Source organism: Streptomyces tatrensis (assembly GCF_049310065.1).
GTDB lineage: Bacteria > Actinomycetota > Actinomycetes > Streptomycetales > Streptomycetaceae > Streptomyces.
This window is the reverse complement of the sequence record NZ_JBMDLB010000008.1, coordinates 114,336-170,732: the sequence shown is the minus strand read 5'-3', so window position 1 is coordinate 170,732 and position 56,397 is coordinate 114,336. Positions and strand designations below refer to the sequence as shown.

Below are 56,397 nucleotides of genomic sequence, written 5' to 3'. Positions count from 1 at the left end.
GCTTCGCGGACTAGAGCCTGGTCCTTCGGACCAGGTACCCCAGGCGCTGCGCGCCTGGGACTGAACCGCCTCGCTGCGCTCGGCGGGGTCCGCTTCGCGGACCAAGGCCTGCTCCTTCGGAGCAGGTACCCAAGCGCTGCGCGCTTGGGACTGAAACCCCCTCGCTGCGCTCGGGGGGCTCGCTTTGCGAGCCAACGCCCGCTCCTACGGAGCGGGTACCCAGGCGCTGCGCGCCTGGGGTGGGAACGGCCTCGCTGCGCTCAGCCGGGCCGCTTCGCGGCAGAGAGCTCCCCTTTCAGGGGAGGGCCCCTGCGCTTCGCTCCGGGGCCTGGGTTCCTTCGGAACCCAGGGGTACCCAAGCGCTGCGCGCTTGGGACTGAAGCCCCTCGCTGTGCTTGAGGGGGCCGCTTCGCGGACCAGGGCGCGCTCCTTCGGAGGGGGTACCTGAGCGCTCAGCGCTTGGGATTGAAACCGTCTTGCTGTGCTCAGCAAGCCCGCTTCGCGGGCCAAGGCCCGCTCCTTCGGAGCCAGTACCCAAGCGCTGCGCGCTTGGGTACTGAAACCGCCTCGCTACGCTCGGCTAGTCCGCTTCGCGGACCAGGGCGCGGTCCTTCGGACCGGGTACCTGAGCGCTGCGCGCTCAGGACCGAACGGCCTCGCTGCGTTCGGCCGGGGCCCTCAGGGCCCAACTCTCCGCTTGGCTCCGAGCCACAGAGGGTCCTTCGCTCCGGCTCCCGGACCTAGGCTGGCTCCGCTGTACTCGACCAGGGCAGGGGCCGCTTCGCGGCCCCAACGATCCTGTAGTTCCGAGCTATGGCCGGCGCTTCGGGCCGGAGTCCTGCGTTGCGCTCAGGACTGTCCTGGGCTCCGCTTCGCTGCACCCAGGACGAGGCCGCCCCGCGGGCCCAATGAATACCCGTGCTGGGTCCCTACGGCTTCGGCTTCAGGACCAAGCTTGGCTACCAGGTACAGAGGGGCTGTTGAGGTGGCCTGGCTGCGTTCGGCCAGTGCGCTTCCAGGGTCGGAGCTTCTCCTTTGGGGAGAGCCCTTGCACGGAGGAGATGGGCATGGGTTTGAACCAGCCACCCAAGTTTCTTGGGGGTTTGGGCGTGTGGGTTGGGGTGGGATAGGGGCTTCGCAGTGGTGAAGGTTGGTTTTTGAGGGGTTGGGTGTTGTGGGTTGGTCTGGCGGGTTTTTGAGCTGGGGGTTTGGGCGTGGGTCTTAACGGCGTTAACGGGGGTGTGGGGTTGGGGTGTTAACGGCGTTAAGGGTTTGGTGTGGGGGTTGATTCAAAATGTTGGGTGGATAGAGACGGGAATCAGTCAGATTCTGCGGGGTTGTGGCTGAGGAGCGGGGGGTTCCGGTCTGGGTGCGGGGGTGTGGGTGGGGGCTGTTTTTTGGGCCTTGGTTGGGTCTTGCGTGCTGGTTTCGACGGCGTTCAGAGCTTGGGCGGGAGCGACCACCGGCCTATAGAAGGTACGGAGATGCTCCGTCGCAGGTCAGATGGGGTGCGGGGGAAAAGATATGTCCCCTCAGGAGGGACATATCTCGGGGGTTGTGTCCCTGCTAGGGGGACACAACGACTGCAAAATGTCATTGGTACTGACGTAAAATGCGCTAAAACGTCAGGGGGGCTGACGTATGGGGGGAGATCTGCCGGCTAACTGGTGGCGGGGCGGGTGGGGTTGGTGGGGGAGGGTCGGGAGAGGGGTCCGGGAACGGTGTGGCTGAGATATGTCACCTGTGAGGGGACACAAGACACGCCGAACGTCAACGAGCGTGACACTTGTGTCACCCTTGTTGACATACTGATCTCCGCAGATCAACGGAGTGGAGAGCAGCCTCGTGTCATCAGAGCCACAGCGCCGCCGGGGCAATCCGGTAGGGACTCCGCGTCCCGATCTGCCGGTGGACGACGCGATCTCTGCGTGGAGTCAGCCGCTGGCTCCGGTCAAGGATCTGGACAGCCTCGCGAAGCGGTACCCGACGCGGAAGCTGACCTTGGACGGCGAGCGAAAGCCGCTGGAGTTCTACGGGACCGAGAATCAGCCGAATGCGTTCTCGATGGACAGCCTCGAGTTCTTCCTCGTGATCGCCCAGTACTTCCGTGAAGCGCTGCCCCTGCGGCTGATCCTGCTGCTCATCGCCTGCCAGCGGGCGGGGGGGCGGATTCCACTTACCCAGGAGGAGATGGCTACCATCCTGGATGTCAGCCGGACGAAGACGTCGGAAGCTCTGCACACGGTGATGTCTCATGGGATCGTCTTCAAGGTGCGGCGGGGTGTGTATCAGTTCAACCCGCCCTACAGTTACCGGGTAGCGGAGTTCATCCCGGGTACCGAGATGACGGGTGAGTTCGTGAAGGTGGAGCAGCACGGGACCATTTCGCAGATTCGTAGCGATACGAGCCTGCCGGACTTGGTGCGCTTCCCCTCGCTGGACCACATGAGGCAGGCCATCGCGGAACTGCGGGCCGAACGGGCAAGAGAACGCGCTGCGCGTCGGGTGAGCCGGACGAAGCGCACGGGAGAAGGGACGGCTCAGTGAGCACCTTGCGATTCGCTGCGGTCAACGCCGACGGGCTGCTCTCCGACCTCGACCTGCCGCCGGCGGCGTACCGGGTACTGCTGAAGCTGCGTTCGCTCAGTGAGCCGGGCGGGCGGATCCTCATCGACCAGGCGACGGTCGGCGGGATGTTGGACCTGAGCCGGCCGAGCGTGAACGCCGCGCTGCGGAGCCTGGAGCTGGCGAAGTTGGTCAGGAAGATCCGCAACGGGGTCTACCAGATCAACCCGATGCTCGCCGGGTACACCTCGTTCGAGGACGCGGTCGCGGCCGTGAACGAGATGGACGCGGAGGAGCGGCTGGACGCGCGGGGCTATGTGGCCAGCTACCACCGGGCGGTGGCGGCGTATCAGGACCAGCTCGCCGAGCAGCGCAAGAAGCGGGCGGCTCAGGCCGTCGCCAAGAAGGCGGCCGAATCGAAGCGGCGTAGGGCGCTGCACGCGGTTGGCTGAGTGAGTGTGTTTTGCAGGGCTTCTGAGGGGTGCTCAGGGGCTTGTGGGGGCCCCGGAGTACTCCGGGGCCCTTTGTGGTTTCTGAGGGGCTCAGGGGGGCGCGTGGGGGTTCGCGGTCTTGTTTGTTGGCTTCTTAGAAGTTGAGCTCTACGTAGTCGATGTCGGTGAACTCGACGAGGAGGCCCTGGGCGCGGGCGCCGTGGTCCTTGAAGTAGATCTCCTGGAGCCCTTCGGCGGTGATGCCGCGGAGCTGGGCTTCGGTGGCTCCTGCCTCATGGGCGGTGAAGAGGCGGGAGGCGTACTCCGGGGGGAGGTGCTGGGTGATGCGGCGCATCCGGCCGTCGTCGGTCGTGCCGGGGGCGGCGCTGAAGCCGAAGCGGGCGCGGGTCTCGATGACCAGGCCGGTCTGCTTCGCGGCCTTGGCGCGGGCGCGCTTGCGGACGAGGGGCTGCCAGCGGCGGCGCACCTCGCGCTCCAGGCGGGCGGAGAGCGCCGGCTTGGGCTGCTTGATCTGGTCCTTCACGTAGCGCTCGACGGTGCGCCGGGAGATGGCGAGGAGGTCCGCCACGGCCTTCGTTGATTTGAGCTGTTTGACGAGGTAGCGGATCTGGGCGCCCGCCGACTTGGGGATGGGGCGGGTGAAGTTCTGTTCGTCGGCGCGGTCGAGGCTGTCGCTGATCTCGGACATGGGTGGCTCTTACTCTCCGTCGGCCGCGGCGTCGTGGCCCTTGATGTGGCGGGCGGGGTTGTGGCGTTCGTCGAGGAGCTGAACGGCCCAGAGGAGGGGTTGGGTGCCCTCGTGCTTGACCATGCCGGGGCTGACGCCGAGGCGGAAGCCGCCGGGCAGGGGCTTGCCCTCGGGGGTGCGGGGGAGGAAGTCGAGGGGGCTGGGGCCGTCGGAGAGGTAGACCGCGCAGTCGGAGAGCACTGCGATGGGGTAGAGGTCTGCTGCTGTTGCGAGCTTCTGCATCTTGCGGTGCATGTTCACGCGGGCCGTGGAGATGACGGCGGCGCGGATGTCGGGGCGCCAGGTGGGGCGTTCGAGGGCGGGCCAGCTCTCGCCGGGACGGTAGCCGGCGCCCTGCGGGCGCTCGCGGAGCTTGCCGATGCCGCCCTTGACGGTGGACTTGATCGCGGAGAGGACAGCGGTCTGGGGGAGGGAGTGGGCGGGGTTGGTCTTGTACTCCGCCATCGCCTCGAGGAAGGCGGAGTCCGTGAGGGACGTGTCGACGCCCAGCTCGGCCATCGTCGCCATGTAGGCGTCGCGCAGGCGAGTGTACCAGGCGTCGAGGTACGGGCCGTGTTCCGGGCGGAGCCACGCCTCCGTGGGCTGGACGGTGAGGCCGAGCTCCTGGGCGTAGGCGAGGGTCGGAGTGGCGTACCAGGCGGGGCCGGTGGGCGGACGTCCGTGCGGGGTGAAGGGGCTGGGGAGGCGGGGGTCCATGGCGGCGGCCTGGGCGGAGAGGTCCACCAGCCAGGAGCCGGGGAGCTTCGGGTCGAAGCGGGGGCCGTCGGTGTGGACCGCGGGGCCGGTGCCGACGAGGAGGCGGTTGGCGGCCGCGGCGAAGGCCATGTTCACGTCGATGCCGACGGCGTGGGTGCGGGTGCACTCGGCGTCGGTGAGGAGCTGGGCGTCGCGGATCCAGTCGTACGCCTCTTCGTCGAGGACCTGGTCCGGGGTGCGCTGGTGGGAGCGCGGGTAGAGGGCCGCGACGACCGGGTGCTCGTCGGGGGCCTCCGGGGGAGCGGGGTCGACGGGGCGGGTGAGGGAGCCGGGGACCGGGGCGGAGACCCAGGTGTTGGTGGACTCGTCGCGTGCGGCGCGGGTGGGCGGGCGCAGCGCCGTCATCAGCTCCAGGCCCGAGACGGCGGTGGAGCCGCGGGGGGTGAGGACGCGGGTCGCGTACGAGGTGAGCAGCTCGGCGAGTTCCGGTGCGGGGAGGTGGGAGGTTTCCTCGCCCCAGGCGCGGGGGTCCAGGGCGCCCCAGGGGAGGATCGCGAGCTGGACGCACTGGCGGCCGGTGGTGGGGGTGGCGGGGCGGTAGATGCGGGGCCAGGGGCCGAAGCCGCGGCGGGTCAGCTGCCATTTCGCTTTGGTGAGCTGCTTGATGACCGGGTGGTCGTCGGGGAGGCGCAGGCCGCGGCGGTCTTCGAGGACCAGGGGGAGTCCGAGTGCCTCGGTGGCGGCGGGGGTGAGGACGAGGAGGGGGTCGCCGTCCTTGCCGTTGCGGTGGAGGCGGGGGGAGCGGAGGTTCGCGGCGGGGGTGAGGGCCCACTCGATGAGGGCGGGGAGGGTGGCGGGGGGTGTGAGGACCGCGCCTCCGGCGGCGTGGGCCTTTCCTGTGCCGTCCAGTACGGCCAGGGGGCCGTTGCCCTCCGGGAGGGGTGGGGGGGTCCTGGTTGCACCCGTGCGGGGGGTGGCCGTTGCCGTTGCCGTTGCCGGCTGGGGGGTGGGGGGTGCGGGGTGCTGGTGGGTGGGGGGTGCGGTGGGGCCCTGCGGGGCTGTTCCCCTACCCGCCCCTTCCCGAGACTGGGGCTCCGCCCCAGGCCCCGGTTGCGGGGGTGCGGCCTCGGGGCCGGCGTTCCCGGCGTGGGGGGTGGCGTTAACGGCGTTAATGGGTGCGGGGGCGTTGGGGGTCGGCCCGGCGGGCTGGGGGGTGGCGGGGGCAGGGGTCGCAGCCTGCGGTGCGGCAACCTCCGGTGCGGCAAGCTGCTCTGCCGCAACCTGCCCTGCTGAGGGCTGTGGGGTGTTAACGGCGTTAATGCCGTGGAGGTCTGCCAGGCCGTTGAGGAGGCGCGCGTAGGCGGCGCGCTTGGGAGGGCGGGGGGCCGTGCGGCCGGTTTCCCAGGAGGTGACCGTTTCGCGGCGGACAGCCAGGGCCTGGGCGATCTGGTCCTGGCTCAGGCCCGCGGCCTCGCGGAGGCGCTTGCGCTCGTCCGGGTGGGGGAGGGCGTCCTGTGCCGCGGCCTCTTCCAAAAGGGCATCGACCGCGGCGAAGAGCGTGGTCTGTTCGTTTTCGTGCGCGTTGGGCATGGGCACCTCCAGTCGCAGCTTATGCGAACCGCACCATGGAACGCACGTGAAACACACGTGGGGGCGTGGTGGTCCGACCGGGCCAACGCCCCCTTCGTGTCGGGCGGGGTCTGGGTTGGTCCGGGTCAGATGCGGGTCAGGAGGAGTTCCGTCACTGCCTTCAGGTCGTCCGGGGTGAGGTGGGCGGTGAGGGCGTCCGCGATCGTCTCCGGGGAGTCCGCCGCGATGGTGATGCGGCGGGGCGAGGGAGAGGGGGAAGGGGAGGGGGAGGAGGAAGGCTCGGGGGGTGGGGTCGGGCGGGTGCGTTGGCGTGGGGGGTTAACGGCGTTAACGGCTTCGTCTGCCGCGGAGGCCTGGTCCTCCTGGGGGAGGCGGCCGATGCGGCGGGCCGGTTCCACCTTCAGTTCGCCGGTCTCCACCTTGTCCTGGAGCTCCGGGGTGAGGTTCAAGAGGGTCAGGCGCTGGGAGACCCAGGCCGGGGTCTTGCCGAGGCGCTTGGCGACCTGGGCCTGGGAGCCGTGGACCTCCACGAGCTGCTGCAGGGCGCGGGCCTGGTCCATGGGCGCGACGTCGACGCGGTGGACGTTGGCGATGAGCGCCGACTCCAGGATGTCCGCCGCCGAGGAGGCGAGGGAGTCGTTGACGTGGATCTGCATGGTGCGAAGGCCGGCGCGCTGGGCCGCCGCCAGGCGGCGGTTGCCGTCGATGACCACGTACGGGGCGCGGCCCAGGCCGTCGGTGTTGCCGGGGTGCGCCTCCATGAAGGCCATGCGGGTGGCGACCGCCAGGGGCTGCAGCTGCCCCCGGGTCGTCAGGGACACGGCCAGCTCGTGGATTTCGGTGAGGTCCTCGCGGAGGTTGAAGGGGTTGTGGGCGAGGGCCTCGATCGGCACCTCTGAGGGCGGGACCACGCCGGAGGTGGGGGCGCCGGTGGCTTCGGCAATGGCCGCACGGCGGGAACTGACGCCTACGGGCTGGGCGCGGGCGAAGGAGCTCGAGACTCCGAGTTTGTCGGCCTTGCTCATGAGATCTCCCTTGCGAGGGCGCGCAGCGCGACCGCCTGCTCGCCCTTCGGTGCGTAGACGAACAGGGGCTGCTTCACGCGGACCGCTTCGCGCTGTTCCTTGAGGTCGGGGACGATCGCCACCACGCGCGGATCCTTTATGTCCATCCAGGCCTGGAGGGAGGAGGTCGCGATGTAGCCGCGTCGGCCGTCGTAGAGGTTGACGACGAGACCGAGGTAGTCGATGTCGAGGCTGAGGTCGTCGCGGAGGTCGTTGATCTGGGAGGTCAGGAGGTCGTAGGCGTCCGCCGAGGAGTCCTCCGCCTGGACCACGATCAGCGCGCCGGAGGCTCCGGGCTGTTCGGCGTCACGGCGTCGGCCGTAGTAGATGGCGGCGTCCATGCTGAGGCCGAGGCTCGGCGGGCAGTCGATGAGGATGACGTCGTAGTCGGCCTCGACGGGGGCGAGGGCCCGTTCGAGCGCGGCCTCGCGGGCGCGGACCGTGGAGAGGCGGACGTCGAGCAGGAACGCGTCCGTGCACGCCGGGAGGATGTGGAGGCGGTTGCCGAAGCGCTCGTCCGGGATGGGGACGATCAGGTCGGCGAGGGGGCCCTTGGCCTCGCCCGCCATGTGGCAGGTGAGGCTGTCGCCGCCGATGGGCAGCGGCTGCCGGCCGAGCTGCTTGGTGAGGTGGCCCTGGGGGTCGAAGTCGACGAGCAGGACGCGCATCCCGAGGCCGGGCAGGTCTTCCAGGTCGACGGGCGGGGCGGACGCGGTGGCCTCCTGGCCCGTCTCGTCGCCATCCTCCACGGCCGATTGCCGGGCCAGTTGGCGGGCCACGCGGACCGGGTGGAGGCTGTCGGGGTCCTCGGCGAGGGCTTCGGCGGTGCCGGCGGTGATGGCGGTCTTGCCGACGCCGCCCTTCTGGTTGCACACCACGATGCGGCGGACGACCGAGGGCCGCTTCACGGTGGGGGCCGGGTTCATCTCCAGCCAGAGGGAGACGGCTTGGGCGAGCCCTTGGATGAGGGAGACGCCGCGGTGCTTGGAGTCGGTGCGGAAGGACTCCCACTGGCCGGCGGGCAGCCAGGTGGAGAAGGACTCGGCGCCGGAGGTGTCGACGGGGGAGGGGGAGGAGGCGAGCGCGCTCCAGTGGGCGATGCCCTGGTGGACGGCGTCCTGGATGTCCACCCGCAACTGGGCGGTGCGGATCTTGAGCTCCTGGCGCAGCCACGGAGGGAGTTTGGAGACGACCTTCTCACGGTCGCTCGGTGACGAGGGTGAAGTCATGTGAGGGACTTTACTAACGTCCAAGGGTGTTTGTGGGCGCCACGCTTGAGTTTTGCTAACGAAGTGGTGTGGATCGGCTGGGAATCGCCGTCCGGGCGGGGACGGGGTGCCGCTCTGGACGCGTCGTCAGGCGGTCGTGGCCGGAGCGGAGTCCGGGGCCGGCAGGCCCAGTTCGGACCGGCACTCGGGGGAGCCGGCCGGGTCGAAGCGGGAGATGCGCTCCGCGGGCACGATCCCCGGGAGCACGAACTTCCACAGGTCGATGACCCGGGCGTGCAGGTCCGCGCGGCCGGTGCGTACGTGCGAGGTCGCCTGGATGTCGGAGAACGCGGCGACGAGCATGGTCGATAGGCCGTGGACGTCGACCGAGGCCAGTACTTTTTTACGGAAGTGGATCATTAACGGCGTTAACGCGGTGGGTGGGGGAGGGGCGTTAACGGCGGGCGCGGCATTAACGCCGTTAACGTGTACGGTAGACGCAGTTTAATGGCGGGTGGAGTGTGAGGGGATCTCATGGCGGACGCGGACGAGCAGTGGGGTGCGGCCGTTCGGCTGCTCTGGGGGCCGCCGGTGAAGCCCGCGCGCGGGCCCAAGCGAGGGCTAACGCTGGAGGGGATCGCCGGCGCGGGGGTCGTCCTCGCGGACGCCGAGGGGCTGGCCGGCGTATCGATGCAGGGAGTGGCCGGGCGGCTGGCCGTCACGAAGATGGCGTTGTACCGGTACGTGCCGGGCAAGGCGGAGCTGGTCTCGCTGATGGTGGAGGCCGCGATGCCGGACCCCTCGGTGCTGGACGGCCGTCCGGCGGGGGAGGGCTGGCGTGAGGGGCTCGCGGTGTGGGCGCGGGAGCTGCTGGCCGGATTCCGGGCGCATCCGTGGCTGTTGGAGGCGACGGTCGGGGCGCGGGTGATGGGGCCGGTCGAGGTGGGGTGGATGGAGCGGGCACTCGCCGCGCTCGACGGGTGCGGGCTGACGGGGGCCGAGGCGATCGACGCGGTGGTGCTGGTGTCGGGGCACGTACGCGGGATCGCGGAGCAGGAGCGTGCGATGGCGGGCGGGGCCGTGGGGGAGGGGCCGGACGCGCAGCTGACGTCGGTGCTCGGGGAGGTGATGCGGGTGCACGGGGAGAGGTACCCGGCGCTCGGGGCCGCGCTGGCCTCCGTGGCGGAGGCCGGGGGGCAGGACCAGGCGCTGGACTTCGGGTTGGAGCGGATCCTCGACGGGCTCGGGCTGCTGGTGGCGGAGCGGGTGGGTGGTGGTGAGCGGGCTTAGGCATTAACGGCGTTAACGCCTTGGTCGTGGAGTGCGGACGCCGGCGTGGGCGGCGCGCGGTCTTAACGGCGTTAACGCCGGCAGGGGTGCGGGCGTCGGTGGTGTGGGGGGCGCGGGGCATTAACGGCGTTAACGCTGAAGGGGGCTGGGTCTCCGCGGCTGCGGCTGCGGGGGAGGGCATTAACGGCGTTAACGCCTGAGGAGTGCAGGGCTTGGTCCTGGGGCGGGGCATTAACGGCGTTAACGGTGTGGGGGCGTGCGGCTCGGTCTCGGTGGTGGGGGCGGAGGCGGAGGTATTAACGGCGTTAACGCCTGAGGGTCCGGGGGTGGTGGTGGGGCGGGGCGTTAACGGCGTTAACGGTGGAGGGGGTCGGGGCTTGGTCGTGGGGTGGGGGTTAACGGCGTTAACGGTGTGGTCGGCAGTGGGTGGAAGGTGTGAGGGCATTGGGTGATGTGGAGCAGTGGGCGGAGCCGTTCCGGCTGGACGTGGAGCAGGCGGAGTTGGACGATCTGCGGCGGCGGCTGGAGCTGGCTCGGTGGCCCGATGAGCTGCCGGGGGCGGGACGGGCGTACGGGATGCCGCTCGGGGAGCTCCGTGAGCTCGCGGAGTACTGGCGCACCGGCTACGACTGGCGGGCCGCCGAGGCGCGGTTGAACGAATGGCCGCAGTACACCACCGTCATCGACGGGGCGCGGGTGCACTTCGCACACCTGCGGTCGCCCGAGCCGGACGCGACGCCGCTGCTCATGACCCACGGCTGGCCGGGGTCGTTCGTGGAGTTCCAGAAGGTCGCCGGTCCCCTGACGGATCCGCGCGCGCACGGCGGGGATCCGGGTGATGCCTTCCATCTGGTGCTGCCGCACATTCCCGGCTTCGCCCTGTCCGGGGCCACCACCGAGCGGGGGTGGGAGTTCAAGCGGGTCGCGCGGGCCTTCGGAGTGCTGATGGAGAGGCTCGGGTACGAGGAGTACGGGGTCCAGGGCGGCGACTGGGGCGCCGCCGTCTCGCGGGAGCTGGGGCGGCTCCGGCCCGGGAACGTGCGCGGGGTGCACCTGAACCTGCTCCCGGGCGGCGGGGCCACCGCCGAGCCCCGGCCGGAGGAACTGGCCGCGCTGAGCCCGGCCGAGCGGGAGCGCACGCTCGCCTCCTGGGAGCGGTACCGGGTCTGGGCGCGCGAGCGGCAGGGCTACGCCGACATCCAGGCGACCCGGCCGCAGACGCTCGCGTACGGGCTGAACGACTCACCGGTCGGGCTGCTCGCCTGGATCGGCGAGAAGTTCACGGAGTGGGCGGACCCGCGCTGCCCCGTGGATCGCGATCAGATGCTGACCAACGTGACGCTGTACTGGCTGACCGGGACCGTGGGCTCCGCCGCCCGCATCTACTACGAGCGGGCCCACGCCGACTACCAGGGCACGGCGCCCGAGGTGTCGAGCACCCCGACCGCGCTCGCCGACTTCCCCCGGGACAACTTCGTGCCGCTGCGGCACATCGCCGCGCGGACCGACCGCATCGTGCGCTGGACCTCGTACGAGAAGGGCGGGCACTTTCCCGCGATGGAGGTGCCGGAGCTGCTGGTGGGGGATGTCCGGGCCTTCTTCCGCTCCCTGTGACCCAGGTCGTTCTTCGGGTCGTGTCACGTTCCGGGGCTCCCGTCTGTCCTATGGATGACAGAGCGAAGAGCGAGCGACGAGGGAGACGGCCATGAAGGTTCTGCTGGCGGGTGCGAGCGGGGTTCTGGGGCAGCGGGCCGTACGGGCCCTGCGCGCGGCCGGGCACGAGGTCGCCGGTCTCGGCCGGGGCGCCGGGATGGACGTACGGGCCGACCTGCTCGACCGTGAGGGCCTGCTGCGCGCCGTGGACGGGCTCGGCTTCGACGTGGTCGTGCACGCGGCCACGGCGCTGTCGGGCAAGACCATGGCCCGGCACCAGGACATGGCGGGGACGAACGCGCTGCGCACCGGGGGCACCATCAACCTGCTGGCCGCCGCGCGGGAGACCGGGGCGCGGCGGTTCGTCGTGGAGTCGATGATGTTCGGCTACGGGTACGGGGACCACGGCGGGGCCGTGCTCGGCGAGGACGACGGCTTCGGTCCGCGGGGCACGAACGTCTGGCTGGAGCGGCACGTGGGCGCGATGCGGACCAAGGAGGAGCTGGCCTTCACCGCGGACGGGATCGAGGGGGTGAGCCTGCGCTTCGGGCTGTTCTACGGGGCCGGCATCACCGATGTTCACGTGCTGCCGATGCTGCGCAAGCGGGCCCTGCCCGTGGTGGCGGCCAAGGGGCGGGCGCTGAGCTGGGTCGACGTGGGGGACGCGGCGAACGCGGTGGTCGCCGGAGTGGAGTCGGGTCGGCCCGGGCAGGCGTACAACATCGCCGACGACGAGCCGCTGGGGTGGGACGCGCACATGCGGGCGGTGGCCGCGGCGTTCGGGGCGCCCGCGCCGATGACCGTACCGCTGTGGGTGCTGAAGCCGGCCCCGCTCGCGCACACCATCATGGGAACGGATCTGCGGCTGTCCAACGCCAAGGCCGGGCGTGAGCTGGGCTGGGCTCCGACGTACGCGAGCAGCGCGGCCGGGGCGGGTGCGCTTGCGGGAGCCGCAGGGGCGGCGGCAGCATGATCGTTCGTGAGCACTGCCGATCACCCTCCGGGTACCGCCTCCGCCGATGCGCTCGGTCCCTTCACCGCCCATCGCCGGCTGCTGTTCGACGTCGCCTACCGGATGCTCGGCAGCGTCGTCGACGCCGAGGACGTCCTCCAGGACGCGTGGCTGAGCTGGGACCGCGCGGACCGGTCGGCGGTCCTCAACCCGCGGGCCTACCTGGTGCGCACGGTCACCAATCTGTCGTTGAACCGGCTCACCTCCGCCCGCGCCGCCCGTGAGACCTACGTCGGGCCGTGGCTGCCCGAGCCGCTGCTGACCGCGACCCTGCCGGCCGGGACCCTGCCGGGCGTGCCCGATGGCGCGGAGGAGGCGGAGACGGCCGAGGCGGTGTCGACCGCGATGCTGGTGGTCCTGGAGACCCTGAGCCCGCTGGAGCGCGCCGTGTTCGTGCTGCGGGAGGTGTTCGGGTACTCGTACGCGGAGGTTGCGGGGGTGCTGGACCGGGCGGAGGCGACCGTACGGCAGACCGGGCACCGGGCACGGGCCCACGTACGGGCCCGGCGGCCGCGGTTCGCCACCGAGCCGGAGCAGCGCGGCGAGGTGACCCGGCGGTTCCTGGCGGCGTGCGCGGGCGGGGACCTGAACGCGGTGATGGAGCTGCTCGCCCCCGACGTGACGGCCTGGTCGGACGGCGGCGGCAAGGTGACGGCGGCCCGGCGGCCGCTGCACGGGCCGGACCATGTGGCGCGCTGGCTGCTGGGGATGCTGGCCAAGCCCTCGCTGCGGGCGGTGACCCTGGAGTCCGCGCGGGTCAACGGGGAGGAGTCGGTGGTGTTCGTGTACGGGGGAGCCGCGTGTGCGGCGTTGACCTACGACCTGGACGCGGTGGACGGCCGGGTCGTGAACCTGCGGTTGCAGGTGAACCCGGAGAAGGTGGCGGGGTTGGCGCGATGGGGAGGGGGAGCGGGAGCGGTCGGGGCCGCCGGGTCCGGGATGTGAAACCGGCGTGCCGGGGTCGCCCCGGGGCTGTGATCATCATTCGATGATCGACGAACAGCGGACCCCGCCCGTGCTGGTGGGCGACGAACGGGCCACCTTGACCAGCGTTCTCCAGTGGCAGCGGGACACCCTGATGATGAAGTGCGCAGGGCTGTCGGACGAGCAGCTGCGGCGCAGGGCGGTGGCTCCGTCGGGGCTGAGCCTGCTCGGGCTGGTACGGCACCTCGCGGAGGTCGAGCGCGGGTGGTTCCGCAACGTCGTGGGCGGCGAGGACGTGCGCGGGTACTTCGGGAAGAACGAGGCCGGTGAGTGGGCCGAGTTCCACGTGGACGACGCCGATGTCGCCGGGTCGTTCAAGATCTGGGAGGACACCTGTGCGCGCTCGCGGGCGATCGTGGACGCGGCCGAGTCCCTGGACGTGACCGGCTCCTACGAGGGGCAGGCCTACTCCCTGCACTACGTGCTGGCCCACATGATCGAGGAGTACGCCCGGCACAACGGGCACGCGGACCTGCTGCGCGAGGCGATCGACGGGACCACGGGGGAGTAGCGGCGCCCCGGGGGCGGAGGTTAGCCCGTCTCCCGGTGGCCCTAGGCCGATGCCGTGGCGCGGTCCACCTCGGCCAGGGCCGTGTCCCAGGGGAAGTGCGCGGGGGCGTCCGGGCCCGCCGGGCCGGGGGTGAATCCGCCCTCGCCGAGGAGGACCGAGACGCCGGCGCCGCGCAGGACGGCCAGGGACTGGTCGAACTGCGGGTGGGCTGCGAGGGCGGCGTTCGCGCAGGGCATGGTGACGACGGGGGTGCCCTTGCCGATGGCCTCGGCGGCGACCCCGACGACGAACCGGTCGGTCAGGCCGAGGGCCCAGGCGTTGACGGAGTTGAACGTGGCCGGGGCGAAGAGCAGGGCGTCGGCCGCCGGCCATACGTCGGGCTCGCCGGGGAACTTGTACTGCCAGCGGACGGGGTGACCGGTGAGCGCGGCGAGACCGTCGAGGCTGCCGGACAGCCAGTGGGCGGCGGTGGGAGTGAGGCCGAGGCAGACGTCCCAGCCGCGGGACTGGGCGTCCTCGACGACACGGGCCACGTCGAAGACGGGCGGGGCGGCGGAGCACAGCAGGTAGAGGGTCTTCGTCGTGGTCATGCCGCAATACGATCATATTGCTCGACCTGCATGTGAACGAGGTTGCCGACGGCGGCGCAGTGGCCGTGGCGGTCGTAGCGGTCGTAGCGGGGCGCCGGACGTGACGAACCCCCGGAACCGGCTTCGGTCCGGGGGCCTGGAGCCTGGGGCCGAGGGCCCGGGGGATCGTGGGGGTCAGCGGTTGGAGACGGTCTGCTGTGCGCTCCCCGCGGTGAACGCGGCGTACGCGCCCGAGAAGTCGGTCAGGTCGTCGCCGGCCTGGCCGGGTACCAGGCCCGCGAGGTCCTGGGTGTTCTGGACGTCTCCGACGGTGCTGGTGACGGCGTCGGCGAGCGGCGGCTCGGCGGCCATGGCGGGGGCGGCGACGGCGAGGGCCGCGGTACCGGCGATGAGGGCCGTGGTGACGATGCGCTTGATCATGTCCTGGTGAACGACCCGGTCGTACGGGGGTCACTGGGGCCACCCGGTTGCCGGAACCCGGTCCGGGACTCGGTCCGTTACTCGGTCCGGGACTCGGTCCGGGGCTCCGTGGGCAGTTCCGTGAGGAACGCCGACAGCAGGGAGTGCACGACGGCGGGCCGGTCCAGGTGGACGTCGTGGCCGGAGCCCGGGACGGAGACCGCGGTCGTCACGGTGAACGGGTCGGCCGAGCCCGCCGAGTACGCCGAGTACGCCGAGTACGCCGAGTACGCCGAGTCGAGCATCCGGATGGACTCCTCGGGCGGGACGATGCCCTTCTCCCCGATGATCAGCAGGGTGGGGCACCGGACCGCGCGCCACTGCGGCCACCAGTCGCGGGTGCTGTTCTCGGTGATGGCCGCGACCATGACCGAGCGCTCGAAGCGCGGGTACCAGCCGTCCGCGCGCTGCTCCAGGCCCGCTGCCCAGGCCTCGCCGTTCAGCCCCTGACCGGTGAGGAAGGTGCGCGCCTCGGCGAGGGTGGGGAACGGGAGCGGCCAGGAGTCCAGCCAGCCGCCGATCTCGTCCGGGGTGCCCGGGTCCGAGCGGGCGGCGCCGGCATCGACCAGCACGAGGCCCCGTACGAGGTCCGGGTGGGCGGCGGCGGTGAGCATCGCGGTGTGGCCGCCGAGCGACTGGCCCACCAGCACCGGGCGGTGCAGGCCGAGCTGTTCGCAGACGGCCCGCACGTCCGCCACGTACGCGGCGCGGGAGACGTCCGCGGGGCGGCGCTCGCTGGCTCCGTGACCGCGCTGGTCCACCGCCACCACGTGGTGGTGCGGGGCCAGGTGCGCGGCGGCGGCGTCCCATTCGCCCGCGTGGCCCGCGAGGCCGTGGAGGAGGACGACGGGGGGCGCGGAGGAGGGAGGGTGGGAGTTCCAGTCACGGCAGGTCAGGCGGACGCCCGCTCGGGTAACGGTGCGCTCGGTCCACATCATGCGAAGATCATCCGGCATTTTCTCGGTGGGACCGATGAGTTTTCGCGGAGGTCCGGGTCTACCTCTCGTACGCCGACCGCAGGAACGCGAGGAAGAGGACCGTCATGACCGAGCCGGTGAAGGGCCCCGCCAGCTACTTCCCCTCCATCGAGAAGAAGTACGGCCGTCCGATCGCGCAGTGGCAGGAGCTCATCCGCTCCTCGCCGCTGACCAAGCACATGGAGCTCGTCGCCTGGCTCAAGAGCGAGCACGGGCTCGGGCACGGGCACGCCAACGCGCTCGTGAAGCACACGCTCGACGGGCGGTAGGGGGAGCAGCCGCCCCGGGGATGGGCGTGGACGCAGGCGTATGCGGTTGAGCTTCTCGGCGATGTCGCGTCTCAGGCCGGGGGAGTTGACTGGTTCTCATGACGAAGACGACGCAGCAGACGCAGAACGACACCAACCTCCGCACGCTGGTCATCGGCGGCACGGGCAAGACGGGCCGGCGCGTGGCCGAGAAGCTCACCGCCCTGGGCCGCCCGGTCCGCGTCGGGTCGCGCTCCGGTGAGCCGGCCTTCGACTGGAACGAGCCCGAGAGCTGGGGACCGGCCCTGGAAGGCGTGGACCGGGTGTACGTCACGTACTACCCCGACCTCGGATTCCCCGGCGCCGCCGAGCACGTCGGTGCCTTCGCCCGGCAGGCGGTGGCCGCCGGGGCACGCCGGCTGGTGCTGCTCTCGGGGCGCGGCGAGGAGGCGGCGCAGCGCAGCGAGGAGGCGCTGAAGGAGTCCGGGGTCGACTGGACCGTGGTGCGCGCGGCCTGGTTCAACCAGAACTTCGACGAGAGCTTCTTCCTGGAGCCGGTGCTCGCCGGCGAGATCGCCCTGCCGACGGGCGACGCCGTCGAGCCGTTCGTCGACACCGAGGACATCGCCGACGTGGTGGTGGCCGCGCTGACCGACGACCGGCACATCGGCCGCACCTACGAGCTCTCCGGCCCGCGGCTGCTCAGCTTCTCCGATGTCGCGGCCGAGCTGTCGAAGGCGACCGGGCGCGAGATCACGTACGTCCCCGTCTCGACCGAGGCCTACCTGGAGGTGCTGCGGGAGAACGGGCTGCCGGAGGAGTTCGTGGAGCTTTTCACCCTGATCACGGACGGGCGCAACGCGCACCTGGTGCACGGGGTCGAGGAAGTGCTGGGGCGCAAGCCGCGGGACTTCGCGGACTTCGCGCGGGAGGCGGCGGCCCGCGGGGTCTGGGACGTGTAGGCGATGGGCGGTTCGGGAGCGCGCGGTTCGGCAGTGCGCGGTTCGGGGGTGCGCGGCCGGGGAGTGGGCGGGTGGGGAGTGGGCGGGTGGGGACGGGGTGGGGAGAATGGGCCGATGGATACGCTGACGGCTCTGCTCGAAGGCCCCAAGGCCCAATCGGCCTTCCTCATCAAGTGCGTGTTCAACCCGCCCTGGTCGGTCCGGATCGAGGACCGGGCCCCGCTGTCGGTGATGACGATGGTGCACGGATCGGCGTGGCTGCTGCCGGACGGGGGCGAGCCGGTGCTCATCGCGCCGGGTGAGGCGGCCCTGGTGCGGGGGCCCGGTCCGTACACCCTCGCCGATGCCCAGGACACGCCCCCGCAGATCAGGGTGGGTCCGGATCAGCGGTGCAGCAGGGTGGACGGCGGGGAGGACGTGTCCGACTCCATGGCCCTGGGGGTACGGACCTGGGGCGCGGCGGAAGGCTCGGCGGTGCTGCTGAGCGGCACCTACCAGGACCCCGGCGAGATCGGCAGCCGGCTGCTCACCGCGCTTCCGCGCGTACTGGTCGGCCCGGTGGACCCCACGCTGGTCGGGCTGCTGGGCGTCGAGATCTCCCGTACGGAGCCGGCCCAGGAGCTCGTGCTGAACCGGTTGCTGGACCTGCTGCTGATCGGCGTCGTACGCGGCTGGCTCGCCGAGCGGGGCGGCGCCGAGAACGACCCGGTCACCGGTCCGGCGCTGCGGCTGCTGCACGAGAACCCGGCGTACGGCTGGACCGTGGAGTCGCTGGCCCGCAAAGTCGGCGTCTCGCGGGCCGCGTTGGCCCGCCGCTTCACCGAGCTGGTCGGCGAACCCCCGATGGCCCATCTGACGGGCTGGCGCCTGGCCTTGGCGGCGGACCTGCTGCGCGACCCGTCGATGACGCTCGCTTCGGCCGCCCACCGGGTCGGCTACAGCTCGGCATTCGCCCTCTCGACGGCCTTCAAGCGGGTACGGGGCGTCAGCCCGCGGGAGTACCGGGCGGGGGCGGGCGCGGTGGTGGGTGCGGCGGCCGCGGGGTAGGGCGGTGGAGTCAGGGGGTCCGGAGATTCAGGACGGCCACCGTTTCGCCGTCGCTCTGTTCGCCCGTCGGGCGGAAGCCGAGGGAGAGGTAGAACGGTTCGGGGGTGCCGGCGCCCGGGTGCCAGGTGACGTAGGCGTGGGTGGTGCCCCTGCGGCGGAGTTCGTCGAGGACCGCCGTGACCGCGAAGCGGCCGTAGCCCTTGGACTGGTGGGCGGCCGATATGTTCAGGCGCCAGAGGCCGGAGCGGATGTCGGTGGGGTCCTCGGCCGGGTTCCACGCGATGTCGATGAAGGCCATCGCGAAGCCGACCACCTCGTCGCCGTCGACGATCGCCCTGGGCCAGGCGGTCTCTCCGTGGGCCTCGGCCTCCGCCAGTGACTTCGCGACCGTGGAGACGAGGTGCTCCTGGTCGGGGCGGACCGACAGCGCGCTGACGGCGGCGATGTTGTCGGGGGTGACCGGGGCGAGGTGGAGGGACTTGGTGGAGGTGCTCATCCGCGCAGCTTACGTGTGCAATACATGCGGGCGGGCGCGGGCAGGGTCCCGGGCTGGGCGGCGCTGAGGATTCACTGGCCGGACGGCGGCGGTGATGGCACGATCGACAGCCGTCGGGGGGCGGTGGGAGCCTCCCGCGTTTCGGGTTTCGGGTTTCGGACCTACGGGGGCACAGCTGATGGGATCCAACGGCACCAGACTCTCCACCGCACTGCTCGTCCTGCCGACCGTACTGGTCGGCCTGATGGCGGGGTTGTTCTTCGCCTTCGACGTCTCGGTGATGCCGGGCCTGGCGAAGACCGACGACCGCACGTACGTCACGGCGATGCAGAGCTTCAACGCCGTCATCGACGGCAACCCGCTCTTCGGGACGGTCTTCGTCGTCGCGCTGCTCGCCGCCTTCGCCGCGGCGTTCGTCGAGGCGCGTGCCGGACGCCGCGCGGTCGCCCTGTGGGCAGCGGTGGCCGCGGCGGCGTACCTCGTCGTGCTCGTCGTCACCTTCGCGGTCAACATCCCGCTCAACAACGAGCTCGCCGACTTGGGTGACGCCGCGAAGCTGACCGACTTCTCGGTCGTCGAGAAGTTCAAGGGCACCTGGGAGACGGCGAACATCGTGCGCACCCTGCTCTGCGCGGCGGCGCTGACCGCCCTGGCGCGGGCGCTCGTACTGTACGGGCGGGCGACAGGGACGGCGGCGCGGGTCTAGGGCCTGTCGTCACACTCCCGTCGTCGCCCGAAGGGCGAGGCAGACGGGAGTTTGACGACAGACCTTAGGCCGCCAGGAGGGCCCAGGACTGGCAGGCCAGGGCGGCCGTGCACAGGGCGGTACGCCAGCGGTTGGCGGGTACCCACTTCGTTTCGAACGCCGTGCGCACGGCGGCCGGATCGGCGATGCGCTCGGCGGGTCCGGCCGCCTCCAGGGCGTTGTTGAGCGGGATGTTCACCCGGCCGGTGACCGCGACGGCGAGCACGTACAGGACGAGGGCTCCCGTCAGCGCGGGGAGCGGCGCGTGCTCGCCGGCGGGCAGGTGGAGGGCCAGGGCGAGGCCGGTGAAGAGGAGCGCACCCAGGAAGGCCAGCATGAACCAGCCATTGATGATGGAGGTGTTCACGCGCTGCATGACGGAGATGAGGGTCCGGTCGTCGGAGCGCTTGAGGGCCGGCATCACCGAGACGTCGAAGGCGAAGAAGAGGCCGGCCATCAGGCCCGTGGTGAGCGTCGCGGCGACCAGGGCGGCGACCCGTGCGATGTCCATACGGCTTGTCTATGTCCTTCCTCCTGGTTCTGTCCATGGTGGAGTGGGAGCCGAGTGGTCCACGGTGGAGTAGGGGCCGAGCCGAGCAGGCCGGAAAAGGCTCGTGGTCGTGGTCGGCGGGCGGGGTATCCTCCGGCTTGGACTATTTTCGGATAATTGATTCCGCGATGCGGAAGTCTGGTCCGGAGCTTCGAGCCGCATCTCGGAGCCGGTCCCGGCGCAGAGACCTGGAGGACAGACCGTGACGGACCCCAAGGACCCGCAGGGCCGGCTGGACGCGCTGCGCGCCGACATCGAGCGCCGCAACCCCGCCCAGCCCGAGTTCCACCAGGCCGTACGGGAGGTCCTGGACACCCTGGCCCCCGTGTTCGCGGCACGTCCCGAGTACGCGGAACCGGGCGTGGCCCTGCTGGAGCGGCTCACCGAGCCGGAGCGGCAGATCATCTTCCGGGTGCCGTGGCAGGACGACCGTGGTCGCGTCCACGTCAACCGTGGCTACCGCGTCGAATTCAACAGCGCGCTCGGCCCGTACAAGGGCGGCCTGCGCTTTCACCCGTCCGTCGACATCGGCGTGGTGAAGTTCCTCGGCTTCGAGCAGGTCTTCAAGAACGCGCTGACCGGGCTCGGCATCGGCGGCGGCAAGGGCGGCAGCGACTTCGACCCGCGCGGGCGGTCGGCGGCTGAGGTGATGCGGTTCTGCCAGTCCTTCATGACCGAGCTGTACCGGCACATCGGTGAGCACACGGACGTTCCGGCGGGTGACATCGGTGTCGGCGGGCGTGAGATCGGCTATCTGTTCGGCCAGTACCGGCGCATCACCAACCGCTGGGAGGCCGGCGTCCTGACCGGCAAGGGCCAGGGCTGGGGCGGCTCGCTGATCCGCCCGGAGGCCACGGGCTACGGCAGCGTGCTGTTCGCCGCCGAGATGCTGGCGGTCAAGGGGCTGTCGCTGGATGGGCTGACGGCCGTCGTCTCCGGTTCGGGCAACGTCGCGATCTACACGATCGAGAAGCTGCAGCAGCTGGGGGCGAACCCGCTGACCGCGTCGGACTCGCAGGGGTACGTGGTCGACGAGAAGGGCATCGACCTCGCGCTGCTGAAGCAGATCAAGGAGGTCGAGCGCGGGCGCGTGAGCGAGTACGCGCAGCGGCGCGGGCCGTCGGCGCGGTTCGTGCCGGGCGGGCGGGTGTGGGAGGTGGCCGGGGAAGTGGCCTTCCCGTCGGCCACGCAGAACGAGCTGAACGCCGATGACGCGCGGACGCTGATCGCCAACGGGGTCAGGGCGGTGTCGGAGGGCGCGAACATGCCGACCACGCCGGAGGCGGTGCACCTGCTGCAGGCGGCCGGGGTGTCCTTCGGGCCCGGCAAGGCGGCGAACGCGGGTGGGGTGGCGGTCAGCGCGCTGGAGATGGCGCAGAACGCGGGGCGGGTCGCTTGGAGCGCGGAGCGGGTCGAGGCGGAGCTGGCGGGGATCATGCGGGACATCCACGCGGTGTCCTACGCGACCGCCGAGAGGTATGGCTCCGCCGGGGATTATGTGGCTGGGGCGAACATTGCCGGGTTCGAGCGGGTCGCTGACGCGATGTTGGCGCAGGGGTTGATCTGAGCTGCGGGTCTGGTGCGGTGTGGCTCTGCGGGCCTGGGCGGTCTGGCCTGTGGCGCTGATGCGCTGAGGTAGCGGGCTGGGGTGGGGTGGGGTGGCGCTGCGCGGGGGTGTCCCCTACCCGCCCTTCCTCCGTTCCCCGGGCTGCGCCCGGACCGCTGGGAGCTCGGGCTGCGCCCGGGCTCCCGGGGCTCCGCCCCGGACCCCGCGCCTCAAACGCCGGCGGGGCTGGGGTGGGCAGACGTCGGCCGGAGTGGGCCGGGCCAGGCCGGGCGGGTCGGGCTGGCCTGGGCGGGTCGGGCTGGGCGGGCTGGGCTGGCCTGGGCGGGTCGGGCTGGGCGGGCTGGGCTGGGCGGGCTGGCCTGGGCTGGGCGGGCTGGCCTGGGCGGGTCGGGCTGGGGTGGGGGTGGGCGGTCGTAGGGTGGCGGGGGTGATGGGGGATCTGACTCCTTGGGGGGATCGTGCTGACCGCGCTTACCGGGGTGTTTGGGGACCGGGGTGATGCCCTGCGGGTGGACGGGCGGGGGGCTTCGTATGAGGAGCTGCTCGGTGCGGCCCGTGCCGTGGCTGGCGATGTTGCCGGGGCGCCCGCCTTCGCGGTGACCGCCACGGCCTCGCTGGAGACCGTCGCCGCCGTGGTCGGCGGGTTGCTGGCCGGGGTGCCCTTCGTACCGCTGCCGCCCGACGCGGGGCCCGCCGAGCGGGAGCACATCCTGCGGGACTCCGGCGCGGTGCTCGTCGACGTGGACTTCGCACGGCGGGGAGATGGGGGTGTGGGCCTGGTGGGGCAGGTGGGGGGAGCTGAGCGGGCCGCGCTCGTCCTTTACACCTCCGGGACGACCGGTCCGCCCAAGGGGGTCGTTCTCACCGCCGAGGCCCTGGCCGCCGATCTCGACGCCCTCGCCGAAGCCTGGCAGTGGAGCGCCGAGGACACCCTCGTGCACGGGCTGCCGCTGTTCCATGTGCACGGGCTCGTGCTCGGGGTGCTCGGGGCGCTGCGTACCGGAAGCCGTCTCGTGCACACCGGGCGGCCGACCCCGGAGGCCTACGCGGAGGCCGGGGGGAGCCTGTACTTCGGGGTGCCGACCGTGTGGTCCCGTATCGCGGGGGCGCCGGCGGCCGCCGCCGCGCTGGGCGGGGCCCGGCTGCTCGTCTCCGGCAGCGCGGCGCTGCCCGCGCCGGTCTTCCGGGACCTGGAGCGGCTGACCGGGCTGCGGCCCGTGGAGCGGTACGGGATGACCGAGACGCTGATCACGGTGAGCGGGCGCGCGGGCGGGGCGGTGCGGCCCGGGACGGTCGGCACCCCGCTGCGGGGCATCCGTACGCGGATCGTGGCCGAGGCGGGCGCCGAGATCGGCGAGCTGCAGGTGACCGGCCCGACGCTGTTCTCCGGGTACCTGGGCCGGCCGGAGGCGACGGCGGCCGCGTACACGGAGGACGGGTGGTTCCGTACGGGCGACATCGCGGCCGTCGACGAGGCCGACGGAGTCCACCGGATCGTCGGCCGGGCCTCCATCGACATGATCAAGTCGGGCGGGTACCGGATCGGCGCCGGCGAGATCGAGAACGCGCTGCTGGATCACCCCAAGGTGAGCGAGGCGGCGGTGGTGGGGCTGCCGGACGCGGATCTCGGGCAGCGGATCGTGGCCTTCGTGGTGGCCGAGGGCGTCACGGGTCCGGAACTGACGGACTTCGTCGCCGCGCACCTGTCGGTGCACAAGCGGCCGCGCGAGGTGCGGTTCGTCGCGGCGATTCCGCGCAATGCGATGGGGAAGCCGCAGAAGAAGCTGTTGCTGCTGGGGGATGCCTGACGGCTCCTTGGATTCGGGCCGGGTCGCCCCCGGTTGCCGTCCGGGTGGCGAACGCCGAGGGTGGGGGGCGTATTTGTCCCTTTTCGGGTTCGGTGATCGGAGTGCGCGTGGACGCGGAGTCGTTGCTGGAGCAGATCGCGCAGGGCCACGAGAAGGCACGCGGGGACGAGGGGTACTGGGCCGGGATGGCGGCGTTCCGCTACGGCTACCCGCTGGTGGAGATGCACCGGAGCCTGTGGGAGTGGCACGTCGACACGAGCGCGCCCACCCACATGGGGGCGATCAACCAGGTGCACCACACCCCGCGCCGCGCGGAGCCGAAGGACACCTACTTCGTCACCCCGATCGTGGACGCACCCTACTCACGGACCTTCGTCGACCTCTCCGCCGGGCCGGTCGTGCTGTCGGTGCCGCCGGTCGCGGACCGGTACTTCACCGTGCAGCTGCTGGACATGTACACCAACAGCTTCGCCTACGTCGGCACCCGCACCGGTGACACCACCGGCGGCGACTACCTGCTCACCGGCCCCGGGTGGCGCGGCACCACGCCCCCCGGCATCACCCGCGTCATCGGCGCGCCCACCGCGCTCGTCTGCCTGCTCGCCCGCGTCACCATCCTCGACGACGACGTCCCCGCCGCCGTCGCCCTCCAGGGGCAGATCGCCCTGCGCCCGGCGGACCCCGCCGCGCCCGCGCCCGACGCGGCCGCGAACCCGCCCGCGCGTGACTTCCGTGCCGGCGACCCGCTCGACTTCTACCGGATGCTCGCCGACTGCCTCACCGCCAGCCCGCCCCCCGCCACCGACGCCGGAGTCCTGGGCCTGCTCGCGCCGCTGGGCGTCGCCCCGCACCGCCCCTTCGACCCGGACGCCCTGCACCCGGCCGCGCTGGAGGGCATGCGGCGCGCGGTCGCCGACAGCCTGCACGGCCTGTACGCCGAGATGCCCTTCGCCGGGCCCGCCCGCAACGGCTGGATCATGGTCGACCCCGACACCATCGGTGACTGGGGCACCGACTACCTCTCCCGCCTGGAAGTCGCCCAGCTCGGTCTGCTCGCCAACAAGGCGCAGGAGGCGTACTACGTCGGCGCCATGCTCGACGCCGACGGCCGGCCCATGTCCGGCGACCACAGCTACGAGATCCGCTTCGCCCCCGACGGCTTCCCGCCGGTGGGAGCGTTCTGGTCGGTGACCATGTACCTCAACCCCGAAGGGTTCCTCGTCGAGAACCCCATCGGCCGCTACCACCTGGGCTCCCTGGCCAAGGGCCTGCAGTACGGACCCGACGGCTCCCTGACGCTCTACCTCCAGCGCGAGAACCCCGGGCCGGACAGGGAGGCCAACTGGCTGCCCACCACCGAAGCGGGCACCCTGTTCCGGCTCATCCTGCGCCAGTACCTGCCCCACCCCGACATCCTGACCGGCCGCTACGCACCGCCCGCCATCGTCCGTACGGACGGCTGACCCCCGGGGAAAAGGGCAACGGGCCTTTCGGGCGGGGCGGGTAGCTTGCTCGCATGGACAAGACGTTTGATCAGGTCAGGACCGACCGGTGGGCGCTGATAGCCGCCGCGGTGACCGTCGTGCTGTGGGCTTCCGCGTTCGTTTCCATCCGCTCGGCGGCCGCGCACTTCGGGCCCGGAGCGCTCGCCTTCGGACGCTTGCTGACGGCCTCGGTCGCGCTCGGGCTGGTCCTGCTCGTCAAGCGGGTGCCGCCGCCGCCGAAGCAGGCGTGGCCCGGGATCCTGGTCTCCGGGGTGCTCTGGTTCGGGCTCTACATGGTGACGCTGAACTGGGGCGAGCAGCTCGTGGACGCGGGCACCGCGGCCATGATCGTGAACATCGGCCCGATCGTGATCGCCCTGCTCAGCGGCTGGCTGCTGAAGGAGGGCTTCCCGCCCATGCTGTTGGCGGGCATGGCGGTGTCCTTCGCAGGAGCGGTGCTGGTCGGGCTGTCCACCTCGAACGGCGGGACCGCCTCGCTGGGAGGGGTCCTGCTCTGCCTGGTCGCCGCGCTCACGTACGGGGCGGGGGTGGTCGCGCAGAAGCCGGCGCTGGCGCACGCGAGCCCACTGCAGGTGACGACGTACGGCTGCTTCGTCGGAACGGCCGTCACCCTGCCCTTCGTCGGGCAGCTCGTCGACCAGCTGCCCGGGGCCCCGCTCGACGCCGTCCTGAACATGCTCTACCTCGGGCTCTTCCCGACCGCGCTCGCCTTCACCACCTGGACGTACGCGCTGTCGCGGACCACCGCGGGGAAGATGGGCGCGACCACCTACGCGGTGCCCGCCGTCGTGGTGCTCATCGCCTGGATCGCCCTCGACGAGATCCCGGCCGCGCTGACCCTGGTCGGCGGTGCGGTCTGCCTGGCCGGCGTCGCCGTCTCCCGGAGGCGGCGACGCCTGCCGGCCTAGGTTTAGGCCGGGGCCCTGCGCTCACGCGAGGCGCAGGTCCGCGTAGGGCACGGTGTCGCCGGGCAGGACGTAGCGGTCGAACTCGGTGAAGCCCGCTCGGTGCGCGAAGCTCAGGCCCTCCGGGTTGGAGGTGAGGACGACCGTCTCGATGACCTCGCCGCCCAGGGCCCGTGCCTGGGCGAGGGCGTATGCGTACAGCTCCCGGCCGAAACCCCGTCCCCGGTGGGCGGGAAGGACGCGCGCGATGACGGTCGCGGTCGTGGAGCCGGCGGCGGGGGGACGGACCGTCGTGCACCCGACGAGGGTGTCGCCGAGGTGGGCGACGTGCAGGACGTGGCGCGCGGAGCGCTCCCGTATGTCCTCGAGGGAGAGGACGGCCGTCGGGATGACCGTGTTGTGGACGTGCTGCCAGTCGTGCAGGGCGGTTTCGGAGCCGGCGCGCACCGGGCTGATGCGGAGAGCGGAAGCCGGCGGCGGGGTGTCCCGGGCGGCGGCTTCGAGGAGGATGCGGGCCAGGTCGGAGGGGGCGGAGAACATCGGCCAGTGGCCCGTGTCCAGGGTGACGAGCTGCCAGTCCGGGCCGGTGGACAGGAGCTCCGCCACGTCGGGGTGGGGTTCGGCACCGTCCAGCAGGCATTTGACGTAGGTCGCGGGGAGCTCGGCGAGCGGGTGGGTCAGTACGGCCGGTTCGGTGAGGGTGGCGCCCGGGTGCGGGGTCGCGCCGGCGAGGAGCCTGGCGATCTGTTCCGCGGTGAGGCCCTGGCCCTCGTAGTCGGCGGCCGGTTGGGGCGGCCAGAAGCCGTCGTTCGCCGCGATGGAGGACTCCACGGCCGAGCGGCCGTCCGGCCAGGCGGAGACGAAGGATCCGTTGGGGGTGGGGACGTTGGCGTCGACGAAGACCACCCGCTTCAGGCGGGCGCCGATCCGCTCGGCGGCCTGGCCGACCGGGATGCCGGCGTAACTGTGGCCCACGAGGACCACATCGCGCAGACCGAGTCCGTCGATGGCGTCGACTATGTCCGAGACGTGCGTCTGCTGGCCGGCCGCTACGCCCTGCTTGTCCGCGAGGCCGGACAGGGTCAGCGCGTGGACCTCGTGGTCGTCGTCGCCGCCCGCGGCACGCAGTCCGGTGCGGAGCTCGGCGGCCACCTCGTCCCATGCCGTCGCTCCCAGCCACGCGCCTGCCACCAGTACGAATTCAGTCATGAACGTACGTTAATCGAACTGGATGTCGGCGGTCAGGGGCAGGTGATCGCTCGGGGTGGCGGGCAGCGTGCGGACCCCGGTGACGGTGCCCGAGCGGGACAGGATCTGGTCGATCCGGGCCAGGGGGAAGGCCGCGGGCCAGGTGAAGGCGAAGCCGGGGGTCTTTGTCGCTGTTGCTGCCAGGGCGGTGCGGACGGGGGCCAGGCCGCGGTCGTCGGCGGTGCCGTTGAGGTCCCCGAGCAGGACGACGCGGTCGGCGGGTTCCGCGGCGAGGACGGCGCCGAGGAGGAGGGCGCTCTCGTCACGGCGGGCGGAGCCGAAGCCGGAGGCGCCGAGGCGCAGGGAGGGCAGGTGGACGACGTAGACGGCGACGGGCCCGCCGGGGGTCGCGGCGGTGGCGCGCAGGCCGCGGTTCCAGTGCGGGTCGCCGGCGAGGGACGGCGGCTTGATGTCCACGGGGCGCACGTCGGTGAGCGGGTACGCCGACCAGAGGCCGACCGTGCCGTGGGTGGCGTGGTGGGGGTAGTCGGCGGCGAGGGCGGCGGTGAAGGCCGTGACGGCGGCTGGGGTGAGCTCCTCGACGGCGATCAGGGCGGGGTGGCCGGCGGCGAGGGCCTTGGCCGTGCCGGAGGGGTTCGGGTTCTCGTCGCTGATGTTGTGCTGGACGGCGGTCAGGGTGGCGGGGGTTGGGGTGGCGGGGCGGGGCAGGAGGGTGCCGAACTGGCCGAGCCAGGCTGCGGTGGGGAGCAGCAGGGCCAGGGCGGTGGCGGCGGAGCGGCGCCGCAGGGCCAGGGCGAGGAGGAGGGGGACGGCCAGGCCGAGCCAGGGGAGGAACGTCTCCAGCAAGCTGCCGGGACGGCCGGGGGTGTTGGGGACGAGGGAGGGGCGGGTGAGGAGTGCGGCGAGGAGGACGGAGAGGAGTACGGGGACGAGGGTGGAGAGGGGTACGGGGACGAGTGCGGGGAGGGCAGTCGTCCGGGTCGTGGGGAGGGCAGTCGTCCGGGCCGCGGGCCAGGAGTGTGGGCGACGGCCGGGGCGGGGTGGCCGGCGGGGGAGGAGGGGGTGAGGGCCGGGGGTGGGGTCGGGGGGCGGGCCCGGGGTCGGGCCGGGAGCCGAGCCTCGGGTTGGGCCGGGATTCGAGCCGCAGGTCGGGCCGGGAGTCGGGTCGGGGGTCGGGCTCGGCGCCGGGCTCGGAGCCGGGTCGTAGGTCGGGTCGTAGGTCGGGTCGGGGGGCGGGCCCGAGTTTGTCTGGGTCATGGGGCCGTTCCTCTGTTCCGTTCGGGGGGTGCGGTGTGACGTGCGGTTGGTACGACGACGTCGGGGGTGGGGAGCCGGTTCCCGCGGGGGTGTGCGTCCGGGGGTAAGCGGTTGCCACGGGGTGGCGGGAGTGGATCCAATGGGCGCAATGATCGAACGGGCGCGTCGGGTGGACTTCGGTCGCATCGGCGCGGGATGGAGGAGCACCGCACTGTGAACGCGTCGGCATGGTCGTCATCAGGGGAGCGGGCCGGCGGGGCGGTCGTGCGGTTGGGGGCTCTCGTGCCGTTGACGCCGCCCGGCTGGGTCGACGCCGGGCGGCACTTGCTCGCGGGACTGGAGCTGGCCGCGCGCGAGGTCAACGACGCGGGAGGGATCGGTGGTCGGCCGCTGGAGCTCGTGGTCCGGGACACCGCGGCCGACCCGGAGCGGGCCGCGGCGGCCGTGGAGGAGCTGGCCGGTCTGGGTGTGGCCGCCGTGGTGGGGGAGTACCACAGCGTCGTCGCCCGGGCCGCCGCCGCCCGGGCCGACGCCCTCGGCGTGCCGTTCCTCTGCTCCTCCGCGGTGCTCGACGCGCTCACCGAGCAGCCGACGGAGTGGGTCGCGCGCCTGGCCCCGGCCCAGTCCCACGGCTGGCGGACGTACGCGGACTTCCTCCTCGGGGCGGGCCACGGCCGGATCGCGGTGGCGACCCAGCCGAGCGTCTACTGGGCCTCCGGGACCCGCATCCTGCGGGACCGCCTCGCTTCCCGCGGCGCCGACGTCGTCGAGTTCGACGCCAACGCGCTCACCCCCGGGGGCCTGTGCGACGCGCTCGTCGAGCACGGTGCGACGGCGCTCCTCCTGCTGGTCGGATATCCGGAGCCGGCGGCGGCGATCGTCAGGGCCGTACGGGGAGACCGGCGGGTCGGGGAGGTCCTGATCGGTGCCCCGGCCGGACAGCCGGAGTTCGCCGGATGGGCCGGGGCGCTGGGCGCGGACGGCGCCGGGATCCCCTTCCTGCGCTACCTGCCCGAGCAGCTCGGTCCGCTCGGCGAGCGGGTGGGCAAGGAGCTCCGCGAACGGCTGGGCGAGGAGCCCTCGTTCGTGGCCTTCGAGGGCTGGGACAGCGTCACCGTCCTGGCCGAGGTGCTGCGTTCGCACGGCACGGACCGGGCGGCCGTCGCAGGGGCGTGGCCGAGGGTGGCGGTGGAGGGGACCCGGGGGCCGATCCGGTTCTCGCGGACGCCGGGGATCAGCGTCTGGCAGTGGGCCTGGACACCGGTTCGTGTGGTCGACCGGGATCCGCAGGACATCGGCCGCTTCCGGATCCTGGACGGGGACGGCGAAGCCGCGCGCTGACCCGGCCGGCGGCGGCGTCCTTCAGGTGCGGGTCAGGTGGGCGCGGTACCAGGGGGCCGCGGAGGGGAGCAGGGCGAGGGCCGTGGGCGTGGGGCGCAGGCCGGTCAGCCGCCAGATGGGGTCGGCGCGCTGGTGGTAGTCGCGGGCCAGCAGGGAGAACTGCCGCTCCGTCACCCGGCCGGGGCGCTCGCGGAGTCGTTCCACGCAGCGGTCCCACGGCCACTCCTCCCGCACCTCGGGCAGGATGCCTTCGGTGGCCAGGGCCGACACGAGGTCGGCGCTCTTCACCGGGGCCGGGTGGCTCGCGTGGTGGATCCCGCCGGGGAGGTAACCCGGGGCCGTGGCCAGGGCGTCGATCAGGCGGGCCAGCTCGCAGACGTCGATCAGGGAGAGCAGCGCCCGGCCGCCGTCCCAGTTGGCCGGGACCCGGTCGACCAGCTCGGCCAGGGCCGGGACCACCCAGCGGTCACCGGCGCCCAGCACCAGCCCCGGCCGCAGGACGGTCCCGCCGGCGGCCAGCACCGGAGCTTCGGCCGCCAGCCGGCTGCGGCTCGCGGCGGACACCGGGTCCGGGGCCACCTCGTCGACCTCGATGCCGCGGTGCGGGAGGTTCCCGTAGACCGCGGCCGTGGACAGGTGGACGATCCGGCGCACGCCCGCCCGCACGGCCTCCGCGAGGAGGGCCGCGCCGCCCACGACGTTGACCGTGTGGCAGCGTTCCTCGTCCCGCCCGATGTAGGAGGCCAGGTTCACCAGCGCGGCCGCGCCCTCGCAGACCCCGCGCAGCGACCCGGGGTCGCACAGGTCCGCAGGCACCCACTCCACGCCCTCGCGCGCCGCACCGGGGGTGCGGGCGAGGGCCCGCACACGGACATCGGGACGGCGGGCCAGGACGTCCAGTGCGGCAGAGCCGATGAAGCCGGTGGCTCCCGCCAGGACGATCACCCGGGGTCTCTCGGATATGTGCATGGGCTCGATTCCCTCGACGTGGGTACGGCGCACGGCAGAGTGCTCCGCCGGGTCCGTACGGCTCTTCTCGTGTTTCCCGGGTGCGGATGCCTCAGCGGGCTGTCCAGCCGCCGTCCACCGGGACGGTCGCGCCGACCACGAAGGACGCCTGGTCGCTGAGCAGCCACGCGGCCGCGTGCGCGATCTCGCGGGGGTCCGCCGTACGCGGCAGCGGGGCCATGGTGTGCAGTTCTTCCTCCAGGCCCGGGTTCAGGCCGAACCACTGGGCCATCATTTCGCTGCGCGTGGTGCCGGGAGCGATGGCGTTGACCCGGATGCCCTGGGCGGAGTACTCGGCGGCGGCCTTCGTCAGGCCGATGACGGCGTGCTTCGCCGCGATGTACGCGGCGGACGCCGGGGTGCCGACCAGGCCCGCGACGCTGCTGTTGTTCACGATCGCCCCGCCGCCCGGCAGCATCGCGGCGATCTCGTACTTCATGCAGTTCCACGTGCCGAGGACGTTGGTGGCCATCACGGCCTCGAAGTCCGCGTTCCCGGTGAGGTGCAGCGGCGCGGGCACGGTCCCCAGCCCCGCGTTGTTGAAGGCGGCGTCCAGGCCCCCGAAGAGCTCCACCGCCCGGTCCACCGCCGCCTCGACCTCTTCGGCGCGGGCCACGTCGACGACGGCGTAGGCGGCGGTGAACCCCTCGTCCGTCAGCTCGCGGGTGAGCGCGGCCAGTTGCTCCTCGCGCCGGGCGGCCAGGAGCACCGAGGCGCCGTTCTCGCAGAACACCCGGGCGGCGGCCGCCCCGATGCCGCTGCTCGCGCCGGTGATCAGGGCGCGCTTGCCCACGAGGAGGCCGGTCTTTTCCGTCATGGTGAGTCTTTCGTCTTCCGTCTCGCGCGGTCCGGTTCGGTCCGCCCCGGCGGGTTTTCAGGGAGGGTTCGCCTGCGCACTATTGGCTGGAAAAGGCTCCTTCGCGCGGGCCGGACCCGCCCAGGAGTACAGGAACCGTGCGGTGGCCGTTCGAGACGAACGAGAACTTGGGCCGGAGTTCATCGGCGGGTACGGCCAGGGCGATGTCGGGGAACCGCTCGAAGAGCGCCGACAGGGCGATGGCGACCTCCATCCGGGCCAGGTTCACGCCGAGGCAGTGGTGGGCTCCGTACCCGAACGACACGTGGTCCGCGCGGGTCTCGCGGGTGATGTCGAAGAGGTCCGCCCCGGCTCCGTGGTGGAGCGGGTCGCGGCCCGCTCCGGCGAAGCAGATGACGATCGCGTCGCCCTGCGGGATTCGCACGTCGTCGTCGATCTCGATCGTCTCGACGGCGAAGCGCAGGATGCTGTGGGCGCCGGGCGGGTCGGCACGCAGGGATTCGTCGATCACGTCCTCCCACGAGGCCTTGCCGTCCCGCACGAGTTCGAGCTGGCCGGGGTGCGTGAGCAGGGAGACGACCGCGTTGTCGATGAGGTTCACCGTCGTCTCGTAGCCGGCGGTGAAGAGAAGGATGAGATTGTCGAGCAGTTCCTTCTCGCTCATGTCCGCCGCGCCCGAGTCCCGTGCGGCGACGAGGACGGAGGTCAGGTCGTCGGCAGGATTTTCCCTCTTGTGCGTCACGACTTCGTTCAGGATCTCGTACATGGATATGCCATTCGCCACCGCCTCCTCGGGGGTGATCGAGGTGGCGAAGAAACTGTCGATGATCTTCTGTAGGGGATCGCGGGCGGACTGCGGAATTCCGAAGAGCTCGCAGACGACGGCGTGCGGGAGTACGTGGGCGAATTCCTTGCGGAGGTCCACGGGCCGTCCCGCCGGGGTCTGTTCCAGGCGGTCCAGCAGTCCGGCCGCGATCTCTTCGACGCGCGGCCGCAGGGCGGCCACGCGACGCTTGGTGAACTCCCCCGCCACCGGCTTGCGCAGGCGCGCGTGCTCCTCGCCGTAGGCGGTGACCATGTTCTGTACCGAGACCCAAATGGACAGCGGCCAGTCCTGGTCGACTTCTCCGTTGATCCACGCCGGCCAGTGCCGGTACGCGTCCTTCGACACCCGGGGATCGGTGAGCAGGCGCTTCACGAGTGCGTAGTCGGTGATGGACCACGCCTCCACTCCGCCAGGGAGCACGATCCGCGCGGCCCGGCCCAAGGAGCGTATTTCCTTGATTTCCCCGTGGATGTCCTGGCCGAGCGGATCGATGACGAACGGGCACTGCCTGCTCACAGGAGTATCCCTCCTACAACTGCTGGTGACGGTGAGTCCGATGACGTCACAGGCTGGCACGCCCACGACCTTGCCGCCACTTTGCGCAGGGGTGTCTCGGCCAGTGGATCGCAGGAAATCACCGGCCATTTCGTAGAAAAGGGAGGAGATTAGGCCGAAACGACAATTGCTTCCAGCGAGGCGTGGAAGACCCGCTGGCCGCCCTGATGGCCGGACACGCTCAGGGAGAGGGTGTCGTCCCGGTTCCGCATCACCGGCTGCGCCTGGACCAGACAGGGGGAATGGAACTCCACGTACCGGTCGAAGGTCAGGTGGAGCGAGGTGGGGTACAGCCGGGTGGTGCCCGCGACGGCGAAGGCGGCCTGGTGGGTGGCCTCGAGGAGGGCCATGCCGGGGACGTGATCGTTCTCGTGCGCGAACAGCGTCTTGTTCGTGGTGTGCGGCCGCAGGGTCCAGCACCGGGGGTCCACGGTGGGGGCCAGCAGGACGTGGCTCGGCTCGGTCCGCAGGACGAGGGAGGGGGCCACCGGTTCCGGTACGGGCAGGAGCGGCCGGGCGTCCGCGTGTTCGCCCCGCATCCGGCGGTAGGCGCCGGGAGAGGTGCACGTCAGGTTGCCGCCGCCGGTCGCGATGACCCGGTCGTCCTGCACCACGGTCATGTGGCACACCATGCCGGAGAAGCGGGTGCCGCGCCGGTTGACGTCGGTGCAGACGACATCGATGTGGATGGGGGATCCGCTGTCCGCGGTCAGCAGGACGGGATCGATCCGGTAGTGGATGTCGGACATCAGGAACTGGTGCCCGAGGGGGACTCCGTACTCGGCGTGGGAGAGCAGGATGCCCGTCTGGCGGATGGCCTCCGCGATGACGGTGGGCGAACGGAAACCGTGGAGCGCGGTATGGAACGGGTGGCTTTCAGGCCAACGCAGCGTCACGGTGAATCGGTCGGGAGCAGTGCGTTCCCAGGCCGAGAGGAACACCTCGGAGGTGTTGGGGCGGTGCACGAGCCAGTTGGGTATGGCCGGAGGCCTTGCATCTGAGACCCCGACCGATGGTCTTTGGGTGTTTTCGCTCTCATAAGACCTGATTAACATGATTTCCCCTCCGGACTTCGAGGCACATTCGAGCCACTCGTGGTATGTCTCGGTTCGCCGCAAGATACGTGCTGCCTGGTATAATTTGCAACGGCTGTTTTCGGTGACATGCTCGTACCCCCGAGGAGGTGCATCAGTGGCCGCCAGCACCGTGGAAGGAGCGAAGTTGTCTCAGAGGGAGGCTTCTCGGCGCACCCGGCAACTCATCGTCGAGGCCGCCGGCGCCGTGTTCGCGGAGAAGGGCTTCAACGGGGCCACGATCGCGGACGTGTACCAGCGGCTCGGCCTGACCAAGGGTGCTTTCTACTACTACTTCAAGGGCAAGGAAGAGCTGGCCCAGGCAGTCCTGGCCAGCCAGATCGACACGGTCGGCTTCCCGATCCTGCCGCGGAGCACCCGGCTCCAGGAGATGATCGACAAGGGCATGCTCTTCGCCGTTCAGATCCGCAGCGATCCGATCGTGCAGGGCAGCCTGAGGCTCTCCCTGGAGCGCGGCAGCCACCACGAGCACCGCCTGCGGCCCTATCAGGACTGGATCGACCACAACCGGTTCGCCCTCGGGCAGGCCCGGGAGTGCGGCGAACTCCACGCGCACGTGGACCTGGACGCGGTCGCCAACCTCATCGTCGGCGGCTTCACCGGCGTGCAGGTGCTCTCGGAGGTGATGTCCGACTGGGAGGACCTGGAAGTACGGGTATCCGTGCTGCTCAGGCACATCATGCCGATCATCGCGCTGCCGACGGTACTGGCCGAACTCGACATGGCTCCCGGCCGCGCCGAGCGGGTCGCCGCCGACCTCGAGCGGCACGTGCGGGAGCGGGCCGAGGCCGAATCCGACGATCTGGCCGAGCTCCAGGCCTAGTGCGTCCCGTCGCCGGAACCTCCCGGCGGCCACGCGTTCTTCCCCGCTTTGCTCCGCCGGGCGTCTTCGACGTCCGGCGGAGGGTTTTCCGCGACCGGGTCGGTGCTCCGGGCGGCTACATCAGATCTTCCGATGACCATTGCCTACCTTCATGCAGGTTTGTTTCCATGGGCGCGGCCCCGAGCCACACACGAGGCTCTTGACCGACCACGGAGAACCCACATGATCAAGCTCGATGACATCCGCCGGCACGCGGCGGGCGGCGCGACGCGGGATGCCTTGGTCGACGGCCAGGTGCGGCTGACCTGGGGCCAGTTCGCCGAGACCGTGGAACGGACGGCGGCCGGACTCGCCGAGCACCTGCCCCACGAGGGCGCGGTGCGGGCGGTCTTCCTCGCGGGGAACAGCTGGCAGCTCACCGTCGCGATGAGCGCCTGCGCCACCCTCGGCGTCTCGTGCACCGGTCTCGATCCGCAGAGCGGCACGGACGACCTGGGCCAGGTGCTCTCCTGGCTGGAGCCGTCCGTGGTCTTCGTGGCCTCGGAGCACCGCGCCACCCTCGACCAGCTCGTCTGGCCCAGCGGCCCGCAGGCCGTGCACGTCCTCCTGGACGGGGTCACGGCGCCCGGCGCCCCGGGCAAGCACCAGGCGCTCAACTTCGACCTGCTGACCTCGGCGGAACCCCTGCGCACCCTGCCGGCGCCCCGGCCCTACGAGTCCTTCGCGGTCAGCGGGCGCGGTGAGGGACCCTCCCGGATCGCCGTGCGCCGCACCCCCTCCGAGGGCCGCCACCTGGTCGACCTCGTCGACGAGTTCGGCCTCAACCGGGACGACGTCCACCTGGCCGCCGCACCGCCGACCGAACCCACGGCCCTCGCGCTGGCCCGCACGATGCTCGGCATCGGAGCCACCGTCGTCCTCGCCGACGGAGCCGGACCCGAGACCCTGACCGCCCTGCTGGTCGCCGAGCGCGTCAGCACCGGCGTGATCACCCCCTCCACCCTGCACGGCGTGCTCGGACTGCCGGACGACGCCGAGCCCTCGCCGCGCACCCGCCACCTGCGGTTCCTGCTCACTCCCGGCGCCCACCTGGGCCGGTGGACCGTCAACACGGCCTGGGAGCGGCTCGGTCCGGTGCTGCACACCGCGCTCGGCAGCGCCGAGACCGGACTGACCGCCGTCATGGGCCCCGAGGAGCTGCTGGTCTCGCCGCCGCGCTCGGGCCACACCACGCTCGGCACCACCGTTGCCGTCCTCGGCGAGGACGGGCAGCCGGTGGCGCAGGGCGAGAGCGGCCGCCTCGCCTTCGCGGGCCACCAGGTCATGGACGGCTACCTGGACGGCGAGACCGGGTTCGTCTCGCTGGACCTCGGCTGGGGCGAGGAGCGCTTCCTCGTCACCGACGAGTCCGGGTACGTGGACGAGACCGGCCGGCTGCTGGTCACCGGGCGGGTCACCGAAGTGCCCGTGGTCGTCCGCGATTCGGCGGTCGACACCGAGCTGTTCCGGCTGGAGTCGGACCTGCTGAACCTGCCCTGCCTGCGCGACACCGCCGTCATGCGGGTCAGCAGCCCGGTGCTCGGCGACGCGATCGTGGTGCCCTTCATCGCGGTGGCGGTCGGCCGGGAGGCCACCGGGTACCAGGCGCTCAGCGCGGCCTGCGCCCGCCGGGTGCCGTCGCTGCCCGCGCACGTCATCGCCGTCGACACCATCCCGTACAGCCCGACGGGCCGGATCCGCACCGCGGACCTGCTCGACGCGGTGCTGCCCATCATCACCCTGAACCTGCAGCTTGAGCAGTCGATGCAACAGGAGATGTCCGCGTGAACCTGCCCTCCTTCGACGACCAGCCGTACGAAGAACTGCTGGTGGAGGACTTCGAGACGGCCTTCTTCGCACTCGAACTCGAACTCCTCGACCTGCCCTGCGTGAGGGACGTCGCGGTGATGCGCACCCGGCTGCCCGAGGTGGGCGAGACGCTGGTGGTGGCCTTCGTACCGCTCCTGGAGGAGGACCAGGAGGCCGGCGGGCGCCAGGCCGCGCTGGCCGCCTGCGAGCGGCGCATGCCGTGGGTGCTCTCGCACGCGGTGGCGGTCGACGCGATCCCGCGCGCGGCCGACGGATCCGCGCGCACGGGGGTCCTGATCGACCGTCTGCTCCCGCAGATCGCCCGGGACCTCCTGTCGCCGATGGAGATGTCCGACTAGTCCGCTCCGCCCAGCCCGCCGGCCACCACGAAACGGGGGCTGACCTGTGGCCATGCCCTCCCTGCGGGCATGGCCACAGGTATGTCCGGAGTCGTGCGGGAAAGTGCAGCGTGCATCCTCACACTGCAGACATACCTGCACCGTGGTATGTTCCTGTTCTCCGAGGCTCTGAGCCTCGCAGAAGGGAGCCCCTGCCGTGCAGTTCCAGCAGTTACGCTCGTTCCGTGAAGTAGCCGCCGAGATGAGCTTCACTCGCGCCGCTCGCAACCTCCACTACTCGCAGCCCAGCGTCACCGCCCACATAAAGAACCTCGAGGACTACATCGGGGCCGAGCTGTTCCATCGCGCCGGCGGCCGGGTCCAGCTCACCGAGGCGGGCATGCGACTGCTGCCGCACGCGGAGAAGATCATTCTTATCGCCGAGGCCGCCTGTATGGACGCGGCCTCCGCGGGCAGGACCCGTCCCGCTGCCTGACCAGCCGCCGGACGGTTTTGTAATGCCTTTCCATTCGGCCCGGCCATGTATCCGAATTACCTGGATAGATGCCGGGCCGAACTTATTTCCGGGCATTCGGAATTCATCATTCCGCAATATCGAGAAACGCGGCCGGACCTTCCCCGTGGCGTCGACAAGGCTTCCCCGTCTGGTTGTTGACGTATCCCCTGGAACGTGATGGCGCCAGGGTTGGCGTAGATGGGCAATTGTTCGTGCGCAGCCCAACAAGAGCTGATCGGCGGCCGTGCCTACGCTCGGGTCAATCGAACTGTGCGCCCGGCAGCGGTCGCGTGTATTACCCCTGGAGAGGACACCAAAATGGGTCAGGTCCCGATAGTGGATCAGTCGGCCGGCGAGGCTCCGAACGACCTCATGACGGGCGACTCCTACCTGGAGAGCCTGCGTGACGGCCGCCAGGTCTTCGTGGACGGCGAGCTCGTCAAGGACGTGACGACGCACCCGGCCTTCGCCAACGCCGCGAGGTCGACGGCGCACCTCTACGACGCGCTCCACCACCCGGACACCAAGGACCTGATGACGACGGTCGACCGGTACACGGGGTACCGCGTCCACCGCTTCTTCACCCCGGCGCACTCGCCCGAGGAGCTCATCAAGGCCCGTGACGCCATCGAGCACTGGGCCCGCCTGAGCTACGGCTTCATGAACCGCACGCCCGACTACAAGGCGTCCTTCATGGCCGGCCTGGCCGTCACCCACGACTTCTACGAGCCCTTCGGCGACAACGCCCGCGCCTGGTACGAGAAGTACGCCCGCCAGGGCCTGTCGATCAGCCACGCGATCGTCAACCCGCCCGTCGACCGCAACAAGCCGGCGCACGAGATCCGCGACGTCTACCTCAAGGTCGTCGAGGAGCGCGGGGACGGCATCGTCGTCGAGGGCGCCAAGCTCATGGCCACCGCCTCGGCGCTGAGCAACGTCGCCTTCGTCGGCCAGATCCACCTGGCCAACCTGGAAGCCGGCAAGGCCGAGGACATGGCCCTGGCCTTCATGGCCCCGCTGAACACCCCCGGCATGAAGGTCGTCTGCCGCACCTCCTACGAGGGCAAGGCCACCAGCCCGTTCGACAACCCGCTCTCCAGCCGGTTCGACGAGAACGACGCCGTGCTGGTCTTCGACAAGGCGTTCATCCCGTGGGAGAACGTCCTGATCTACCGGGACACCGAGAAGATCCACCAGTACTTCCCGCGCTCCGGCCTGCTCTCCCGCGGCTTCTTCCAGGGCGCGATCCGCATGTCGGTCAAGCTCGAGTTCATGGCGGGCATCCTCGACAAGGGCACCCGCATCAACGGCACGGACGGCTTCCGCGGCGTCCAGGCCGGCCTCGGCGAGCTGCTCGCCTGGCGCCACCAGACCTGGGCCGTCACCAGCGCCATGGCCCTGGACCCCGAGGCCGGCCCGGCAGGCACCGTCCTGCCGCGCATGGACTACTCGGCCGGCTACCGGGCGCTCGCCCCGCTCAGCTGGGAGCGCACGCACCGCTTCTTCGAGGAGCACCTCGCGGGCGCGCTGCTGATGACCCCGTCCAGCGCCAAGGACCTGCAGAACCCGGAGCTGCGCCCGCTGCTCGACCGCTACTACCGCGGCACCGGCGCCACTGCCGAGGAGCGCACCAAGCTCTTCAAGCTGGCCTGGGACGCGATCGGCACCGAGTTCGGCGCCCGCCACGAGCTGTACGAGCTCAACTACGCCGGCGGTCCCGACCAGGTGCGCCTCGACACCCTGAACTGGTCGCGCGGCGCCGGTCTGCTCGACAACTACGGCGACCTCGTCCAGAGGGCCATGGACGACTACGACCTCGACGGCTGGACCCGCGGCCGCTGGGCCCAGGAGAACTGACCGTCAAGCCCGCGTACGGACGGGTGCCCGCGGCCGACGCGCCGGGCGCACCCGTCCGCGCCCAGCAGAGAGGCCCGGCCATGAACCACGACCTGCGCGATGTGATGCGTTCCTTCGCCACCGGGGTCTGCGTCGTCAGCACCTACACCGACCAGGACGGCGTGCGCACCCACAACGCGATCACCGTCAACTCGCTCACCTCCGTCTCCCTGGAACCGCCGCTGGTGTCCCTGAGCTTCCGTCACGACTCGGAATTCTTCGCCGAGCTGCTGCGGACCGGCGTCGTCGGGATCTCGATCCTCGGCGCCGAGGGCGAGTCCACCGCCCGCGCCTTCGCGCGCCGGCGGCCCGAGCGCGACCAGGCGCTGACCGAAGTGGCCGGAGCGCCGGGCGAGGCCACCGGGACGCTGCTGTTCGACGCGGCTGCCTGGATGGAGTGCAGCCTGCGCGACCACGTGGTGGCGGGCGACCACGTGATGGTCATCGGCGAAGTCGTCGCCATGGGCGCCCGCGAGACCCAGACCCCTCTGATCTTCCTTCAGGGCGGCTTCCACAGATTCGAACTGGAACAGGTGTGACGTGCGCGCGAAGAAGCTGCTGAGCTGGCGGGTGCTCCTCGGGGCGGCCCTGGCCGTATCAGCCCTGACCCTGCTGCTCCTGCCCGGCGCCCCGGCCGAGGCCACGGCGTCCACGGCGCAGGCCGCGGCGCGTACCTCGGGCCCGGTGACCGTGTGCCTGGTGACCCGGGACGCCCCGAACCGCGAGCGCACCGTCAAGGTCGCGCGGTGGGCCTCGCAGGTGCTGCTCGAGGAGACGCTCTCCTACGCCGGCCCCTGCGCCTCGTACGGCACCCCGAGCGCGCTCGGCAACGGCAACCTGCGGACGTACGCGCAGATCGCGGGCTCCAAGCCGCTGACCGTCGGCATCGTCTTCCCCAAGTCCACGCTGACCGGCCTGCCGACCACGATGACCGACGGCAACCACTGCTACGACATCGACGGTGACGGCTCGGTCAACGAGCACACCGAGTGCGTCGGCGGCCACGAGCGCCCGCTGGACCTGCCCGCGCAGTTCACCGCGCTGCCGGGCATGCCGCTCAAGTGGGCCCTGGTCAACTTCAACCCGATGGGTCACGGCCCGGAGCACATCTACGACCACCCGCACTTCGACTTCCACTACTACACGCAGTCGAAGGCGGAGCGCGACGCGATCCGCAGCGGCCCCTGCGGCCTGGCCATCAACTGCGACGACTACGCGACGGCCACCAAGCCGCTCGCCCCGCAGCACATGCCGCAGGACTACACGGACAAGGGCGTGGCCGAGGCCGCCATGGGCAACCACCTGGTCGACCTCACCTCGCCCGAGTGGGGCTCCACCGCCTTCACCCAGACCTTCATATACGGCTCCTACGACGCCAAGATCAGCTTCCTCGAGCCGATGATCACGAAGGCCTGGTTCGAGGGCATAGCCGCCGGGGTCAACCCGAGCCGCTGCTGGCCGGTCAAGCAGCCGCAGCAATGGCAGACGAGCGGCTGGTACCCGCAGGAGTACTGCATCGACTACCGCGCCAACCGCGGGGACTTCACCGTCTCGATGAAGAACTTCAAGAACTCCGCCGCCTGAGTCGTCAAGACCCAAGCCATTGGCCGACCGGCTTCACCCCCGCCGCACCGGGGGTGGCCGGCGGCTCCCACTGAATCCCCGGAGTAGGCGAGGAAAGGGCCACCGTGATCGCGGACAGCAAGGCCGGCGCACGACGACCCCGCGCCTTCCACGAATTGATTGGTGACTGACACATGTCCCGTGGATTCTCGATCGGTATCGTCGGAGGAGGCGCGGCTGCAGTCTGCTTGATCGACGCGTTGTCGCGAACACAAAGCGAACCGGGCAGCCTCACGGTCTTCGAACCGTCACCGCACCTGTGGCGCGGGCGTGCCTACCAGGTCGACACCGAGACCCTCAAGGTCAACGCGACCCCCGACGACATGTCCGTGCGCGCCGGCGACCTCCAGCACTTCGAGAACTGGCTGGAGACGCGGGACAAGGTCATAGGGGTCCGCACCGGAGTCGACCGCTGGTCGGGGAGCCGCTTCGCCCCCCGGACCGTCTACGGCGAGTACCTGGAGCAGACGGCCTACGCCGCGCTCGGCGAACTGCGCCGCCAGGGCTGGCGGGTCGACCTCGTCGGCGAGGGGGTCACCTCCGCGAGCCGCGCCGCCAACCGGGTACTGCTGCGCACCGGCAACGGCCGCGCCCGCGCCTTCGACTACGCCATCCTGTGCGTCGGCGGCGACAGCCCCAAGGATGTCTACGGTCTGGGCGACACCCCCGGCTTCGTCGGGGACCCGTACCCGATCGTCAACAAGCTGGCGGACGTCGGCGAGCGCGAGCACGTCGCGATCATCGGCAGCGGCCTGACCGCCATCGACATCATCCTGTCGCTGGCCGCCCAGGGCCACCAGGGCAAGATCAGCCTGCTGTCCCGGCGCGGCGTCCTGCCCGGCGTGCGGCAGAAGGCGGTCCCCTTCGAGCTGCGGCACTTCACCCCGCACCGGATGGAGGAGCTGGCCGCGATCCACCCCGAGGTCACCCTCGACGACATCGCCACCATCATGCGGGCCGAGTTCCGCGATGTCGGCGCCGACCTCGACGCGGTGGTCTCGGAGATCATCCGGGTCGACCTGGAGGACCCGGTCGACCGGCTGCGCCGGCAGATCGAAGAGGTCGACTCCCCCCACATGGGCCTGCGCATCCTCCAGCGCGCCGTCCCCGAGACCGGACCCGACGTCTGGCCGATGCTGCGCGAACAGGACAAGGTCCAGCTGCTGCGCGCCCACTACCGCACGATCATGAGCCTGTGCTGCCCCATGCCGCCCGGCAGCGCCGGAGTCCTCCTCGACCTCGTCGAGGCGGACAAGCTGGAGATCGTCGCCGGGCTGCAGAACATCACCCCGAACCCCGAGGCCGGCTTCGACGTCGTCACCGCCGAGGGCCACGACTTCACGGCCGACCGCGTCATCAGCGCGGTCAACGCCTCCGAGGGGCGCATCCCCACCAGCGCCGCGCCCCTGGTCACCTCGCTGATGCGCAGCCGCGTCGCCAGCCGCCACCCCCACGGCGGCCTGCACATAGCGCGCCCGACCAGCCAGCTCACCACCAACGGCCGGCCCGACCCGCGCCTGTACGGGCTCGGGAACATCGCCGCCGGCTCGCTCTTCTTCACCTTCGGCATCCCCTCCCTGGTCGACCGGAGCCAGGACATCGTCGGCGCGATCCTGCAGCACGCCGAGACCGTCACGGCCGCGACCCAGGAGAACGAGGACGTCCTGCTCACGGTCTAGCCGCGAGCGCATCCGCACCCGCATCCGCATCCGTACGCCACCGGAAACCGACCCGGAGATTCCGGAGATGAGGACCCCGAGCATGAGCATCACCGAGACCGACCGGCCCGCCTACCTGGCGGACACGCACACAGGCCTGCCGATCCCCAGCGAGCCGGTCTTCGCCACCCACGAGGAGACGCGCCGCCACCGCAAGCAGCGGCTCGCCGCCGCGCTGCGGCTGTTCGGCAAGTACGGCTTCGGTGAGGGCATCTCGGGCCACATCTCGGTCCGCGACCCGGAGCACGAGGACCGGTTCTGGGTGAACCCCTTCGGCGTCTCCTTCAACCTGGTCCGCGTCGCCGACCTCATCTGCGTCGACTCCGCGGGCACCGTCGTGGAGGGCAGGCACCGGGTCAACCCCAGTGCCTTCGTCATCCACTCGGCCATCCACGAGATGCAGCCGGGCGCCACGGCGGCCGCCCACGGCCACACCGCGCACTCCCGCGCGCTCGGCGCCCTGGGCCGCCTGCTGGACCCCATCGACCAGGAGTCCTCGGCCTTCTACAACCGCCAGGTCCTCTACGAGGAGTACGAGGGTCCCTCGGTCTCCGCCGAACTCGGCCGCGACATCGCGGAGAAGCTCGGCGACAACCGCGCGATCCTCCTGCGCCACCACGGCCTGATAACCGTCGGCGGATCGCTCGACGAGGCCGTGCACTGGTTCTTCACCTACGACAGCTGCGCCCAGGTGCAGCTGCTCGCCCGGGCGGCGGGCACGCCCAAGAGCTTCACCCACGAGCAGGCCGTCGCAGCCGGGGACGGCTTCGGCAACGAGCAGCTGGGCTGGTTCAGCTTCCAGCTCCTCTGGGACGAGATCATCCGCGAGCAGCCCGACTTCCTCGAAGAGGACTAGCCCGCGGGACGTCTCCCCGTCCGGCACGACCACCGAAGAATCACCGAAATCACCGAAAATCACCGAGGAAGAAGAGGCACCACCATGAACATCCTGCTTTTCGGAGCCAGCGGCCACATCGGCAGCGCCATCGCCGGCGAACTGCTCTCCCGCGGCCACTCCGTCACCGGCGTGACCCGCACCGGCGAGATCGCGGGCAACACCCAAGAAGGCCTCAAGGTGATCGCCGGTGACGCCACCAGCGCCGACACCGTGGCCGAACTGTCCTCGGCGGGCTACGACGCCGTCGGCTCGGCCGTCGGACCCAAGCTCGGCGTCGACGACGACCACAAGATCATCGTCGGTGCGGCCAACGCGCTCATCGAGGGCCTGACGCGCAGCGGCGTACGCCGTGTCGTGGTCCTCGGCGGCGCCGGCAGCCTGGAGGTCGCCCCGGGCGTCAAGGTCATCGACAACCCGAACTTCCCGGCCGTCTGGAAGCAGAACGCCCTCGCCCAGAGCGAGGCGCTCGGCCTCTACCGCCAGGCCGACTCCCTGGACTGGACGTTCATCTCCCCGGCCGCCCAGATCGAGCCCGGTGAGCGCACCGGGACCTACCGCGTCGGCGGCGAGCAGCTCCTGGTCGACGCCGAGGGCAAGAGCCGCATCAGCATCGCGGACTACGCGGTCGCCTTCGCGGACGTGCTGGAGCGCGGCGAAGCGATCCAGTCCCGCATCACCGTCGCCTACTGATTCCGCGTTCCCCGGAGGGGATCAGCAACATGACTTCACCCGCGACACCGAAGGGCGCCGGCATCGTCCGGTTCGCCATCATCCTCGGCGCACTCACCGCTCTCGGCCCGCTGGCCAACGACGCCTACATGCCGGGTCTCCCGCAGATCGCCGAGGACCTGCACACCAGTGCCTCGGCGGCCCAGCTCAGCCTCACCGCCTGCCTGCTCGGCCTCGGCATCGGCCAGCTCATCGCCGGACCCGTCAGCGACGCGCTCGGCCGCCGCCGTCCGCTCATCGCCGGTCTGGCGCTGTTCGCCGTCACCGCGCTGCTCTGCGCCTTCGCCCCCAACATCTGGACGCTGGTCGGGCTGCGCGCCCTCCAGGGCCTCGGCGGCGCCACCGGCATCGTCATCGCCTCCGCGGTCGTGCGCGACCGGCACACCGGGCCCGCCGCGGCCCGGTTCTTCGCGATGCTGATGCTCATCACCGGCATCGCGCCGATCCTGGCCCCCGTCCTTGGCGGCCAGCTGATGCTCGTCACTTCGTGGAAGGGCATCTTCATCGCCCTCGCGATCGTCGGCGCCCTGATGCTCTTCGGCGTCGCCGGCGCCCTGCCGGAGACGCACCCCGCCGAACGGCGCGTGCGCGGCGGCCTCAAGGCCACCGGCCCGATCTTCCGCCGGCTGCTCAGCGACCGGGTGTTCGTCGGCTACAACCTGGCCTGCGGCTTCGCCTTCGCCGCGATGTTCGCGTACATCTCCGGCTCGACCTTCGTGCTCCAGTCCATCCACGGGATGTCCCCGCAGGCCTACAGCGTCGTCTTCGGCGTCAACGCCCTCGGCCTGGTCATCGCCGCGCAGGTCAGCGGCCGCATCGTGCACAAGACCGGCCCGCGCGCCCTGCTCGCCACCGGTCTGGCCGTCTCCGCGGTCGGCGGCCTCGCGCTGCTCGCCGTCGTCCTCACCGACGCCGGTCTGGCCCCGCTGCTCGTCGCGCTCTTCCTGGTCGTCTCCAGCGTCGGCCTCGTCCTGCCGAACTCCTTCGCCCTGGCCCTCCAGGACCACGGTGACGTGGCCGGCTCGGCCGCCGCGCTGCTGGGTCTGTCCCAGCACCTGATCGGCGCGGCCGTGGTCCCGCTCGTCGGCCTCGCCGGCGAGGACAGCGCGGTTCCGATGGGCATCGTCATCGCCGTCCTCGGCGTCGGCGGTCTGCTCTTCTTCGGCCTCACCAAGGGCCACCAGGCCGCCGGCGAGGAGTCCGGCGCCCCGGCGACCGAGGAGCAGGCGCCCCCGGCCCGGTCCTCCCAGATCCACGAGCCGGTCTAGGCACCTGGCGAGACAGGCTCCCCCAGCGGATTGCCCACCGGGGGTCCGTACGGCCGCACCACCGTACGGACCCCTGGCACCCGGGGCCGCCATCCCGGGCGGCGACAGGCCCACACCTCTTCCCTTTCCACCGAAACCGATCGAGGCACAGCCACCATGACCCTCGCCACGCACGCCACGGCCGTCGACTCCTGGCGGCTGCTGCCCGCCGCCCAGCAGCCGTCCTACCCCGACCCGGTCGCCCTGCGCTCCGTGCTCGACGACCTCGCCTCCTACCCGCCCCTGGTCTTCGCCGGCGAGTGCGACCGGCTGCGCGACCGGCTCGCCGACGTCGCCCGGGGCGAGGCCTTCGTCCTCCAGGGCGGGGACTGCGCCGAGAGCTTCGACGCCGTCAGCTCCGACCAGGTCCGCGACAAGGTCCGCACCCTGCTCCAGATGGCCGCCGTCCTCACCTACGCGAGCTCCGTGCCCGTGGTGAAGATCGGCCGGATCGCCGGGCAGTACTCCAAGCCCCGCTCCAAGCCCACCGAGGTCCGCGACGGCGTCGAACTGCCCGTCTACCGCGGCGACTCCGTCAACGGCCTCGCCTTCACGCCGGAGTCCCGCACCCCGGACCCCGAGCGGCTCAAGCGGATGTACCAGTCCTCCGCCGCCACCCTGAACCTCGTACGGGCCTTCACCACCGGCGGTTACGCCGACCTGCGCCAGGTCCACGAGTGGAACCGCGACTTCGTCGCCGCCTCCCCGGTCGGCGAGCGCTACGAGCGCCTCGCCGGGGACATCGACGACGCCCTCACCTTCCTCGCCGCCTGCGGCGCCGACCCGGCCGCCGTCCACTCCTCCGAGATCTTCGCCAGCCACGAGGCACTGCTCCTGGACTACGAGGCCGCGCTCACCCGCGTCGACTCCCGGACCGGGAAGCTGTACGACGTCTCCGGCCACATGGTCTGGATCGGCGAGCGCACCCGTCAACTGGACGGCGCCCACGTCGAGTTCGCCTCCACGGTGCAGAACCCCATCGGCGTCAAGCTCGGCCCCACGACCTCCGCCGACGAGGCCCTGCGCCTCATCGACAAGCTGGACCCGCGGCGCGAGCCCGGCCGCCTCACCTTCATCACCCGGATGGGCGCCCGCAACGTCCGCGAGATCCTCCCCGAGCTCATCGCCAAGGTCACCGCCGAGGGCGCCCGCCCCGCGTGGATCTGCGACCCGATGCACGGCAACACCTTCGAGGCCCCCAGCGGCCACAAGACCCGCCACTTCGACGACGTGCTCGACGAGGTCACCGGCTTCTTCGAGGTCCACCGCGCGCTCGGCACCCACCCCGGCGGCATCCACATCGAGCTGACCGGCGACGACGTCACCGAATGCGTCGGAGGCGGCGCCGAGGTCCGGCTCGCCGACCTCGGGCAGCGCTACGAGTCCGCGTGCGACCCGCGCCTGAACCGCAAGCAGTCCCTCGACCTGGCCTTCCGGGTCGCCGAGCTGTACCGCGACCGCCAGGCGGCCGGCGCGGCCCGCCGCGAAGCCGTACCGCGCGAAGCCGTACCGGCCGCTGCCTGATCCCGAGCGACCGATCGACGTACCGTCCTGAAGCAAAGGGAGAAGCCCATGTCCGTGCGTGCCCTGCGCGGTGCCATCCAGCTGGAAGTCGACGAGCGGGGCCACCTGCTGGACGGGGTCCGCACGCTGTTCCAGGAGATGCTCGCCGCCAACGGGCTCGACCAGGAGGAACTGGTCAGCCTGTTCTTCACGGCGACCCCCGACCTGGTCAGTGAGTTCCCGGCGGTCGCCGCCCGCGATCTGGGCGTGACCGACGTGCCGATGATGTGCGCGCAGGAACTGGACATCGCCGGGTCCCTGCCCCGGGTCGTGCGGATCCTCGCGTACGCCGAGACGGAGCTGTCCAAGCGCGAGATCAAGCACGTCTATCTGGGCGGTGCGGCCGCCCTGCGCCGAGACCTGGTCACCGCCGGAGATTCCAGATGATCCGCTCCGCCGTGGTGGTGGGGACGGGCCTCATCGGAACCTCCATCGCCCTGGCCCTGTCCCGCCGCGGGGTGGCCGTCCACCTCATGGACGAGAACGACTCGGCCGCCCGCACCGCCGCCTCGCTCGGCGCCGGCACCCTCGGCGCCCCGAAGACCACCGTGGACCTGGCCGTACTGGCCGTCCCGCCGGCCCAGGTCGGCACCGTGCTCGCCGCCCAGCAGAAGCGGGGCCTGGCCCGCTCGTACACCGACGTCGCCAGCGTCAAGACCGAACCGGAGATCGGGGTCCTCGCCGCCGGCGCCGACCCCGTCAGCTTCATCGGCGGACACCCCATGGCCGGCCGGGAGCGCTCCGGCCCGCTCGCCGCCTGCGCCACCCTCTTCGAGGGCCGCTCCTGGGTGCTGACCCCCACGGCCCACACCAGCCGCGAAGCGCTCAACATGGCGCTCATGATGGTCTCGCTGTGCGGGGCGGTGCCCGTCGTCATGGACAGCGACGCGCACGACCGGGCCGTAGCCCGCGTCTCCCACACCCCGCACGTGGTCGCCTCGCTGATGGCCGCCCGCCTCCAGCACCTCCAGGAGGACGCCTGCCGGCTGGCCGGGCAGGGGCTGCGCGACGTGACCCGGATCGCCGGGGGAGACCCCCGGCTGTGGAGCGACATCCTGGAGTCCAACGCCACCGCGGTCGCCGACGTGCTGACCGAACTCGCCGAGGACCTCCAGGTCACCGTGGCCGCCCTGCGGGGCCTGGCCACCGACGACGCCGACGAACGCGCCCAGGGCACCACGCTCCTGGCCGACCTGCTCGGCCGCGGCATCAGCGGCCGCGACCGCATCCCCGGCAAGCACGGACACCCGGTACCCGCCTGCGCGCCGGTCCGGGTCCTGATCGGGGACCAGCCCGGCGAACTCGCCCGGCTCCTGGCGACAGCCGCCGAACTCCAGGTCAACATCGAGGACATGACCATCGACCACTCGCCGGGCGACGAGAGCGGCCTGGTCGAGCTGATGGTGGCCCGCGGGACCGCCGTGACCGTGTCCCAGGGCCTGATGAGCGCGGGCTGGCGGGTCCAGCGGATGGGGCCGATCGAGGCTCCGCCGGTGGCCGTCGGGGTCTGACCCCGCGCCGTCTGATCCTGCGCCGTTCGACCCCGCGTCGTCCGACCCTGCGCCGTTCGACCCAGCGTCCGCGGATCGCCGTACGACCCCCGCGTCCGCGGATCCCCGTACGACCTCCTTGGTCCGACCGTCCACCACGCCGGCCCACCACGCCGCACGACAGAGGATGACCCTTGAGCACTTTGCGATGGCTCACCGCGGGCGAATCGCACGGCCCCGCACTCACCGCCGTCCTCGAAGGCCTGCCCGCCGGGGTGGAGATCTCCACCAAGGCGGTCGCCGACTCCCTCGCCCGACGCCGCCTCGGCCACGGCAGGGGCGCCCGGATGGCCTTCGAGCGGGACGAGGTGAGCTTCCTCGGCGGCGTCCGCCACGGCCTCACCCAGGGCGGACCGGTGTCGATCCAGGTCGGCAACACCGAATGGCCCAAGTGGGAGACGGTGATGGCCGCCGACGGCGTGGACCCGCAGGTGCTGGCCGGCCGGGCGCGCAACGCCCCGCTCTCCCGCCCCCGCCCCGGCCACGCCGACCTCGCCGGGATGCAGAAGTACGGATTCGATGACGCCCGGCCGGTACTGGAGCGGGCCAGCGCCCGCGAGACCGCCGCCCGCGTCGCCGTCGGAGAGGTCGCCCGCGCCTTCCTGTCGCAGGCGTACGGGATCACCATCGTCAGCCACGTCGTCTCGCTCGGCGCGGCCACCGCCCCGGAGGGCGTGGTGCCCGGGCCGGACGACACCGAGCGCGTCGACGCCGACCCGGTGCGCTGCCTGGACCCGGAGGCCTCCGCCGCGATGGTCGCCGAGGTCGACCGGGCCCACGAGAACGGCGACACCCTCGGCGGAGTCGTCGAGGTGCTCGCGTACGGACTTCCGCCGGGCCTGGGCAGCTACGTCCACGGCGACCGGCGCATCGACTCCCGGCTCGCCGCCGCCCTCATGGGCATCCAGGCCATCAAGGGCGTCGAGTTCGGCGACGGCTTCGGCCTCGCCAAGGTCCCCGGCTCCCTCGCCCACGACGAGATCGAGCGGGACGCGGCGGGCGCCGTCCGCCGCCGCACCGCCCGCTCCGGCGGGGTCGAGGGCGGCATGACCACCGGCGAACCGCTGCGGGTGCGCGCCGCGATGAAGCCCATCGCCACCGTGCCGCGCGCCCTGGCCACCATCGACGTCGCCACCGGCGAGCCGGCCGTCGCCCACCACCAGCGCTCCGACGTCTGCGCGGTGCCCGCCGCGGCCGTCGTGGCCGAGGCGATGACGGCGCTGGTCCTCGCGCACGCCGCGCTGGAGAAGTTCGGCGGGGACTCCCTCGCCGAGACCGCCCGCAACCACCGGGGCTACCTCGAGAACCTGGCCGTCCGGTGAGCGCCCCGACGCTGGACACGCCGGCGCCGGCGGTGAGCACCCGGATCCCGGTCGGCGGGGACCGGCCGTACGAAGCCGTCGTGGGCCACGGGCTGACCGGCGAGACCGGCCGCGTGCTGGGCGCCGGACCGCTGCGGGTGGCCGTCGTGTACTCCCGCCCGCTGCTGGCCACGGCCCGGCGGATCGCCCGGGAGCTCACCGACGAGGGCCGGATCGTGGTCTCCCTCGAAGTGCCCGAGGGCGAAGCCGCCAAGGACATGACCGTGGTGGTGGGCCTGTGGCGGGCCCTCGCCGACGCCGGGTTCACCCGCTCCGACGCCGTCGTGGCCGTCGGCGGCGGCGCCACCACCGACCTCGCCGGGTTCGCCGCCGCCGGCTGGCTGCGCGGCGTACGCCTCGTCCTGGTGCCGACCACCCTGCTCGGCATGGTCGACGCCGCCATCGGCGGGAAGACCGCCGTCAACCTGCCCCAGGGCAAGAACCTCGTCGGCGCCTTCCACCCGCCCGCCGGGGTGCTGTGCGACCTGGACCTGCTGGCCACCCTGCCGCGCGCCGACCACGTCAGCGGCCTCGCCGAGGTCATCAAGGCCGGGTTCATCGCCGACCCGGAGATCCTGCGCCTGGTCGGGGAGGACCCGGTCGGCGCCCGCCACACCCGTGAGCTCGTGGAGCGCGCCATCCGCGTCAAGGCGGAGGTCGTCACCGAGGACTTCCGCGAAGACGGCCGCCGGGAGCACCTCAACTACGGCCACACCCTGGGCCACGCCATCGAGCGGGTCTCCGGCTACCGGGTCCGGCACGGCCACGCGGTGGCCGCCGGCATGGTCTTCGCCGCCGAACTCGCCCGGCTCGACGGCCGGCTGTCCGCCGCCGACACCGAGCACCACCGCGCCCTGCTCACCGCCGCCGGGCTGCCCACCACCCACGGCGGAGCCTGGGGCCCGCTGCGCGACGCGATGGGCATCGACAAGAAGACCCGGGGCAGCCGGCTGCGCCTGGTCGTCCTCGACGCCATCGCGCGCCCCGCCCTGCTCACCGCCCCGGACGAGGAGCTCCTCGCGGCCGCCTACGAACGGCTTGCCCGGTGACCCGGCCCGGAGTCCGCTACGCCCGTGCCCGCGCGATCCGCCGCGCCCACGCCGAAGGGGACGCGGCCGCGGCCGGCGCCGGGGTGCCCCTTCCGGCCCCGCTGCTGCCGCCCGACGCGGTCCGTGCCCGGGCGGGGAGGGCGCCGTTCCCGGCCCGGGCCGGGAACGCCGTCGCGGTGCCGGTCCTGCTGGGCGCCGCGGTGCCCGCCCGGGCCGGAGCACCCCTGCGCGCCTGGGTGCCCGTACCGGCCAGAGCACTCGTATGCGCCCAATCCCCCGAATCCGCCGAATCCGCCGAACAGGAAGGCCCGTCATGACCGCCGCCACCGCCCCGCAGGGCCCCGCGTCCGCCCTGCTCTGGGGGGACGCCGACCGCCGGGCCGTCGAGGTCGCCCGCGCACTGACCGTGGACGCGGTCGAGGCGGCCGGACACGGGCACCCCGGCACCGCCATGAGCCTCGCGCCCGCCGCCTACCTGCTCTTCCAGCGGCTGTTGCGGCACGACCCCCAGGACCCGCGCTGGGCCGGCCGCGACCGCTTCGTCCTGTCCTGCGGCCACGCCAGCCTGACCCTGTACACGCAGCTCTACCTGTCGGGCTACGGGCTCACCCTGGACGACCTCAAGGGCCTGCGCACCGAGGGCAGTCTGACCCCCGCGCACCCCGAGTACGGGCACACCCCGGGCGTGGAGACCACCACCGGCCCCCTCGGCCAGGGCCTCGCCAACGCGGTCGGCATGGCCATGGCGGCCCGCCGGGAGCGCGGCCTGTTCGACCCGGAGGCGGCCCCCGGCACCTCCCCGTTCGACCACACCGTCTGGGCCATCGCCTCCGAGGGCGACCTGGAGGAGGGCGTCGCGCACGAGGCCAGCTCGCTCGCCGGCCACCAGCGCCTGGGCAACCTCGTCGTCCTCTACGACGAGAACCGCATCTCCATCGAGGACGACCGGCAGATCGCGCACTCCGAGGACACCCTCGCCCGCTACCGGGCGTACGGCTGGCACGTGCAGGAGGTCGACTGGACGGCCACGGGCGATTACGTCGAGGACGTGGCGGCCCTGCACCAGGCGCTCACCACCGCCCGCGAGACCACCGACCGGCCCTCGCTCGTATCGCTGCGCACGATCATCGGCTGGCCCGCGCCGAAGAAGCGGAACACCGGCGGCATCCACGGATCCGCCCTCGGCGCCGAGGAGGCCGCGGCCGCCAAGGCGGCGATGGGCCTCGACCCCGCGCTCTCCTTCCAGGTCCCCGCCGACGTCCTGGCCCACGCCCGCCGGGTCGCCGACCGGGGCGCCGAGGCGCACCGCCAGTGGGACAAGACCCTCGCCGACTGGCGCGCCCTGAACCCCGGGCGCGCCGAGCTCTTCGACCGGCTCTCCGAGCGCCGGCTGCCCGCGGGCTGGCAGGAGAGCCTGCCGGTGTTCTCCGGGGGCGGCCAGATGGCCACCCGCAAGGCGTCCGGCGAGGTGCTGAACGCGCTCGCCTCCGTCCTGCCCGAACTGTGGGGCGGCTCCGCGGACCTCGCCGAGTCCAACCTCACCACCATGAAGGGCGAACCCTCCTTCATCCCCGAGGAGTTGGCGACCGAGGCGTACTCGGGCCACCGGTACGGGCGGACCCTGCACTTCGGCATCCGCGAGCACGCCATGGGCGCCATCCTCAACGGCATCGCCCTGCACGGCGGAACCCGCCCCTACGGCGGCACCTTCCTCGTCTTCTCCGACTACATGCGCCCCGCCGTCCGCCTCGCCGCCATGATGAAGCTGCCCGTCACCTACGTCTGGACCCACGACTCCATCGGACTCGGCGAAGACGGCCCCACCCACCAGCCCATCGAGCACCTGTGGTCCCTGCGCGCCATCCCCGGCCTGGACGTGGTCCGGCCCGCCGACGCCAACGAGACCGTCGTCGCCTGGCGCACCATCCTCGAGAACGACGACCGCCCGGCGGGCCTGTGCCTGTCCCGGCAGAACCTGCCCGTCCTGGAGCGCACCGAGGAGAGCGGGCTGTCCCCCGCCGAGGGCGCCGCGCGCGGCGGGTACGTCCTGGCCGAGGCCGAGGGCGGACGCCCCGAAGCCATCCTCATCGCCACCGGCAGCGAGGTCCCCATCGCCCTCGACGCCCGCCGCATCCTCCAGGACGGGGGCCTCGCCACCCGCGTCGTGTCCATGCCCTGCCTGGAGTGGTTCCAGGCACAGGAGGAGCAGTACCGGGAGGAGGTGCTCCCCGCCGAAGTCGCCGCCCGCGTCTCCGTCGAGGCGGGCTCCAGCCTCGGCTGGTACGCCCTGGTCGGCGCGGCCGGCACCTCGCTGGGCATCGACTCCTTCGGCGCCTCGGCCCCGTACCAGTCCCTGTACGAACTCCACGGCCTGACCGCGCCGAAGGTCGCCGCGGCCGCCCGCGCGAGCTTCGAGCGGGCCCAGCGCAGGGGCTCCGTACGGTGAGCGCCGTGACAACTCCCGTACTGGAGGCCCGGATACCCGGCTCCAAGAGCATCACCAACCGGGCGCTGCTCCTCGCGGCCGCCGCCCCCGGCCGCAGCCGCCTGGCCGCGCCCCTGGTCAGTGACGACACCCTCGCCTTCCGGGCCGCGCTGACGGACCTGGGCACCGGGGTGCGCGACATCGGCGACAGCGGCTACGGGTACGGAGACGGCTCCGGCTACGGCGACGGCTCCGGCGAGGTCTGGGAGGTCACCGGACGCGGCGCCGGACCGGCCGGCCCCGGCCGGGTCTGGTGCGCCGACGCCGGCACCGCCGCCCGCTTCCTGCCGCCCTTCGCGGCCACCGGGCACGGGGAGATCGCCTTCGACGGCTCCGACCAGTTGCGGGCACGCCCGCTGCGCCCGCTGCTCGAGGCGCTCACCGGGCTCGGGGCCAAGGTGCGCGGCACGGGCCTGCCCTTCACCCTCGGCGCGCGGGGGCTGGCCGGCGGCCGCATCGAGCTGGATTCCGGGCTCAGCAGCCAGTACCTCTCCGGGCTGCTGATGGCCGCCCCGCTGATGGGCGGACCGCTCACGGTGGACGTGCCCCGGCTGGTCAGCCGTCCGTACGTGGACATGACCCTGTCCCTGATGCGGCACTTCGGCGCCCGGGTCGAGGAGGAGGGCAGCGCGATCACCGTCCACCCGGGCGGGTACCGGCCCACCGACCTCGACATCGAGCCGGACGCCTCGACCGCCTCGTACTTCTTCGCGGCGGCGGCCGTCACCGGACGCACCGTACGGGTCCAGGCGCTCGGCACCGGCAGCCTCCAGGGCGACACCGCGTTCGTGGAGGTGCTGCGGCGCGCCGGGGCGCGGGTCACCAGCACCGCGGACTGGACCGAGGTCACGGGCACCGGAGCGCTGCGCGGCGGATTCACCGTCGACATGGGTGACATCTCGGACACCTTCATGACGATGGCCGCGATCGCCCCGCTCGCGGACGCCCCCGTCACCATCACGGGCATCGCGCACGCCCGGCTGAAGGAGTCCGACCGGATCGCCGCCGTCGCGGGGAACCTCCGCGCGCTGGGCATCCGGGTGGAGGAGGGCCCGGACCGCATCACCGTCCACCCGGGCACCCCCGCCCCGGCGACGGTCGACTGCCACCGCGACCACCGCATCGCGATGTCCTTCTCGGTACTGGGCCTGCGCGCCGCCGGCATCACCCTCGACGACCCGGCGTGCGTGGCCAAGACCTTCCCCGGCTTCCACGAGGAACTGCGCCGCCTCTTCGGCCCCGTCGGCTGAAACGCGCGGAGCGGCGCCCCCGAAGGGGCGCCGCTCCGTGGTCGCGCGGGTGCGGGTGCTTGTGCTTGTGCTCGTGAGCTTGTGCGTCTTAGCGGACGACGTCGAAGACGTTCAGCTGCAGGCCGTTGTCGTAGGCCGCGTGCTCGACGAGCTTCAGCTTCTGCGCGTCCTTGTCGGTGGCGCTGAAGAGGCGCTTGCCCGCACCGAGCAGGAGCGGGAAGACGAGCAGGTGGTAACGGTCGATCAGGCCGGCGTCGGAGAGCGCCCGGTTCAGCGCGGCGCTGCCGTGCATGATGATCGGGCCGCCCTCGGTCTCCTTGAGCGCGGCGACCTCGTCGAGGGTGCGCAGGATCGTGGTGTCGCCCCAGTCCGACACCAGGTCGTCCTCGGTGAGGGTGGTGGAGACGACGTACTTGGGCATCACCTTGTAGTCGGCGAAGTCCTCCATGCCGGGCCACACCGGGCTGAACGCCTCGTAGCTGGTCCGGCCCAGCAGCATCGCGCCGGCTTCCTTCTGCTCCCGGTCCTTGATCTCGAACGCCTCGGGCAGGAACTCGACGTCCTTGAAGGTCCAGCCGGAGTTCCGGTATCCGGGCTCGCCGCCGGGGGCCTCCACGACACCGTCGAGGGAGACGAAGGCGGAGCTGATGATCTTGCGCATCTGGGGTTCCTCGGAATCTCGTGGCTGGCTCTCGGCGGTCCGTCCGGCGCGCCCCGCGACCACGTGCGTGGTCGTCGCGGCGTGCCTTTCATGATCTAAGACCGCGGCTCCCCGGGAAACTCATCGGTCCCCTCGACATTTCTTTCGGCTCTTTCGGCGGAGGTGTCCGAGGGCGCCTCGGGCTTCGTGTGGAGGATCGCGCGGGCCTGTTCCGCGGCGCGGGCGATGCTCTCGGAGACGAAGTCGAGGAAGCGGGCGATGTTCTCCATGCGGGTGCCGGCCGGGGTGTCGGCGCCGAGCACGGCGACGCCCTGCCGTGCCGTCTCCACTATCTGGGCGGTGGAGCGGGCGCTGGCCATCATCGACTGGTACCAGATGTCGTCGTCGACGACGTAGCGCTCGCGGCGGCCTTCGTCGCGTTCCCGGCGGACGAGGCCCTGATCCTCCAGGAACGTGATCGACTTCGACACGGACGCCGGGCTGACCTGGAGGCGCTGGACGAGTTCCGACGCGGTGAGGCTGCCCGTGTCGGTGAGGGTGAGGCAGGTCATCACACGGGCCGTCATGCCGGGCATGCCCGAAGCCATCATGACGGTGTTGAACACCTCCTCGTAGGCGCGTACGGCCTCGGCGTCCCGTCCGTAGGCCTGCGGGGCCGCCTGCGGTCCGCGGGGCGCGGTGTGCTTGCGCCGGTGCGCGCGGGCTTCGGTGGCGCGGTGGGCCAGGTCGGCGCGATAGGCGCCGGGGCCGCCGTTGCGCATGACCTCGCGCGTGATGGTCGAGGTCGGCCGGTCCAGCTGTCTGGCGATCTCCGCGTAGGCGAGGCCGTCGGCCACCCCCATGGCGATCTGCTGGCGTTCCTGCTGGGTGAGCCTGCCTCCCGGCATCGCGGTCTCCTTCGTGGGTCGTCGTGTCTCCAGTATAGCGTTCACTTCCATCTCATTGCAACGTCCTGAGTGGCTGTCGTTGCATTCAATTCCAGTCCTTCGCAACGATTACATGCCTCTGACCTGCAATTATTAGGATTCATCGCAACGAACTT

The 56,397-nt window shown here is 71.7% G+C and carries 52 protein-coding genes and 2 pseudogenes; 35 read left to right on the top strand and 19 right to left on the bottom strand.

Going from position 1 to position 56,397, the window contains the following annotated elements; all coding sequences use genetic code 11:
• Nucleotides 1-1,908: 1,908 nt before the first annotated feature.
• Entirely contained in the window at nt 1,909-2,547 is a 639-nt protein-coding gene (locus tag ACODT5_RS15175) for a helix-turn-helix domain-containing protein (protein ID WP_239516702.1), read from the top strand.
• Nucleotides 2,544-3,017 (top strand): MarR family transcriptional regulator, encoded by a 474-nt coding sequence (locus tag ACODT5_RS15170; protein ID WP_250744360.1) that lies wholly within the window; start codon nt 2,544-2,546, stop codon nt 3,015-3,017. The genes ACODT5_RS15175 and ACODT5_RS15170 overlap by 4 nt, the downstream gene beginning before the upstream one ends.
• A gap of 133 nt (nt 3,018-3,150) precedes the next feature.
• On the opposite strand, the gene tpg is transcribed toward ACODT5_RS15170, so the two are convergent.
• The 5 genes from tpg to ACODT5_RS15145 form a co-directional block, all read right to left on the bottom strand.
• Nucleotides 3,151-3,705 carry a telomere-protecting terminal protein Tpg gene (tpg, locus tag ACODT5_RS15165; protein WP_243336387.1) on the bottom strand — a complete coding sequence of 185 codons (555 nt, stop codon included), beginning with the start codon at nt 3,703-3,705 and terminating at the stop codon, nt 3,151-3,153.
• Between the two features lie 9 nt (nt 3,706-3,714).
• Entirely contained in the window at nt 3,715-6,051 is a 2,337-nt protein-coding gene (gene tap / locus ACODT5_RS15160) for a telomere-associated protein Tap (protein WP_422519802.1), read from the bottom strand.
• Nucleotides 6,052-6,176: 125 nt separating this feature from the next.
• Complete coding sequence (locus tag ACODT5_RS15155) at nt 6,177-7,076, bottom strand: ParB/RepB/Spo0J family partition protein (RefSeq protein WP_422519801.1); 900 nt, start codon at nt 7,074-7,076, stop codon at nt 6,177-6,179.
• Complete coding sequence (locus ACODT5_RS15150; protein ID WP_422519800.1) at nt 7,073-8,344, bottom strand: ParA family protein; 1,272 nt, start codon at nt 8,342-8,344, stop codon at nt 7,073-7,075. Before ACODT5_RS15150 ends, ACODT5_RS15155 begins: the two co-directional genes overlap by 4 nt.
• Before the next feature lie 126 nt (nt 8,345-8,470).
• Nucleotides 8,471-8,743 (bottom strand): hypothetical protein, encoded by a 273-nt coding sequence (locus tag ACODT5_RS15145; protein WP_422519799.1) that lies wholly within the window; start codon nt 8,741-8,743, stop codon nt 8,471-8,473.
• A 114-nt stretch (nt 8,744-8,857) separates the two neighbouring features.
• Here ACODT5_RS15145 and ACODT5_RS15140 point away from each other — a divergent pair, with 114 nt between their 5' ends.
• The 5 genes from ACODT5_RS15140 (at nt 8,858) to ACODT5_RS15120 (ending at nt 13,773) form a co-directional block, all read left to right on the top strand.
• The gene (locus tag ACODT5_RS15140) at nt 8,858-9,613 is read left to right on the top strand and encodes a TetR/AcrR family transcriptional regulator (RefSeq protein WP_422519798.1); all 756 of its coding nucleotides are present in this window, start codon (nt 8,858-8,860) and stop codon (nt 9,611-9,613) included.
• Between the two features lie 444 nt (nt 9,614-10,057).
• Nucleotides 10,058-11,227, top strand: a complete 1,170-nt coding sequence (locus ACODT5_RS15135; RefSeq protein ID WP_422519797.1) for an epoxide hydrolase family protein — start codon at nt 10,058-10,060, stop codon at nt 11,225-11,227.
• 91 nt (nt 11,228-11,318) lie between these two features.
• A complete protein-coding gene (locus ACODT5_RS15130; protein WP_422519796.1) occupies nt 11,319-12,239 on the top strand; it encodes an NAD-dependent epimerase/dehydratase family protein in 921 nt (306 codons plus the stop codon).
• A 6-nt stretch (nt 12,240-12,245) separates the two neighbouring features.
• A complete protein-coding gene (gene sigJ / locus ACODT5_RS15125) occupies nt 12,246-13,223 on the top strand; it encodes an RNA polymerase sigma factor SigJ (RefSeq protein ID WP_422519795.1) in 978 nt (325 codons plus the stop codon).
• Between the two features lie 43 nt (nt 13,224-13,266).
• The gene (locus ACODT5_RS15120; protein ID WP_422519794.1) at nt 13,267-13,773 is read left to right on the top strand and encodes a DinB family protein; all 507 of its coding nucleotides are present in this window, start codon (nt 13,267-13,269) and stop codon (nt 13,771-13,773) included.
• 41 nt (nt 13,774-13,814) lie between these two features.
• On the opposite strand, the gene ACODT5_RS15115 is transcribed toward ACODT5_RS15120, so the two are convergent.
• The 3 genes from ACODT5_RS15115 to ACODT5_RS15105 all read right to left on the bottom strand — a co-directional run bounded on the left by ACODT5_RS15115 (nt 13,815) and on the right by ACODT5_RS15105 (nt 15,760).
• Entirely contained in the window at nt 13,815-14,363 is a 549-nt protein-coding gene (locus tag ACODT5_RS15115; protein WP_422519793.1) for a flavoprotein, read from the bottom strand.
• Between the two features lie 174 nt (nt 14,364-14,537).
• The gene (locus ACODT5_RS15110) at nt 14,538-14,783 is read right to left on the bottom strand and encodes a hypothetical protein (RefSeq protein WP_422519792.1); all 246 of its coding nucleotides are present in this window, start codon (nt 14,781-14,783) and stop codon (nt 14,538-14,540) included.
• A gap of 77 nt (nt 14,784-14,860) precedes the next feature.
• Nucleotides 14,861-15,760 (bottom strand): alpha/beta fold hydrolase, encoded by a 900-nt coding sequence (locus ACODT5_RS15105; protein ID WP_422519791.1) that lies wholly within the window; start codon nt 15,758-15,760, stop codon nt 14,861-14,863.
• A 104-nt stretch (nt 15,761-15,864) separates the two neighbouring features.
• Here ACODT5_RS15105 and ACODT5_RS15100 point away from each other — a divergent pair, with 104 nt between their 5' ends.
• The 3 genes from ACODT5_RS15100 to ACODT5_RS15090 all read left to right on the top strand — a co-directional run bounded on the left by ACODT5_RS15100 (nt 15,865) and on the right by ACODT5_RS15090 (nt 18,056).
• Nucleotides 15,865-16,068 carry a DUF4287 domain-containing protein gene (locus ACODT5_RS15100; RefSeq protein ID WP_422519790.1) on the top strand — a complete coding sequence of 68 codons (204 nt, stop codon included), beginning with the start codon at nt 15,865-15,867 and terminating at the stop codon, nt 16,066-16,068.
• A gap of 98 nt (nt 16,069-16,166) precedes the next feature.
• Nucleotides 16,167-17,009 (top strand): NmrA family NAD(P)-binding protein, encoded by an 843-nt coding sequence (locus ACODT5_RS15095; RefSeq protein ID WP_422519789.1) that lies wholly within the window; start codon nt 16,167-16,169, stop codon nt 17,007-17,009.
• A gap of 114 nt (nt 17,010-17,123) precedes the next feature.
• On the top strand, nt 17,124-18,056 hold the full coding sequence (locus tag ACODT5_RS15090; RefSeq protein WP_422519788.1) for an AraC family transcriptional regulator: 933 nt from the start codon (nt 17,124-17,126) through the stop codon (nt 18,054-18,056).
• Between the two features lie 10 nt (nt 18,057-18,066).
• Here the strand turns inward: ACODT5_RS15090 and ACODT5_RS15085 are convergent, their stop codons facing one another.
• Nucleotides 18,067-18,552, bottom strand: a complete 486-nt coding sequence (locus ACODT5_RS15085; protein ID WP_422519787.1) for a GNAT family N-acetyltransferase — start codon at nt 18,550-18,552, stop codon at nt 18,067-18,069.
• A 178-nt stretch (nt 18,553-18,730) separates the two neighbouring features.
• Between ACODT5_RS15085 and ACODT5_RS15080 the strand changes: the two genes are divergently transcribed.
• Nucleotides 18,731-19,258 carry an anthrone oxygenase family protein gene (locus tag ACODT5_RS15080; RefSeq protein ID WP_422519786.1) on the top strand — a complete coding sequence of 176 codons (528 nt, stop codon included), beginning with the start codon at nt 18,731-18,733 and terminating at the stop codon, nt 19,256-19,258.
• A gap of 64 nt (nt 19,259-19,322) precedes the next feature.
• Here ACODT5_RS15080 and ACODT5_RS15075 read toward each other — a convergent pair whose 3' ends face one another.
• On the bottom strand, nt 19,323-19,808 hold the full coding sequence (locus ACODT5_RS15075; RefSeq protein ID WP_422519785.1) for an anthrone oxygenase family protein: 486 nt from the start codon (nt 19,806-19,808) through the stop codon (nt 19,323-19,325).
• A 241-nt stretch (nt 19,809-20,049) separates the two neighbouring features.
• Here ACODT5_RS15075 and gdhA point away from each other — a divergent pair, with 241 nt between their 5' ends.
• The 4 genes from gdhA (at nt 20,050) to ACODT5_RS15055 (ending at nt 25,635) form a co-directional block, all read left to right on the top strand.
• Entirely contained in the window at nt 20,050-21,414 is a 1,365-nt protein-coding gene (gdhA, locus tag ACODT5_RS15070; protein WP_422519784.1) for an NADP-specific glutamate dehydrogenase, read from the top strand.
• Nucleotides 21,415-21,872: 458 nt separating this feature from the next.
• Entirely contained in the window at nt 21,873-23,222 is a 1,350-nt protein-coding gene (locus ACODT5_RS15065; protein ID WP_422519783.1) for an AMP-binding protein, read from the top strand.
• A 107-nt stretch (nt 23,223-23,329) separates the two neighbouring features.
• On the top strand, nt 23,330-24,685 hold the full coding sequence (locus ACODT5_RS15060) for a DUF1254 domain-containing protein (protein ID WP_422519782.1): 1,356 nt from the start codon (nt 23,330-23,332) through the stop codon (nt 24,683-24,685).
• Nucleotides 24,686-24,738: 53 nt separating this feature from the next.
• Nucleotides 24,739-25,635 (top strand): DMT family transporter, encoded by an 897-nt coding sequence (locus ACODT5_RS15055; RefSeq protein ID WP_422519781.1) that lies wholly within the window; start codon nt 24,739-24,741, stop codon nt 25,633-25,635.
• A gap of 21 nt (nt 25,636-25,656) precedes the next feature.
• Here the strand turns inward: ACODT5_RS15055 and ACODT5_RS15050 are convergent, their stop codons facing one another.
• From ACODT5_RS15050 to ACODT5_RS15040, 3 genes and pseudogenes are all read right to left on the bottom strand, one after another.
• Complete coding sequence (locus ACODT5_RS15050) at nt 25,657-26,088, bottom strand: GNAT family N-acetyltransferase (protein WP_422519809.1); 432 nt, start codon at nt 26,086-26,088, stop codon at nt 25,657-25,659.
• 33 nt (nt 26,089-26,121) lie between these two features.
• Nucleotides 26,122-26,841, bottom strand: a pseudogene (locus tag ACODT5_RS15045) (alpha/beta fold hydrolase); the annotation flags it as partial.
• 9 nt (nt 26,842-26,850) lie between these two features.
• A pseudogene (locus ACODT5_RS15040) lies at nt 26,851-27,768 on the bottom strand (endonuclease/exonuclease/phosphatase family protein); the annotation flags it as partial.
• 600 nt (nt 27,769-28,368) lie between these two features.
• Here ACODT5_RS15040 and ACODT5_RS15035 point away from each other — a divergent pair.
• Nucleotides 28,369-29,439, top strand: coding sequence for an ABC transporter substrate-binding protein (locus tag ACODT5_RS15035; protein WP_422519808.1), 1,071 nt, complete (start codon nt 28,369-28,371; stop codon nt 29,437-29,439).
• Between the two features lie 21 nt (nt 29,440-29,460).
• Here ACODT5_RS15035 and ACODT5_RS15030 read toward each other — a convergent pair whose 3' ends face one another.
• The 4 genes from ACODT5_RS15030 to ACODT5_RS15015 form a co-directional block, all read right to left on the bottom strand.
• On the bottom strand, nt 29,461-30,441 hold the full coding sequence (locus tag ACODT5_RS15030) for an NAD-dependent epimerase/dehydratase family protein (protein ID WP_422519780.1): 981 nt from the start codon (nt 30,439-30,441) through the stop codon (nt 29,461-29,463).
• Between the two features lie 58 nt (nt 30,442-30,499).
• Nucleotides 30,500-31,264 (bottom strand): SDR family NAD(P)-dependent oxidoreductase, encoded by a 765-nt coding sequence (locus ACODT5_RS15025; protein ID WP_422519779.1) that lies wholly within the window; start codon nt 31,262-31,264, stop codon nt 30,500-30,502.
• Nucleotides 31,265-31,343: 79 nt separating this feature from the next.
• Nucleotides 31,344-32,606, bottom strand: coding sequence for a cytochrome P450 family protein (locus ACODT5_RS15020; protein ID WP_422519778.1), 1,263 nt, complete (start codon nt 32,604-32,606; stop codon nt 31,344-31,346).
• Nucleotides 32,607-32,755: 149 nt separating this feature from the next.
• On the bottom strand, nt 32,756-33,700 hold the full coding sequence (locus ACODT5_RS15015; protein ID WP_422519777.1) for a ScbA/BarX family gamma-butyrolactone biosynthesis protein: 945 nt from the start codon (nt 33,698-33,700) through the stop codon (nt 32,756-32,758).
• Nucleotides 33,701-33,866: 166 nt separating this feature from the next.
• On the opposite strand from ACODT5_RS15015, the gene ACODT5_RS15010 reads away from it, so the two are divergent.
• The 19 genes from ACODT5_RS15010 (at nt 33,867) to aroA (ending at nt 54,694) form a co-directional block, all read left to right on the top strand.
• Entirely contained in the window at nt 33,867-34,562 is a 696-nt protein-coding gene (locus ACODT5_RS15010) for a ScbR family autoregulator-binding transcription factor (protein WP_422519776.1), read from the top strand.
• Nucleotides 34,563-34,784: 222 nt separating this feature from the next.
• A complete protein-coding gene (locus ACODT5_RS15005) occupies nt 34,785-36,389 on the top strand; it encodes a class I adenylate-forming enzyme family protein (RefSeq protein ID WP_422519775.1) in 1,605 nt (534 codons plus the stop codon).
• Nucleotides 36,386-36,769 carry a hypothetical protein gene (locus ACODT5_RS15000; RefSeq protein WP_422519774.1) on the top strand — a complete coding sequence of 128 codons (384 nt, stop codon included), beginning with the start codon at nt 36,386-36,388 and terminating at the stop codon, nt 36,767-36,769. Before ACODT5_RS15005 ends, ACODT5_RS15000 begins: the two co-directional genes overlap by 4 nt.
• Before the next feature lie 196 nt (nt 36,770-36,965).
• Entirely contained in the window at nt 36,966-37,244 is a 279-nt protein-coding gene (locus tag ACODT5_RS14995) for a LysR family transcriptional regulator (RefSeq protein WP_385378236.1), read from the top strand.
• Between the two features lie 339 nt (nt 37,245-37,583).
• The gene (locus ACODT5_RS14990) at nt 37,584-39,122 is read left to right on the top strand and encodes a 4-hydroxyphenylacetate 3-hydroxylase family protein (RefSeq protein WP_422519773.1); all 1,539 of its coding nucleotides are present in this window, start codon (nt 37,584-37,586) and stop codon (nt 39,120-39,122) included.
• A gap of 80 nt (nt 39,123-39,202) precedes the next feature.
• Nucleotides 39,203-39,700, top strand: a complete 498-nt coding sequence (locus tag ACODT5_RS14985) for a flavin reductase family protein (protein ID WP_266914258.1) — start codon at nt 39,203-39,205, stop codon at nt 39,698-39,700.
• A gap of 1 nt (nt 39,701) precedes the next feature.
• On the top strand, nt 39,702-40,745 hold the full coding sequence (locus ACODT5_RS14980; RefSeq protein ID WP_422519772.1) for a hypothetical protein: 1,044 nt from the start codon (nt 39,702-39,704) through the stop codon (nt 40,743-40,745).
• A 173-nt stretch (nt 40,746-40,918) separates the two neighbouring features.
• The gene (locus tag ACODT5_RS14975; protein WP_422519771.1) at nt 40,919-42,463 is read left to right on the top strand and encodes an FAD/NAD(P)-binding protein; all 1,545 of its coding nucleotides are present in this window, start codon (nt 40,919-40,921) and stop codon (nt 42,461-42,463) included.
• An 82-nt stretch (nt 42,464-42,545) separates the two neighbouring features.
• Complete coding sequence (locus ACODT5_RS14970; protein WP_422519770.1) at nt 42,546-43,358, top strand: class II aldolase/adducin family protein; 813 nt, start codon at nt 42,546-42,548, stop codon at nt 43,356-43,358.
• 84 nt (nt 43,359-43,442) lie between these two features.
• Entirely contained in the window at nt 43,443-44,090 is a 648-nt protein-coding gene (locus ACODT5_RS14965) for an NAD(P)-dependent oxidoreductase (protein WP_422519769.1), read from the top strand.
• 29 nt (nt 44,091-44,119) lie between these two features.
• Nucleotides 44,120-45,397 carry a multidrug effflux MFS transporter gene (locus ACODT5_RS14960; RefSeq protein WP_422519768.1) on the top strand — a complete coding sequence of 426 codons (1,278 nt, stop codon included), beginning with the start codon at nt 44,120-44,122 and terminating at the stop codon, nt 45,395-45,397.
• Between the two features lie 156 nt (nt 45,398-45,553).
• Complete coding sequence (locus ACODT5_RS14955) at nt 45,554-46,960, top strand: class II 3-deoxy-7-phosphoheptulonate synthase (RefSeq protein WP_422519767.1); 1,407 nt, start codon at nt 45,554-45,556, stop codon at nt 46,958-46,960.
• Nucleotides 46,961-47,008: 48 nt separating this feature from the next.
• Nucleotides 47,009-47,386, top strand: a complete 378-nt coding sequence (gene aroH, locus ACODT5_RS14950; protein ID WP_422519766.1) for a chorismate mutase — start codon at nt 47,009-47,011, stop codon at nt 47,384-47,386.
• Nucleotides 47,386-48,510, top strand: a complete 1,125-nt coding sequence (locus ACODT5_RS14945) for a prephenate dehydrogenase (protein ID WP_422519807.1) — start codon at nt 47,386-47,388, stop codon at nt 48,508-48,510. The genes aroH and ACODT5_RS14945 overlap by 1 nt, the downstream gene beginning before the upstream one ends.
• 173 nt (nt 48,511-48,683) lie before the next feature.
• The gene (aroC, locus tag ACODT5_RS14940; RefSeq protein ID WP_422519765.1) at nt 48,684-49,871 is read left to right on the top strand and encodes a chorismate synthase; all 1,188 of its coding nucleotides are present in this window, start codon (nt 48,684-48,686) and stop codon (nt 49,869-49,871) included.
• Nucleotides 49,868-50,959: a 3-dehydroquinate synthase gene (gene aroB / locus ACODT5_RS14935; RefSeq protein ID WP_422519764.1), complete on the top strand. Its 1,092-nt coding sequence runs from the start codon at nt 49,868-49,870 to the stop codon at nt 50,957-50,959. Before aroC ends, aroB begins: the two co-directional genes overlap by 4 nt.
• The gene (locus ACODT5_RS14930; protein ID WP_422519763.1) at nt 50,956-51,276 is read left to right on the top strand and encodes a hypothetical protein; all 321 of its coding nucleotides are present in this window, start codon (nt 50,956-50,958) and stop codon (nt 51,274-51,276) included. The genes aroB and ACODT5_RS14930 overlap by 4 nt, the downstream gene beginning before the upstream one ends.
• Complete coding sequence (gene tkt / locus ACODT5_RS14925) at nt 51,273-53,405, top strand: transketolase (RefSeq protein ID WP_422519762.1); 2,133 nt, start codon at nt 51,273-51,275, stop codon at nt 53,403-53,405. Before ACODT5_RS14930 ends, tkt begins: the two co-directional genes overlap by 4 nt.
• A gap of 5 nt (nt 53,406-53,410) precedes the next feature.
• A complete protein-coding gene (gene aroA, locus ACODT5_RS14920; protein ID WP_422519761.1) occupies nt 53,411-54,694 on the top strand; it encodes a 3-phosphoshikimate 1-carboxyvinyltransferase in 1,284 nt (427 codons plus the stop codon).
• A gap of 88 nt (nt 54,695-54,782) precedes the next feature.
• Here the strand turns inward: aroA and ACODT5_RS14915 are convergent, their stop codons facing one another.
• Complete coding sequence (locus tag ACODT5_RS14915) at nt 54,783-55,355, bottom strand: dihydrofolate reductase family protein (protein ID WP_422519760.1); 573 nt, start codon at nt 55,353-55,355, stop codon at nt 54,783-54,785.
• 95 nt (nt 55,356-55,450) lie between these two features.
• On the bottom strand, nt 55,451-56,242 hold the full coding sequence (locus tag ACODT5_RS14910) for a GbsR/MarR family transcriptional regulator (protein ID WP_422519759.1): 792 nt from the start codon (nt 56,240-56,242) through the stop codon (nt 55,451-55,453).
• Between the last annotated feature and the right edge of the window lie 155 nt (nt 56,243-56,397).

Bases quoted from the DNA above. Each gene is read 5' to 3' on its own strand.
- tpg (WP_243336387.1), bottom strand. From the start codon at position 3,705: ATGTCCGAGATCAGCGACAGCCTCGACCGCGCCGACGAACAGAACTTC.
- tap (WP_422519802.1), bottom strand. From the start codon at position 6,051: ATGCCCAACGCGCACGAAAACGAACAGACCACGCTCTTCGCCGCGGTC.
- ACODT5_RS15155 (WP_422519801.1), bottom strand. From the start codon at position 7,076: ATGAGCAAGGCCGACAAACTCGGAGTCTCGAGCTCCTTCGCCCGCGCC.
- ACODT5_RS15150 (WP_422519800.1), bottom strand. From the start codon at position 8,344: ATGACTTCACCCTCGTCACCGAGCGACCGTGAGAAGGTCGTCTCCAAA.
- ACODT5_RS15145 (WP_422519799.1), bottom strand. From the start codon at position 8,743: ATGATCCACTTCCGTAAAAAAGTACTGGCCTCGGTCGACGTCCACGGC.
- ACODT5_RS15140 (WP_422519798.1), top strand. From the start codon at position 8,858: ATGGCGGACGCGGACGAGCAGTGGGGTGCGGCCGTTCGGCTGCTCTGG.
- ACODT5_RS15130 (WP_422519796.1), top strand. From the start codon at position 11,319: ATGAAGGTTCTGCTGGCGGGTGCGAGCGGGGTTCTGGGGCAGCGGGCC.
- ACODT5_RS15120 (WP_422519794.1), top strand. From the start codon at position 13,267: ATGATCGACGAACAGCGGACCCCGCCCGTGCTGGTGGGCGACGAACGG.
- ACODT5_RS15115 (WP_422519793.1), bottom strand. From the start codon at position 14,363: ATGACCACGACGAAGACCCTCTACCTGCTGTGCTCCGCCGCCCCGCCC.
- ACODT5_RS15110 (WP_422519792.1), bottom strand. From the start codon at position 14,783: ATGATCAAGCGCATCGTCACCACGGCCCTCATCGCCGGTACCGCGGCC.
- ACODT5_RS15105 (WP_422519791.1), bottom strand. From the start codon at position 15,760: ATGATGTGGACCGAGCGCACCGTTACCCGAGCGGGCGTCCGCCTGACC.
- ACODT5_RS15100 (WP_422519790.1), top strand. From the start codon at position 15,865: ATGACCGAGCCGGTGAAGGGCCCCGCCAGCTACTTCCCCTCCATCGAG.
- ACODT5_RS15095 (WP_422519789.1), top strand. From the start codon at position 16,167: ATGACGAAGACGACGCAGCAGACGCAGAACGACACCAACCTCCGCACG.
- ACODT5_RS15090 (WP_422519788.1), top strand. From the start codon at position 17,124: ATGGATACGCTGACGGCTCTGCTCGAAGGCCCCAAGGCCCAATCGGCC.
- ACODT5_RS15085 (WP_422519787.1), bottom strand. From the start codon at position 18,552: ATGAGCACCTCCACCAAGTCCCTCCACCTCGCCCCGGTCACCCCCGAC.
- ACODT5_RS15080 (WP_422519786.1), top strand. From the start codon at position 18,731: ATGGGATCCAACGGCACCAGACTCTCCACCGCACTGCTCGTCCTGCCG.
- ACODT5_RS15075 (WP_422519785.1), bottom strand. From the start codon at position 19,808: ATGGACATCGCACGGGTCGCCGCCCTGGTCGCCGCGACGCTCACCACG.
- ACODT5_RS15055 (WP_422519781.1), top strand. From the start codon at position 24,739: ATGGACAAGACGTTTGATCAGGTCAGGACCGACCGGTGGGCGCTGATA.
- ACODT5_RS15025 (WP_422519779.1), bottom strand. From the start codon at position 31,264: ATGACGGAAAAGACCGGCCTCCTCGTGGGCAAGCGCGCCCTGATCACC.
- ACODT5_RS15015 (WP_422519777.1), bottom strand. From the start codon at position 33,700: ATGTTAATCAGGTCTTATGAGAGCGAAAACACCCAAAGACCATCGGTC.
- ACODT5_RS15005 (WP_422519775.1), top strand. From the start codon at position 34,785: ATGATCAAGCTCGATGACATCCGCCGGCACGCGGCGGGCGGCGCGACG.
- ACODT5_RS14990 (WP_422519773.1), top strand. From the start codon at position 37,584: ATGGGTCAGGTCCCGATAGTGGATCAGTCGGCCGGCGAGGCTCCGAAC.
- ACODT5_RS14985 (WP_266914258.1), top strand. From the start codon at position 39,203: ATGAACCACGACCTGCGCGATGTGATGCGTTCCTTCGCCACCGGGGTC.
- ACODT5_RS14975 (WP_422519771.1), top strand. From the start codon at position 40,919: ATGTCCCGTGGATTCTCGATCGGTATCGTCGGAGGAGGCGCGGCTGCA.
- ACODT5_RS14970 (WP_422519770.1), top strand. From the start codon at position 42,546: ATGAGCATCACCGAGACCGACCGGCCCGCCTACCTGGCGGACACGCAC.
- ACODT5_RS14965 (WP_422519769.1), top strand. From the start codon at position 43,443: ATGAACATCCTGCTTTTCGGAGCCAGCGGCCACATCGGCAGCGCCATC.
- ACODT5_RS14960 (WP_422519768.1), top strand. From the start codon at position 44,120: ATGACTTCACCCGCGACACCGAAGGGCGCCGGCATCGTCCGGTTCGCC.
- ACODT5_RS14955 (WP_422519767.1), top strand. From the start codon at position 45,554: ATGACCCTCGCCACGCACGCCACGGCCGTCGACTCCTGGCGGCTGCTG.
- aroH (WP_422519766.1), top strand. From the start codon at position 47,009: ATGTCCGTGCGTGCCCTGCGCGGTGCCATCCAGCTGGAAGTCGACGAG.
- tkt (WP_422519762.1), top strand. From the start codon at position 51,273: ATGACCGCCGCCACCGCCCCGCAGGGCCCCGCGTCCGCCCTGCTCTGG.
- ACODT5_RS14915 (WP_422519760.1), bottom strand. From the start codon at position 55,355: ATGCGCAAGATCATCAGCTCCGCCTTCGTCTCCCTCGACGGTGTCGTG.
- ACODT5_RS14910 (WP_422519759.1), bottom strand. From the start codon at position 56,242: ATGCCGGGAGGCAGGCTCACCCAGCAGGAACGCCAGCAGATCGCCATG.